The sequence below is a fragment of the Rhodococcus sp. 66b genome, from assembly GCF_002076325.1.
Lineage (GTDB): Bacteria > Actinomycetota > Actinomycetes > Mycobacteriales > Mycobacteriaceae > Rhodococcus_F > Rhodococcus_F erythropolis.
The window spans coordinates 1-57671 of the sequence record NZ_MUZB01000012.1 but is presented as its reverse complement, the minus strand read 5'-3'; the positions used below and the strand labels follow the sequence as shown (position 1 = coordinate 57671).

At 61.9% G+C, this 57671-nt stretch carries 57 protein-coding genes (1 of these 57 running past the window's edge); 26 read left to right on the top strand and 31 right to left on the bottom strand.

Features of this window, described 5'->3' with window-relative positions:
- Together B0E55_RS22015 and B0E55_RS22010 are read left to right on the top strand one after the other, a co-directional pair.
- Positions 1-1367: the 3' portion of a SulP family inorganic anion transporter gene (locus B0E55_RS22015; RefSeq protein WP_019748017.1), read on the top strand. 328 nt of this gene lie to the left of the window's left edge; 1367 of the gene's 1695 nt are visible here — the last part of the coding sequence; its start codon lies beyond the left edge, outside the window; the stop codon is at positions 1365-1367.
- Positions 1368-1414: 47 nt separating this feature from the next.
- Positions 1415-2380 carry an endonuclease/exonuclease/phosphatase family protein gene (locus B0E55_RS22010; RefSeq protein WP_080910466.1) on the top strand — a complete coding sequence of 322 codons (966 nt, stop codon included), beginning with the start codon at positions 1415-1417 and terminating at the stop codon, positions 2378-2380.
- Positions 2381-2416: 36 nt separating this feature from the next.
- Here the strand turns inward: B0E55_RS22010 and B0E55_RS22005 are convergent, their stop codons facing one another.
- The gene (locus tag B0E55_RS22005) at positions 2417-3415 is read right to left on the bottom strand and encodes an Lrp/AsnC family transcriptional regulator (RefSeq protein WP_241896119.1); all 999 of its coding nucleotides are present in this window, start codon (positions 3413-3415) and stop codon (positions 2417-2419) included.
- A gap of 136 nt (positions 3416-3551) precedes the next feature.
- On the opposite strand from B0E55_RS22005, the gene B0E55_RS22000 reads away from it, so the two are divergent.
- The 7 genes from B0E55_RS22000 (at position 3552) to B0E55_RS21970 (ending at position 11987) form a co-directional block, all read left to right on the top strand.
- The gene (locus tag B0E55_RS22000; RefSeq protein ID WP_020969365.1) at positions 3552-4895 is read left to right on the top strand and encodes a DUF3100 domain-containing protein; all 1344 of its coding nucleotides are present in this window, start codon (positions 3552-3554) and stop codon (positions 4893-4895) included.
- A gap of 84 nt (positions 4896-4979) precedes the next feature.
- Positions 4980-6194: an amidohydrolase gene (locus tag B0E55_RS21995; RefSeq protein WP_080910465.1), complete on the top strand. Its 1215-nt coding sequence runs from the start codon at positions 4980-4982 to the stop codon at positions 6192-6194.
- Positions 6191-7549: an L-serine ammonia-lyase gene (locus tag B0E55_RS21990; RefSeq protein ID WP_080910464.1), complete on the top strand. Its 1359-nt coding sequence runs from the start codon at positions 6191-6193 to the stop codon at positions 7547-7549. Before B0E55_RS21995 ends, B0E55_RS21990 begins: the two co-directional genes overlap by 4 nt.
- Positions 7550-7674: 125 nt before the next feature.
- The gene (locus tag B0E55_RS21985) at positions 7675-8580 is read left to right on the top strand and encodes a hypothetical protein (RefSeq protein ID WP_241896118.1); all 906 of its coding nucleotides are present in this window, start codon (positions 7675-7677) and stop codon (positions 8578-8580) included.
- A gap of 126 nt (positions 8581-8706) precedes the next feature.
- The gene (locus tag B0E55_RS21980; protein WP_080910462.1) at positions 8707-9867 is read left to right on the top strand and encodes a serine hydrolase domain-containing protein; all 1161 of its coding nucleotides are present in this window, start codon (positions 8707-8709) and stop codon (positions 9865-9867) included.
- 296 nt (positions 9868-10163) lie between these two features.
- The gene (locus B0E55_RS21975) at positions 10164-10850 is read left to right on the top strand and encodes a TetR/AcrR family transcriptional regulator C-terminal domain-containing protein (RefSeq protein WP_080910525.1); all 687 of its coding nucleotides are present in this window, start codon (positions 10164-10166) and stop codon (positions 10848-10850) included.
- 9 nt (positions 10851-10859) lie between these two features.
- Positions 10860-11987 carry an FAD-dependent oxidoreductase gene (locus tag B0E55_RS21970; RefSeq protein WP_080910461.1) on the top strand — a complete coding sequence of 376 codons (1128 nt, stop codon included), beginning with the start codon at positions 10860-10862 and terminating at the stop codon, positions 11985-11987.
- 23 nt (positions 11988-12010) lie between these two features.
- Here B0E55_RS21970 and B0E55_RS21965 read toward each other — a convergent pair whose 3' ends face one another.
- Entirely contained in the window at positions 12011-12853 is an 843-nt protein-coding gene (locus tag B0E55_RS21965; protein ID WP_020969358.1) for an SDR family NAD(P)-dependent oxidoreductase, read from the bottom strand.
- A 102-nt stretch (positions 12854-12955) separates the two neighbouring features.
- A complete protein-coding gene (locus B0E55_RS21960; RefSeq protein WP_019748005.1) occupies positions 12956-13699 on the bottom strand; it encodes a GntR family transcriptional regulator in 744 nt (247 codons plus the stop codon).
- 96 nt (positions 13700-13795) lie between these two features.
- Here B0E55_RS21960 and B0E55_RS21955 point away from each other — a divergent pair, with 96 nt between their 5' ends.
- The 6 genes from B0E55_RS21955 to B0E55_RS21930 are packed head-to-tail and all read left to right on the top strand — an operon-like array spanning position 13796 to position 19538.
- Positions 13796-14923 (top strand): TIGR03364 family FAD-dependent oxidoreductase, encoded by a 1128-nt coding sequence (locus B0E55_RS21955; protein WP_019748004.1) that lies wholly within the window; start codon positions 13796-13798, stop codon positions 14921-14923.
- A gap of 25 nt (positions 14924-14948) precedes the next feature.
- Complete coding sequence (locus B0E55_RS21950) at positions 14949-15626, top strand: phosphonatase-like hydrolase (protein ID WP_019748003.1); 678 nt, start codon at positions 14949-14951, stop codon at positions 15624-15626.
- Between the two features lie 25 nt (positions 15627-15651).
- Positions 15652-16701, top strand: coding sequence for a 2-aminoethylphosphonate ABC transporter substrate-binding protein (locus tag B0E55_RS21945; RefSeq protein WP_020969356.1), 1050 nt, complete (start codon positions 15652-15654; stop codon positions 16699-16701).
- A 2-nt stretch (positions 16702-16703) separates the two neighbouring features.
- Entirely contained in the window at positions 16704-17879 is a 1176-nt protein-coding gene (locus B0E55_RS21940; protein WP_019748001.1) for an ABC transporter ATP-binding protein, read from the top strand.
- Positions 17876-18778 (top strand): 2-aminoethylphosphonate ABC transporter permease subunit, encoded by a 903-nt coding sequence (locus B0E55_RS21935; RefSeq protein WP_019748000.1) that lies wholly within the window; start codon positions 17876-17878, stop codon positions 18776-18778. The genes B0E55_RS21940 and B0E55_RS21935 overlap by 4 nt, the downstream gene beginning before the upstream one ends.
- On the top strand, positions 18753-19538 hold the full coding sequence (locus tag B0E55_RS21930; protein ID WP_019747999.1) for an ABC transporter permease: 786 nt from the start codon (positions 18753-18755) through the stop codon (positions 19536-19538). Before B0E55_RS21935 ends, B0E55_RS21930 begins: the two co-directional genes overlap by 26 nt.
- Positions 19539-19595: 57 nt before the next feature.
- Here the strand turns inward: B0E55_RS21930 and B0E55_RS21925 are convergent, their stop codons facing one another.
- Positions 19596-21218: an AMP-binding protein gene (locus B0E55_RS21925; RefSeq protein WP_020969355.1), complete on the bottom strand. Its 1623-nt coding sequence runs from the start codon at positions 21216-21218 to the stop codon at positions 19596-19598.
- A 178-nt stretch (positions 21219-21396) separates the two neighbouring features.
- Between B0E55_RS21925 and B0E55_RS21920 the strand changes: the two genes are divergently transcribed.
- Positions 21397-22206 (top strand): LuxR C-terminal-related transcriptional regulator, encoded by an 810-nt coding sequence (locus B0E55_RS21920; protein WP_046378400.1) that lies wholly within the window; start codon positions 21397-21399, stop codon positions 22204-22206.
- A gap of 4 nt (positions 22207-22210) precedes the next feature.
- On the opposite strand, the gene B0E55_RS21915 is transcribed toward B0E55_RS21920, so the two are convergent.
- From B0E55_RS21915 to dxr, 5 genes are all read right to left on the bottom strand, one after another.
- Complete coding sequence (locus B0E55_RS21915; protein WP_020907378.1) at positions 22211-24025, bottom strand: penicillin-binding transpeptidase domain-containing protein; 1815 nt, start codon at positions 24023-24025, stop codon at positions 22211-22213.
- A gap of 69 nt (positions 24026-24094) precedes the next feature.
- Positions 24095-24931: a GNAT family N-acetyltransferase gene (locus tag B0E55_RS21910; RefSeq protein WP_003942692.1), complete on the bottom strand. Its 837-nt coding sequence runs from the start codon at positions 24929-24931 to the stop codon at positions 24095-24097.
- A gap of 111 nt (positions 24932-25042) precedes the next feature.
- The gene (ispG, locus tag B0E55_RS21905; RefSeq protein WP_007734888.1) at positions 25043-26200 is read right to left on the bottom strand and encodes a flavodoxin-dependent (E)-4-hydroxy-3-methylbut-2-enyl-diphosphate synthase; all 1158 of its coding nucleotides are present in this window, start codon (positions 26198-26200) and stop codon (positions 25043-25045) included.
- Positions 26201-26287: 87 nt separating this feature from the next.
- Positions 26288-27508 carry a M50 family metallopeptidase gene (locus B0E55_RS21900; protein ID WP_019747995.1) on the bottom strand — a complete coding sequence of 407 codons (1221 nt, stop codon included), beginning with the start codon at positions 27506-27508 and terminating at the stop codon, positions 26288-26290.
- A gap of 7 nt (positions 27509-27515) precedes the next feature.
- A complete protein-coding gene (gene dxr, locus B0E55_RS21895; protein ID WP_080910460.1) occupies positions 27516-28673 on the bottom strand; it encodes a 1-deoxy-D-xylulose-5-phosphate reductoisomerase in 1158 nt (385 codons plus the stop codon).
- A gap of 120 nt (positions 28674-28793) precedes the next feature.
- On the opposite strand from dxr, the gene B0E55_RS21890 reads away from it, so the two are divergent.
- Entirely contained in the window at positions 28794-29063 is a 270-nt protein-coding gene (locus tag B0E55_RS21890; protein WP_019747993.1) for a DUF2631 domain-containing protein, read from the top strand.
- Between the two features lie 80 nt (positions 29064-29143).
- On the opposite strand, the gene rlmN is transcribed toward B0E55_RS21890, so the two are convergent.
- Positions 29144-30253: a 23S rRNA (adenine(2503)-C(2))-methyltransferase RlmN gene (gene rlmN, locus B0E55_RS21885; RefSeq protein ID WP_019747992.1), complete on the bottom strand. Its 1110-nt coding sequence runs from the start codon at positions 30251-30253 to the stop codon at positions 29144-29146.
- A 102-nt stretch (positions 30254-30355) separates the two neighbouring features.
- Here rlmN and B0E55_RS21880 point away from each other — a divergent pair, with 102 nt between their 5' ends.
- Both B0E55_RS21880 and B0E55_RS21875 read left to right on the top strand, forming a co-directional pair.
- Complete coding sequence (locus B0E55_RS21880) at positions 30356-30766, top strand: LapA family protein (protein WP_180279630.1); 411 nt, start codon at positions 30356-30358, stop codon at positions 30764-30766.
- A gap of 95 nt (positions 30767-30861) precedes the next feature.
- A complete protein-coding gene (locus tag B0E55_RS21875; protein ID WP_030244636.1) occupies positions 30862-31704 on the top strand; it encodes an HpcH/HpaI aldolase/citrate lyase family protein in 843 nt (280 codons plus the stop codon).
- Between the two features lie 79 nt (positions 31705-31783).
- Here the strand turns inward: B0E55_RS21875 and B0E55_RS21870 are convergent, their stop codons facing one another.
- From B0E55_RS21870 to rpsB, 6 genes are all read right to left on the bottom strand, one after another.
- A complete protein-coding gene (locus B0E55_RS21870) occupies positions 31784-32512 on the bottom strand; it encodes a class I SAM-dependent methyltransferase (RefSeq protein WP_019747989.1) in 729 nt (242 codons plus the stop codon).
- 6 nt (positions 32513-32518) lie between these two features.
- Positions 32519-33415, bottom strand: a complete 897-nt coding sequence (locus tag B0E55_RS21865; RefSeq protein ID WP_003942673.1) for a phosphatidate cytidylyltransferase — start codon at positions 33413-33415, stop codon at positions 32519-32521.
- 48 nt (positions 33416-33463) lie between these two features.
- On the bottom strand, positions 33464-34021 hold the full coding sequence (gene frr, locus B0E55_RS21860) for a ribosome recycling factor (protein WP_003942777.1): 558 nt from the start codon (positions 34019-34021) through the stop codon (positions 33464-33466).
- Between the two features lie 43 nt (positions 34022-34064).
- Positions 34065-34793 (bottom strand): UMP kinase, encoded by a 729-nt coding sequence (pyrH, locus tag B0E55_RS21855; RefSeq protein ID WP_019747988.1) that lies wholly within the window; start codon positions 34791-34793, stop codon positions 34065-34067.
- Between the two features lie 200 nt (positions 34794-34993).
- Positions 34994-35821 (bottom strand): translation elongation factor Ts, encoded by an 828-nt coding sequence (gene tsf / locus B0E55_RS21850; protein ID WP_019747987.1) that lies wholly within the window; start codon positions 35819-35821, stop codon positions 34994-34996.
- Between the two features lie 206 nt (positions 35822-36027).
- Positions 36028-36885, bottom strand: a complete 858-nt coding sequence (gene rpsB / locus B0E55_RS21845) for a 30S ribosomal protein S2 (RefSeq protein WP_003942709.1) — start codon at positions 36883-36885, stop codon at positions 36028-36030.
- 313 nt (positions 36886-37198) lie between these two features.
- Between rpsB and B0E55_RS21840 the strand changes: the two genes are divergently transcribed.
- Positions 37199-37693, top strand: a complete 495-nt coding sequence (locus B0E55_RS21840; protein ID WP_241896117.1) for a M23 family metallopeptidase — start codon at positions 37199-37201, stop codon at positions 37691-37693.
- Between the two features lie 38 nt (positions 37694-37731).
- Here B0E55_RS21840 and B0E55_RS21835 read toward each other — a convergent pair whose 3' ends face one another.
- Positions 37732-38841 (bottom strand): MinD/ParA family ATP-binding protein, encoded by a 1110-nt coding sequence (locus tag B0E55_RS21835; protein WP_069145982.1) that lies wholly within the window; start codon positions 38839-38841, stop codon positions 37732-37734.
- A 122-nt stretch (positions 38842-38963) separates the two neighbouring features.
- Positions 38964-39890, bottom strand: coding sequence for a tyrosine recombinase XerC (locus B0E55_RS21830; RefSeq protein ID WP_198538440.1), 927 nt, complete (start codon positions 39888-39890; stop codon positions 38964-38966).
- Positions 39891-39974: 84 nt separating this feature from the next.
- On the opposite strand from B0E55_RS21830, the gene B0E55_RS21825 reads away from it, so the two are divergent.
- A complete protein-coding gene (locus tag B0E55_RS21825; protein WP_080910458.1) occupies positions 39975-41147 on the top strand; it encodes a multidrug effflux MFS transporter in 1173 nt (390 codons plus the stop codon).
- Here the strand turns inward: B0E55_RS21825 and B0E55_RS21820 are convergent.
- The 5 genes from B0E55_RS21820 to B0E55_RS21800 form a co-directional block, all read right to left on the bottom strand.
- The gene (locus tag B0E55_RS21820) at positions 41144-41914 is read right to left on the bottom strand and encodes a siderophore-interacting protein (protein ID WP_080910457.1); all 771 of its coding nucleotides are present in this window, start codon (positions 41912-41914) and stop codon (positions 41144-41146) included. The two genes, B0E55_RS21825 and B0E55_RS21820, sit on opposite strands and share 4 nt — an antisense overlap.
- A gap of 295 nt (positions 41915-42209) precedes the next feature.
- A complete protein-coding gene (locus B0E55_RS21815; protein ID WP_003942721.1) occupies positions 42210-42569 on the bottom strand; it encodes a histone-like nucleoid-structuring protein Lsr2 in 360 nt (119 codons plus the stop codon).
- Between the two features lie 403 nt (positions 42570-42972).
- Entirely contained in the window at positions 42973-44100 is a 1128-nt protein-coding gene (gene dprA, locus B0E55_RS21810) for a DNA-processing protein DprA (protein WP_080910456.1), read from the bottom strand.
- Positions 44097-45605 (bottom strand): YifB family Mg chelatase-like AAA ATPase, encoded by a 1509-nt coding sequence (locus B0E55_RS21805; protein ID WP_019747979.1) that lies wholly within the window; start codon positions 45603-45605, stop codon positions 44097-44099. Before B0E55_RS21805 ends, dprA begins: the two co-directional genes overlap by 4 nt.
- Complete coding sequence (locus B0E55_RS21800; RefSeq protein ID WP_029255132.1) at positions 45605-45961, bottom strand: YraN family protein; 357 nt, start codon at positions 45959-45961, stop codon at positions 45605-45607. The genes B0E55_RS21805 and B0E55_RS21800 overlap by 1 nt, the downstream gene beginning before the upstream one ends.
- A gap of 262 nt (positions 45962-46223) precedes the next feature.
- Between B0E55_RS21800 and B0E55_RS21795 the strand changes: the two genes are divergently transcribed.
- Positions 46224-46958: a hypothetical protein gene (locus tag B0E55_RS21795; protein WP_003942731.1), complete on the top strand. Its 735-nt coding sequence runs from the start codon at positions 46224-46226 to the stop codon at positions 46956-46958.
- Positions 46959-47073: 115 nt separating this feature from the next.
- Here B0E55_RS21795 and B0E55_RS21790 read toward each other — a convergent pair whose 3' ends face one another.
- Positions 47074-47880, bottom strand: a complete 807-nt coding sequence (locus B0E55_RS21790) for a helix-turn-helix transcriptional regulator (RefSeq protein WP_080910455.1) — start codon at positions 47878-47880, stop codon at positions 47074-47076.
- Between the two features lie 144 nt (positions 47881-48024).
- Here B0E55_RS21790 and B0E55_RS21785 point away from each other — a divergent pair, with 144 nt between their 5' ends.
- From B0E55_RS21785 to B0E55_RS21775, 3 genes are all read left to right on the top strand, one after another.
- Positions 48025-49032, top strand: a complete 1008-nt coding sequence (locus B0E55_RS21785; protein WP_241896116.1) for an iron-siderophore ABC transporter substrate-binding protein — start codon at positions 48025-48027, stop codon at positions 49030-49032.
- Between the two features lie 82 nt (positions 49033-49114).
- Positions 49115-49348, top strand: coding sequence for a hypothetical protein (locus tag B0E55_RS21780; protein WP_019747974.1), 234 nt, complete (start codon positions 49115-49117; stop codon positions 49346-49348).
- Positions 49349-49445: 97 nt separating this feature from the next.
- Positions 49446-50627, top strand: coding sequence for an RtcB family protein (locus tag B0E55_RS21775; protein ID WP_080910454.1), 1182 nt, complete (start codon positions 49446-49448; stop codon positions 50625-50627).
- Positions 50628-50692: 65 nt separating this feature from the next.
- Here the strand turns inward: B0E55_RS21775 and B0E55_RS21770 are convergent, their stop codons facing one another.
- The 6 genes from B0E55_RS21770 to B0E55_RS21745 all read right to left on the bottom strand — a co-directional run bounded on the left by B0E55_RS21770 (position 50693) and on the right by B0E55_RS21745 (position 56383).
- Complete coding sequence (locus tag B0E55_RS21770; protein ID WP_003942715.1) at positions 50693-50998, bottom strand: DUF2469 domain-containing protein; 306 nt, start codon at positions 50996-50998, stop codon at positions 50693-50695.
- Between the two features lie 37 nt (positions 50999-51035).
- Complete coding sequence (locus B0E55_RS21765) at positions 51036-51716, bottom strand: ribonuclease HII (RefSeq protein WP_019747972.1); 681 nt, start codon at positions 51714-51716, stop codon at positions 51036-51038.
- 50 nt (positions 51717-51766) lie between these two features.
- Positions 51767-52570, bottom strand: coding sequence for a signal peptidase I (lepB, locus tag B0E55_RS21760; protein WP_024487347.1), 804 nt, complete (start codon positions 52568-52570; stop codon positions 51767-51769).
- A 55-nt stretch (positions 52571-52625) separates the two neighbouring features.
- Entirely contained in the window at positions 52626-52967 is a 342-nt protein-coding gene (gene rplS, locus B0E55_RS21755; protein WP_003942791.1) for a 50S ribosomal protein L19, read from the bottom strand.
- An 89-nt stretch (positions 52968-53056) separates the two neighbouring features.
- On the bottom strand, positions 53057-53944 hold the full coding sequence (locus tag B0E55_RS21750; RefSeq protein ID WP_003942742.1) for a hypothetical protein: 888 nt from the start codon (positions 53942-53944) through the stop codon (positions 53057-53059).
- A 105-nt stretch (positions 53945-54049) separates the two neighbouring features.
- Positions 54050-56383, bottom strand: coding sequence for a Tex family protein (locus tag B0E55_RS21745; protein ID WP_080910453.1), 2334 nt, complete (start codon positions 56381-56383; stop codon positions 54050-54052).
- A gap of 75 nt (positions 56384-56458) precedes the next feature.
- On the opposite strand from B0E55_RS21745, the gene B0E55_RS21740 reads away from it, so the two are divergent.
- Entirely contained in the window at positions 56459-57445 is a 987-nt protein-coding gene (locus B0E55_RS21740) for a serine hydrolase (protein ID WP_029255127.1), read from the top strand.
- Positions 57446-57471: 26 nt separating this feature from the next.
- On the opposite strand, the gene B0E55_RS21735 is transcribed toward B0E55_RS21740, so the two are convergent.
- On the bottom strand, positions 57472-57671 hold a 200-nt coding region (locus tag B0E55_RS21735; RefSeq protein WP_198538439.1), incomplete at its 5' end, for a DegT/DnrJ/EryC1/StrS family aminotransferase.

Below are 57671 nucleotides of genomic sequence, written 5' to 3'. Positions count from 1 at the left end.
TTCTCGCCGTTCTTGTCGGGCTCATCCTGGTGATCGGCGGATTCCTGCGTCTGGGTTTCGTGACCGAACTCCTCTCGAAACCGATCCGCCTCGGCTACCTCAACGCCATCGCGCTCGTCGTCGTAATCGGTCAGATTCCCAAGCTGCTCGGTTTCTCCGTCGACGCGTCCGGCCTCCTCGGTGAAATCGGTGAGATCGGAAAGGCTCTGGCCGGTGGAGATGTCGATCCCCTCGCTGCCGTCATCGGCGTGGGTTCGCTCATTGTCATTGTGGTCTTCCGGCTCTGGGTACCTGTTGTACCCGGAGTGCTGGTCGCCGTCGTCGCGGCAATAGTCTTGTCCGCCGCCGCCGGTCTCACCGATGACATCGGCATGGTCGGCGCACTGCCGGAAGGACTTCCCCTCCCCTCTCTCGGTGGAGTCACCTGGCAGGACGTCGGGCACCTGATCGGACCGGCGGCAGGTATCGCGCTGATTGCCTTCGCCGACACCGGCGTTCTCTCGCGCACCTTCGCCGCCCGCCACGGCGAGGACGTGAACGGCAGTACCGAGATGAAGGCGATCGGTGTCGCGAACGTGGCCGGCGGACTGTTCGGCGGATTTCCGATATCGGCGAGCGGATCACGGACGCCGGTAGCCGAACAGAGTGGGGCGCATACACAATTGGCCGGTGTCGTCGGAGCACTCGCCGTCCTGGTGTTTGTCCTCGTCGCTCCCGGACTGACGGCATATCTGCCCGATGCAACACTGGCCGCCGTCGTCATCGTCGCCGCGTGTGCACTGATCGACGTGGGCGGCATGGTCCGCATGTGGCGCATGAGCACCGTGGAATTCGGCCTCGCCGTCGCGGCGTTTCTGGGCGTTGCCCTGGTCGGGGTGCTTCAAGGCATCCTTGTTGCGATCGGACTCTCCTTCGTAGCGGTCATCGCGCAGGTATGGCAGCCACATCGAACCGAACTCGTCGAGACGGGCGAACCCGCGGGATTCCACGACGTCGAACGCCACCCGGACGGACATCGCATCCCCGGCCTCGTGTTGGTGAGATTTGACGCACCACTGTTTTTCGCGAACGGCGAGATCTTCGACGAGTACGTTCGCTCCGTCGTCGCCAAGGCACCCGACCCGGTCGAATGGGTGGTCATTGCCGCCGAGCCGATCACCGGGCTCGACACGACCGCCGTCGACGAACTCGTCGATCTGGATACATTTTTGGAGGGCAAAGGAATTCGATTGGCATTCGCGGAGATGAAAGGTCCGATCAAGGATCGACTCATCCGATTCGGGGTCGGCGACAGGTTCGATTCGACGCACTTCTACCCGACCATCGAAGCGGCCGTGAACGCATTCCGCACCCGAACCGGCGACTGACAACGCCAGGCAATCGGGAGCCTAAGCTGCATTAGGTACCGTTTGGTATGGGATTCACGACGGACAACGTTCCGGCTCGCCGTATCGCTCAGGTCGCCGGGGTGGGTGGGATTGCCGTCGGTGTCATTGCGCTGATCTCGTTGTACTCCACCAAGCCGATCAACCCGTTGATCGCCGTGGCCTCCTTTGTCCCGATGCTGCTTGCAGTCACACTCGCAGCGTCCCTGATATGCCTGGTTTTTCGCCGCTGGATCCTGCTGGCGATTTCGGTGGTACTGATAGCGGTGGGCGCGTCGGTGATCAGTCCACTGTATGTAGCAAACAGTTCCGAAATCGACGGGCCGTCTCTGCGTGTAATGCAAGCGAACCTTCTCTTCGGGCAGGCAGACCCCGTCAGTTTGACTGCGACGGTGCGCGAGAAGGCAGTCGATGTCCTGACGGTTCAGGAACTGACCACATCACTCGAAGGCTCTCTGAGAGATCAAGGGCTCGAGCAACTGCTGCCGCATCACTACTTGGTACCGGACGAGGCCGGCGGCGGTGGCGCAGGTATTTACAGTCGTTATCCGCTGACGGAAACTCGGGAATTGAACGGCTTCGGACCTACCAATCTTGTTGCCGAAGTGGGATTCTCAACCCCGTTCACCCTTCTGGCGGTTCACCCCGGACCGGCGTACGTGACCCCGCCCGACGTGTGGACTGCCGAGCTGAGCACTTTGCGAAACGCGCTCGACGCCGCTGCCGCGGAGGGAACCGTCGTCGTCAGTGGCGATTTCAACACGACCTTCACGCACAAGCAATTCCGTGACCTTCTCGACGTCGGCTACTCCGATACCGCAGGCCAATTGGGAGTCGGCATCGTTCGCACCTACCCGGCGGACAAAAAATTTCCCGCGATCGTCGGCATCGACCATGTACTTCTGCGGGGTGCACAGGCGAAGTCTCTCGAGCGCATCGAGATCGAAGGTTCCGATCACTACGGCTTGATCGTCGACGTGGCGATCGCCCAGTAGTCGGAGAGCACCCGATCCGCGCGAACGCGTTACGGATCACCCGTGCTTCGGCATGCTTCGACCCGACACATCGATTGTTCGATGTAGATGATGCGGCGTACGCAGGACGATCGACCGGTCCACCACGGATACGCCCGGAAACTGCTCGGCGAGATAACCTTCCAAACGCTGCACGTCGTCGATCGAGCGCAGCCACACCGCCAATGCGATGTCGTAGCTGCCGATCGTCGAAGCAACAAGCCTCGCCTCACGCAGGAGGGAAAGGCGCTGAGCAATGGCTTCCTTTCGCCCCTCGAGACGTAAGAAATACCACGCGTAGACCGGCCAGCCGGAGTAGGGCCGAGCAATCTCCGTGCGGACGACCAGGCGCCCCGTCGACAGCTCGTGAGAAAGGAGCGCCCCGGCGCGAGCCGGCGCGACGCCGAGGGCTGCAGCGAGGGCCGAGACGGTAATTCGTGGTTCGCGAGAAAGGATGTCGAACAGCTTCGACTGTTCCTCTTCGCTGGCGCGTACCCCACGACTCTTCGCCGCCGGGGCCGACTCGAGCGCGGCAATTTCTTCCGCATCGAGAGCACGTAGACGCCAGTTTCGTGCGTCGGAATTCGCCGAGGACACGATCTGAGTTCGCATCGCAGTGACCATCGGCAGCGATCGTGTTCGTTCCAAGACATACCTGGACAATTGATCGAGGTCAGTGCAGGTGAGCGTGACGAGTAGATCCCGATTGCCGGTTGTGAGATCGACTGTGAGAACTTCGGGATCGTGCGCGATCTGTTCGGCCACGCTCAAGGTCTGTGCCGGTGCGCATTCGATCTCGAGCAGTGCGGTCGCCGACACGATGGGACCCCCACGGTACGCAGCGATCCACGCTATCCCTTGCGAGTGCAGACGCTCCCAACGCCTGGTCAGGGTGACCGGGTCGGAACCGATCGCGCGTGAAAGCTCGGACCACGAGGCTCGCGGCCTGATCTGCAGTGCGTTCAACAGCCGAAGATCTTCGTCCTTGAGCACCTGATCCTGCACCGAGGACCTCACTTTCAAAAGAATGCTGCACCGAAACAGGATCGAAACGCATCGATCCTAACTTCATCACATCAATAGTCCACCAAATCCTGAACCTCGAGAACGCTTGCTTCTTGCGTTCGTTCGCCCCCTCGAGAAAGACACCGACATGACCGAAGCATTCCCTGTCTCGCATGACGATTCTCCGGTCAGCGATCAAACCCCGACGCAAAAGATCGTTTTCGCCTTGAGGTCGCCACGGCTGTGGATCGTGGCGATTCTGCTCCTCGCGCTTGCGGCAGGCGCCCAACTGATCGGCCCCGCAGTGATTCCTGTCGGCGCTGCCGCCATCACGATCTTGCCCATGGTGTGGGGACTGATTGCCGGCGGTGCCGTCTCGAGTCAGAAGTGGAAACCTCTCGGCCTCGATCTTCAGGCCGCAGCCTCGGCAATCATGGGGCTGGCTGTTCTCTTGCTTTGCGCGAGACTGTCTTTCACCATCGGCCCGAACATCCAACTGTTGTTCGAGGCGGGCCCCGCCCTGCTACTGCAGGAACTGGGACACTTGTTCGGCACTATCGCTCTCGCACTCCCGCTGGCGGTACTCCTTCGGATGGGACCGGCCACCGTCGGAGCCACCTTCTCCATCGACCGCGAGGGGTCCTTCGCGATGGTCAGTGAACGCTACGGTCCCGATTCCGACCAGTACCGTGGTGTCCTGTCGATGTACGTCTTCGGCACTCTGTTCGGTGCCGTGCTGATCAGCCTGATTGCGTCGCTGGCGACATCCTTCAACATCTTCGACCCCCTTGCATTGGCGATGGGTGCTGGGGTCGGATCCGGCTCGATGATGGCTGCCGCTGCCGCCAGCGTCGTTTCGGCGCACCCCGAGATGGCCGACCAGGTACTCGCCGTAGCGGCAACATCCAACATCATCACCGGCCTCCTCGGCGTGTATGTCGGCATGTATGTCGCACTCCCCCTTGCCGATCGAATCTACGGCGCACTCACCAAGCGCTCGAAGACGACCAGCGAACGGAAAGCCGACACTGCCCCACGAGCGGTTGCGCCGAGCGTCACCGTGCCGCTGACCACCATCGTTCCGATTCTGTTCGTCGGTGGGGTCATCGTCTCCTCGATCGCAGCGGGTGGCGTATCTCGATCGATCATCGTCGGTTACCTGATCCTCACCGGATTGTTGCTCCTGGGCGTCGGCGTGGCCCGCCTGACGCGCGGCAAGATCGCGGCGATGATCGCAATCATCACCATCGGCGCCTTGGCGACAACACCGTGGTCCCCCATCGGTGATTTCGTCTCGAGCACCGTCGGGACTGTCGACTTTCTCTCGATCTGCACCCTCACCTTGACTGTCGCAGGTCTCAGCCTCGGCAAGGACCTTCCCTTGCTCAAGACGATCGGCTGGAAGATCGTGCCCGTCGGAATCGTCGCGATCCTCGCCTCTTACCTACTTTCCGTGGTCGTCGCGGAGTTCGCGCTGGGCCTCTGGCACTAGAACTGCACCCGAAGACGCTGAGAACTGAAGACACCGCGATCCGAAGACACAGAGAACCAAAGATGTTGAAAGGAAGCAATACCCATGTCCATCGCTGACACCCTCACCCACACAGACTCGGTTTCGAGCACGATCGAGAAGTGGGCATCACGCCTCATCGATGTCAGCCACACGATCCATGCTCACCCAGAGCTGGCATTCGAAGAGCATCGGGCGTCCGCCCTCTTGGCGGACGCCGCACAGGAAGCCGGCTTCACGGTTACTCGCGCCGCCTACGGCCTCGAGACGGCATTCGAAGCTGTGCGAGGCTCCGGCCCCTTCCGCGTCGTAGTCTGCGCCGAGTACGACGCCCTTCCCGACATCGGTCATGCGTGTGGACACAATGTCATCGCCGCTGCCGGACTGGGAGCAGCTATCGCGCTCGGAGAGGTCGCGGAGGAACACGGCCTGACCGTCGTCCTTCTCGGTACGCCGGCCGAAGAACATGGCGGCGGGAAAGTCTTGCTGCTCGAACGTGGCGCATGGGAGGGCGCGGCGATGTCGATCATGGTCCACGGCGCTGCAGGTGAAGACGTCAGTTGCACCGTCACCGGAACGCAGGCAGTCGATCGGTTCGACGTGACCTACACCGGACGAGCCGCACACGCGGCCGCTGCGCCACACAAGGGCATCAACGCAGGTGACGCCGCCACGATCGCCTTGGTCGCCATCGGACTTCTCCGTCAACAACTTCCGTCCGACGTCAGGCTCAACGCCTATGTCGAGCACGGCGGCGAAGCAACAAACATCATTCCGGCCTCGACGTTGGTGCGAGCGGAAGTTCGGGCCGCAGAACTCGACGTGCTGTTGGACGCCAAGCGTCGCATGCTCTCCTGCTTCGAGGGCGCAGCTGTGGCCAGCGACTGCTCCTGGTCGACCGAACGCGCCGAACCGCGCTACGAGGAGCTTGTTCAACATCGCGTGCTGGCGACGATCTGGGACGAGGAGATCGCGAGCCTGGGCCGCACCGCGGCCGCCCGAACTCCCCTGACCGGCGGCTCGACGGACATGGGCAACGTGTCGAAGGTGGTCCCCTCGATCCACCCGATGATCGCGTTGCGCGGCGTCACCGGAGTTCCTCACACTATCGAGTTTGCCGCTGATGCCCGCTCCGCAGCGGGCGACGAAGCTGTTCTGCACGGAGCAATCGCAATGGCGCGCACAGTGATCCGAGCCGCCACCGCGGACTCGCGCTCCAATCTCCTGACGATTGCGGCCCAGCGCGAGTCAGGAGCGACCACCGTCACGAGCGCCGAATGAGCACCACCGGCGTCTATGTTTCCGCTCTCGAATTCTTCTCCATCGGCATCGGACCCTCCAGTTCACACACGGTCGGTCCGATGCGCGCCGCTCGCACTTTCGGCGGCGAGCTCTCCGCCGCCGGCTTGACCGCGTCGGTCGACCGAATTCGCTGCAACCTGCACGGCTCTCTCGCCGCCACCGGAATAGGTCACTGCACTCCCGACGCGGTGATTGCGGGACTTCGTGGGTTGGATCCTGAAACGTGCGAGCCGACCGACGTTCACGGGCGATGGGCCGAACTGTCGGACGGCGGATCGGTGATGCTAGTCGGCGGTTCACTCGGACATGTTGTGTTCACTCGCGAGGACATGGTGTTCGAGCCACTCGTTCGCCGTCACGGGCACCCCAACTCGATGACACTGACAGCCTTCAAGGGTAACGAAATCGTCTGTACGAGTACATATCTGTCGATCGGTGGCGGATTCGTACTGCGCGCCGGAACGGAGACGCAAGCAAGCACGCATTCGATCAACTCACACTATCGAACCGCGAAAGAACTACTGGCGGAATGCGACTCCGGAACTATCGCCGAGCTGGCACTGTCGGACGAAATCGCGATACACGGCCAGGATCGGGCATTCGCCGGCATCGACGCGATCTGGTCCGCGATGCGCGCATGCATCGAACGCGGCACCCAGACCGAAGGTGTATTGCCCGGGCGTCTCGGAGTTCGCCGAAGAGCACGGTCTGCGAACATTCAACTGGAACAACGTAACTGCGCACCATCCTCACGCGAGTGGTTGACCGTCTACGCCATGGCGGTCAACGAAGAAAATGCAGCAGGTGGCCGCGTGGTAACGGCTCCGACGAACGGTGCCGCAGGCATCGTGCCGGCGGTGCTCTACCACCACATACGTGCGACGGGCGCCGGCGCTCACGACGTTCGAACCTTTCTCCTCACCGCTGCCGCAATCGGATCGATCATCAAGGCGAATGCCTCGATCTCGGGCGCGGAGGCGGGGTGCCAAGGCGAAGTCGGAGCTGCCTGCGCGATGGCGGCAGCCGGCTTGTGCGCTGTCATGGGCGGATCACCACGACAAATCGAGAATGCAGCTGAGATTGCCATGGAACACCATCTGGGGCTGACCTGCGATCCGGTTGGTGGCCTGGTCCAAATCCCCTGCATCGAACGAAATGCCGTAGCCGCCTCGACTGCAGTCACCGCAGCTCAGCTCGCATACCTGGGTGACGGGACGCATGTGGTGAGCCTCGATACCGTCATCGAAACCATGCGCCAAACCGGAAACGACATGTCCGTGCGTTACAAGGAAACCAGTGAAGGCGGACTCGCCGTCAATGTCGTCGAGTGCTGAGGGGATGTCGACGGCAGCGGCGACGGCGGGCGGACGCCATCGCCGGAAATATCATCCTCTCGAACGATGAAGTCCGGTGTACCGATTTCTACACTCGTTGACATGACTTTGTGGACGGTGACCAGATGATCGCTCATCACGCTGGAGGAATCCCACTGCACAACTCTCCACTGCACAACACCGCGGGGCCGTCGCGCTCGACGCAGTCCTCCGGTCGCAAGATCGCCACGTTGATCGCGTTGGTCGCCGGTTTCTCCGCTGCCTTCGTTCTCGCCCCGGGCATGCTGACGAGTAGGCCGGGCGATGGGTACGCAGGCGAGGGGGAACTCGTCGAGACGGTCCGCGCCGCGTTCGTCGAATACTGGAGTTCCGGTGCCCAAGCCTTCTCTCCGAGCTTGGAGTCCGCTGTCGACTACTGGCTGCGTTACCACGTGGCCAAGGCTGTGATCGCGGTAATCCTGCTGACGGTTCTGTTCGCACTCGGCCGCATGCTCAAGGCGTCGTTCGTGAACGCCGGCCCTCTGACGACTGGAAAGAAACTCGCATTCGTCTCGGCGGGAGGCCTGGTCGCGCTCCTCGCACTGTTCTCTTCGGTACTCGTGATGGCAAATGTCCAAGGTGTTGTCGCACCCTTCTCTTCGCTGATCTCGATGTTGCCCGTGGCCCAGACGGATGGGGCACTCTCCGAAACTGTCGGGCAGGTCCGACAACAGCTCGCTCAGTCGACGGGCACCGGAAATCAGCAAAGTCCCGCCCTCGAACTGATGATCAGCGACTTCGCGCGGTATCACTTGGCCATGGCGGTGATCGCGCTGATCGCGGCAGCAATATCACTGGCCGTGGCTGTGGTCGTGTGGGCACGCTTCGCGAGAACGGCACGATCCGACAGGCGGACGAGATTCATGTCGGGGTCGATAGGTCGTCTCACTGCACTGTTCACGCTGGGATTGATCGTTGTCGGCGTAGCAAATATGGGCACCGCGGCAGACCCCGCACTGGCCCTGGCGGCGTTCTTCGACGGCGGGCTCTGACCCAAGTCAAGGGTTCAGACCAGGGTTCCGTAGTCCCCCGGTACCGGTTGAGGAGGTACCTGGGGACTGCGTCTGCCGTACCCGGGGTCGATGTGTGAGTGCCCTCGGACAGGCAGAGTTCGACTCATGAAAACCGGAGCAAGACGCATCATGCTTGTCGGCCTGTGCAGCGCCATGGTTGCCGGCGCTGTAATCAGCTGCAGCACGGACAAATCCGCAGACAATCCCACATCCACCACTGACAAGGTCATGGACTCTGCCATCACCGGCCAGCTCGATTCGATCATCGACGCTGCGGTGAATTCGACGGGGATTCCCGGTGCGATGGTGGGCATTTGGGGACCCGACGGCAACTATGTGAAGGTTGCAGGAGTCGCCGACACTGCAACCAAGGCACCGATGGAGACCGACTTCTACCACCGGATCGGTAGCGTCACCAAGACATTTACCGTCACCGCCCTGCTGCAATTGGTCGACGAGGGAAAGATCGGTCTCGACGATCCGATCTCCCAGTACGTCGACGGGGTCATGGAAGGTGATGCGATCAGCTTGCGTCATCTGGCAGGGATGCGCAGCGGCCTCGTGGACTACACGACGTCTGAACAGTTTGTGATGGAATATCTTTCGGATCCTCGCCGAACTTTCACACCGGAGGAACTCGTCGGATACGTCAAGGACCTCCCACTCCAACTTCGACCAGGGACCACCGTCGACTACTCGAACACCAACACTATTCTGCTGGGAATGGTGATCGAAAAGGTCTCCGGCTCAAAACTGTCGGACGTCATCGACACCAAGATCACGACACCACTCGGCATGGAGCACACCAGCTTTCCCACGACCAACGCGTTCCCGACACCACACGCACAGGGGTACACCAACCAAACGCTCGACGAATCCGTGACCGCGGCGACGGACTGGAATCCGTCGTGGGGCGGCGCCGCGGGTGCAATGATCTCGTCGTTGGACGACATGCGCATCTGGGTTCCGGCGCTGGCCAAGGGCGATCTCCTCACCGACGACACTCAGAAGCAGCGCCTGCAAACCGTGAACTTGAGCGAAGGGGACGACAGCTCCGGCTACGGACTCGGATTGTTCAACAGCGGTGGCTGGATCGGTCACAACGGAAGCCTGCCCGGCTACAAGACAGTCTCGGTCTACTTGCCCGAGAAGGACACCACACTGGTCGTCTTCATCAACACCGACATCGACGGCGAGACTGATCTGACCAGCGCATTGATGGCACCGATCACCAAGTTGATCAGCCCCGACAACGTCTACGGCTGATCACCTCAGGTCCGATCCACAATTCGGACAAAAGTGACATACCGGGTTCGATCTGTCGATAAGCTCGACCGTCGGCAGATCGAAACCCGAAAGAGGCGCTCATGGGATCGTTGAACGACTGGCTACTCAACAGCGACAGCCCGCTCGTGGGCATAGTCGGCGGCATCCTGCTGACGATCGCAATGCTCTCCGGCGGTACGGGCATGTAGCCCATTCACATCAGCATGTGATTCGTGACATCTTCACGTGACTCAACGAACATGTTCGTTACGAACATGTTCGTGTACCGTGAAAATATGCCCAATCAGCCAGCAAGTCCATCGAGCCGACGCAATCGTCCGGCCAAACCCGCTCTGACACGCGAGGGCATCGTCAGTACCGCGGTGAAAATCTTGCGGTCGGAGGGGTTGCAGAAGTTGACCATGCGTCGACTCGCCCTCGAACTCGACACCGGGCCGGCGTCGCTGTACGTGTACGTTCAAAATACCGCCGAATTGCACGCCGCCGTTCTGGACGAACTGCTCGGAGTCGTGGACCTCGCCGAAAATTCCTCCGGCACTTGGCAAGCGCGCCTCGAACGGGTGCTGACGTCCTACACGGCCATACTGTTCGATCATCCCGGCCTTGCCCAGTCGGTTCTCGTTTCCCGGCCCAGCGGAGTTCACTACGTACGCCTGCTCGAGCGCCTGCTGGCATTGCTCGACGAAGGCGAAGTCCCTTCGGGTCAAGCCGCGTGGGGCGTGGACTTGCTGCTGCAGTACGCGACGTCCACTGCTGCCGAACACTCGGCGCCGAACAATTCCGCCGACTCGGATGCCCAATGGAGCGCGTTGACCGACGCAATCCGGAACGCAAACCCGCAGACGCACCCACTCGTCGCAGGCCATGCAACAGCTCTACTTGCCGGTGAACCCACCGCGCGCCTCTCCTGGGGATTCCGCACGCTCATCAGGGGCATCGAGAACACCCCACTCACTTCTTAGGAACCCACCATGAACCACTACCCCATCGCAATCATCGGCGCCGGCCTCGGCGGCCTCACCCTCGCCCGAGTCCTCCATCTCCGCGGAATCGATTCGGCGGTATTCGATTTCGAATCCGGACCAACAGCTCGGACCCAAGGCGGGATGCTCGACATCCACGAAGACTCGGGCCAGATCGCGCTTCGTGCCGCAGGCCTCTACGACGAGTTCCGCGCACTCGTTCATCAAGGCGGCGAAGAGACACGCGTCCTCGATCGAAATGCCGTCGTGCACCTGAGCGAGCAGGACACCGGAGACGGCGACCGCCCGGAAATCGACCGCGGCCAGCTGCGTGACCTACTGCTCAGCTCTATTCCGAAAGAAACAATCCACTGGGGAGCAAAGGTCCGCAGTGCCCATCTGTTGCCGGACCGTCGACACGAGGTCCACCTCACGGATGGCACCCACTTCACCACCGATCTCCTGGTCGGCGCCGACGGCGCGTGGTCGAAAATTCGCCCACTGGTTTCAAACGCCACTCCTGCCTATACCGGAGTATCTTTCGTGGAGTTCGACCTTCACGACGCCGACAACCAGCACGCGAAGGCCGCTGAAACAGTAGGCGGCGGAATGATGTTCGCGCTCAGCGCCGACAAGGGCTTCCTTGCCCACCGTGAGACCGACAACAGTCTGCACATCTACGCCGCCCTGCGAGTTCCCGAGAACTGGTCAGCGAGTGTCGACTTCTCCGACGATCATATTGCGAAGAAGATTCTGCTGGAACACTTCTCGGACTGGGACGAGTCGCTGCGGTCACTGATCGTCGAAGCGGACAGCTCGCTGACCCCTCGCCCCATCCATGCTCTTCCCATCGGGCACAGTTGGAGCCGTACTCCCGGGGTCACTCTGCTCGGGGACGCAGCGCATGTCATGTCGCCGTTTGCCGGAGAGGGCGCGAACCTGGCAATGCTCGACGGCGCCGAACTCGGCGAGGCGATCGCATCACATAGCGGCACGGAGGAAGGACTTGCTGCCTACGAAGAACGACTCTTCCCACGCAGCGCCGCATCGGCACAACAGTCGGCTGACGGTCTGGACATGTGCTTCGGCGAGAACGCACCCCAGGGGCTCCTGGACATGTTCAACTCACAACCGTGACCTGACGAATTCGGATCAGGTCGTCATGCCTCGAGGGCAAGCGACGAAGACAAACCACGGTGGGCTTCGACTTCATCGAGCAGTTGGTGGGCTTTCTGCTCGACCACGGACAGTGCATCGGCGCCGGCGACCCACCGACGCGGGGGTAGCGGCGAATCGACAAGTGCCACAAGTGCCGCGGCAAGTTTCACCGGATCCCCACCCTGGGCACCGTTCATGCTCTTCCACGCTTCGACGGTCTTGCCAGTCCGGGCGTCGTAATCGTCTATCGACAATTCAGGCCAGATCGACGACGCACCCTCGACAAGCAGTTCGGTCCGGAAGAATCCCGGCTCCACGATCGTCGTCCCGATTCCGTACGGTTCGACGTCGAATCGCAATGATTCCATCCAGCCCTCCAGCGCAAATTTCGACGCGGCGTAGGCTGCGCAAAACTCCTGACCAACCAGGCCCGCAAGCGAACTGACAGTCACGACATGTCCACTCCGTTGCCTACGCATCACCGGCAACACCGCCCGTGTCACATTGATCGGCCCGAAAAAGTTGGTCTCCATCTGAGCGCGAAGTTGCGCCGGACTGACAACCTCGAAGAACCCGGCGTAGAAGTTTCCGGCGTTGTTCACCAGCACATCGATTCCACCGAATCGCGCAACTGCCGTGTCCACCGCAGCATATGCGGCTTGTTCGTCGGTGATGTCCAAGGCAATCACCAACAGGTCGTCATGCTCACCGATCGCTGCAGAAACACGGTCCGCATCACGCCCCGTTGCCACCACCGCGTGCCCGCCGGCAAGAGCCGCCTGAGCAATGTCGACTCCCATGCCCCGGCCTGCGCCGGTTACGAACCAGACTTTCTTGTCACCCATGTTCACTGTCCTCCCGTTTGATGGAGTCCAGTACAGAACAGATTCCACGGGCCTGGGAGTGCCTATCGTTCCCGGTAACAGCAGACCCCCTCGGCGCCCCTCCTACTCGCGAAGAGTCGTCAAGAAGGCAATACGGTCACCACGGTAGAGCGAGCGAACCCGCTCGATCGGCACACCATCCGGGTCGACAGACGTGCGGTGCAGTAGAAGCATCGGCATCGAGGTGGTGGACTCGACGAGGGTTGCCTCCCGCGGTGAGGCAAGTACCGTCTCGATCCGTTCGGTTGCGGAGGCGAAGACCACGCCGATCGAGCGAATGGCCGCGTAGAGCGATGTCGTCGCGTCGAAAGCGTCGAGCATTTCACCGAACCTGCTGTCCGGCAGGAAGGTTGATTCGAGTCCGATCTTCTCACCGTCGGCGAAGAGGACACGCTCGAGATGAACGACGCTGTCGCCCAACTCGATACCCAACTCCGTGGCGAGACCGTCGTCGGCCGACATTCGTTCGAACGTCACAACCTTACGACTGGGCACTCGCCCAGCACTCAGTGCGCCTTCGGTATAAGAACGAATCGAGAGCGGCTGAACCAACTTCGGACTCGCGACGACAGTGCCCCGCCCCCGCCGCTCGATCCGTCCTTCGACAAGCAGATCACGAAGCGCTTGACGGACCGTCTCGCGAGCGACAGTGAAACGTGCCGCCAATTCCCGCTCGGACGGGACTGCGTCGCCCTCCTCGAGCCCACTGAGAATGGTCTCGATCTCGGTGCGCACCCGGTAGTACTTCAGCTCCGGTTCGATCACGACGCTCGAGGTCCCCGGCCCGGTGGACGTCTGCTGATTCATGGCGCAAGCGTACAAGAATTCGGTCTATACCAATTGTTAACCTGGAGTTCGTCTCGATTCCCCCTATTGGTCTAGACCAAACGTCACTATCTCTACATGCGAATTTTGATTGTGGGCGGAGGAATCCTCGGAACGGCGCACGCCGACGAGGCAATCCGCCGGGGACACGACGTCATCCATCTCGAACGCGAGCCCGAAGCCCGCGGTGCAACGGTACGGAACTTCGGATTGGTCTGGGTATCCGGGCGCGCTCCGCACGAACTCGAAGCCGCGCTGCGTTCGCGCGAGCTGTGGGCGGACCTTGCCGCCCGTGTCCCCGGCGTCGGATACCGCCCGGCCGGCTCCATCACCCTCATGCGCACCGAGGAGGAGGTCGCAGTCGCGCAGGAAGCATTCGCTCGGCCGGACGCCGACAACCGAGGGTTCGCACTTCTCGATCCCGACGCCGTTCGCGTCGTCAACCCCGCGCTCCGGGGCAAGTTTCTCGGCGGACTGCACTGCACCCTGGACGCCGCTGTCGAGTCACGGCAAGCGCTCCCCGCCATCCGTTCTTACCTCGAATCCACCGGCCGTTACACCTTCCACGCCGGAACGGAAGCCCGCGAGATCACGACGAACACCCCCGGCGTACACATCCGCGACGATCGCGGTCGCAACTTCGACGCCGATCTCGTGATCGTCTGCCCCGGAGCAACACTCGGCGGATTGGCCCGCGATCTCGCCGGCGATCTCCCGTTGCGACGTGTGCGCCTGCAGATGATGCAGACCGCCCCACTCGGCGAAAAGCTCACCACCGCAATCGCTGACGGTGACAGCTTCCGCTACTACCCCGGTTTCGCCGGATCTGCCCTCGATCACCTTCGCACGGTGCAGCCACAGGAACCGACTGCCGAGGAGCACCGCATGCAACTCCTGTGCGTGCAGCGCTTGCACGGCGGTCTGACCATCGGTGACACCCACGAATACGAGGAGCCCTTCGACTTCGACGTCGACGAGGCGCCCTATCGCCATCTGTCCGGAGTGGTGGAAACACTTCTGGGGCGCGATCTTCCGCCCATCGTCAAGCGATGGGCGGGCGTCTACAGCCAGTGCCTCGACCCCTCACAACTTGTTCACCGCGCACAAGCCGCCGACAACGTCTGGGTGGTTGCCGGTCCCGGTGGCCGCGGCATGACGCTCGGCCCGGCACTGGCGGAACAAACCGCCGACCAGCTCGGTCTCTGAATCCTTCCGACAAGAAAGACTTCTCATGTCTCCCATCACCCTTGCCGTTCTCGACATGGCCGGCACCACCGTCGCCGACGACGGACTGGTTCTTCGCGCGTTCGCCGCCGCTGCCGAAGCCGGCGGACTGCCTGCCGAAGGCCCGGAAGCCGACGCCGCTCGCCAGTACGTCCTCGACACCATGGGCCAGTCGAAGATCGTCGTGTTCCGGGCGATCTTCGGTGACGAGAACCGCGCCCAGGCCGCGAACGCCGCATTCGAAACCACTTACGATTCCCTCATCGACCAGGGGCTGGCCGAGCCGATCCCTGGCGCGGAGAAGGCGATCACCACACTGCGCGAGGCCGGCATCAAAGTTGCCTTGACCACCGGGTTCAGCCGATCGACGCAGGACAAACTCCTCGTCGCGCTCGGCTGGGAAACCCTCGCCGATCTCACCCTCTCCCCCGCCGAGGCCGGTCGCGGTCGACCGTACCCGGACCTGATTCTGACTGCCCTGCTCAAACTTTCGATCGACGACGTCCACCAGATCGCCGTACTCGGCGACACGTCCAACGACGTGCTCAGCGGCATTCGTTCCGGCGCATCCATCGTCGCCGGAACTCTGACCGGCGCACACGACGAGCAACAGCTTCGCGACGCCGGAGCCACCCACATCGTCCCGTCGGTGACGGAGTTCGCCGAACTCCTCACCCACTCCTGATCTCACCTCCGAAAAAGGAATCGTCATGCGTCTACGCCCGAGCATCGCTGCGGCCGCTCTCGCCGTGTCCGTCCTTTCGTTCACCACCGCCTGCGGTGGCACCGGCACTGCTGCCGGATCAGACACCGAAACCGTCACCGTCTACAGCGCCGACGGTCTGTCCGGTTGGTACAAGGGAAGATTCGACGCCTTCACCGCGCAGACCGGTATCGCCGTCAACCTCGTGGAAGCCGGATCCGGCGAGGTCGTCTCGCGGGTCGAGAAAGAACAGTCCAACCCACAGGCGGACGTGATCATCACGCTGCCGCCGTTCATCCAGAAGGCCGACGCCCAAGGTCTGCTCGAGCCCAGCGGAATCGACACCTCCGCCGTTCCCGCGGACGAGAAGGACGACGCCGGCAAATACGTACCCGTCGTCGAGAATTACCTCTCGTTCATCGCCAATCCGACTGCGTCACCCGCCCCACAATCTTGGGACGACCTGCTCACTGATCAGTTCAAGGGCAAGTTGCAGTACTCCACGCCCGGCCAGGCCGGCGACGGTACCGCGGTGTTGTTGCTGCTCCAGCATCTGATGGGCAAGGAAGGCGCACTCGACTACCTCGGAAAGCTCCAGGCCAACAACGTCGGTCCCTCGTCCTCCACCGGAAAGCTCCAGCCCAAGGTCAGCAACGGAGAACTCCTGGTCGCCAACGGTGACGTCCAGATGAACCTCGCCTCCATCGCCGACGACGGCTCGAAGTTCGACATCTTCTTCCCCGCGGGAGCCGACGGCACTCGCACCACCATTGCACTGCCCTACGTGATGGGCCTCGCCAAGAGCGCACCGAGCAGCGAACAAGCCAAGAAGTTGATGGAGTTCCTGCTCTCCGAAGAATCCCAGAAGACCGTCGCCACCGATGCACTCGGCGTATCGGTCCGCGAGGACGTCCGAAGCAGTGCCGGTGAATCGACCGACAAGAACACGCCGTCGGGAGTTCTACAGGGCGTCAACGTGTGGACCCCGAACTGGAACGACGTCCTCAGCTCGCTCGACGCCGACATCGCCGCTTACCAGAAAGCCACCGGGAGCTGATCATGGCAAGAACCAGACTGGGGCGGACGCTCCCCGAGACCGTCGGTGTTCACGGAGCGATCGAACATTCCGCTCCGGCCATCACCTTCGATCGCGTCAACGTCGCCTACGGCCGCGGGAAGACCGCAACCCATGCACTCGTCGATTTCAATCTGCGAGTGGCACCGGGTGAAACTGTGGCACTGCTGGGGCCCAGTGGATCCGGCAAGTCGACCGCTCTGAAGGCCCTCGCGGGATTTGTCCGCCCCACGTCCGGTTCCGTCAAGCTCGGCACCCGAGACGTCACCAATCTGCCTCCCGCACAACGCGGTATCGGCGTCGTCGTTCAGTCGTACGCACTCTTCCCGCACATGCGAGTTTCCGAGAACGTAGCCTTCGGACTCCGAGCCCATCGCGTGCCGCGGTCGGAGATCGGCCCTCGCGTAGCCGAAGCCCTCGACATGGTCGGGATGTCGGCGTACGGAAAGCGCCTTCCCCGTGAGCTTTCCGGCGGTCAACAGCAGCGAATCGCAATCGCCCGAGCCTTGGCAATTCGCCCTGGAGTACTCCTCCTCGACGAACCACTGGCCGCCCTGGATGCGCAACTTCGCGAGAGCATGCTCGGCGAACTGGCGAGACTGCGCGCCGCACTACCTGACACAGCCATGCTCTATGTGACGCACGATCAGAGTGAAGCCCTGGCGCTCGCAGACCGAATCGCAGTGATGCGCAACGCCAGACTCGCGGACATCGACACCGCCGAGGCCTTGTGGAAACGCCCGCCGTCCAGCTTCACCGCGGCCTTCCTCGGGGGTGCCAACCTGCTGCCCTGCACCGTCACACGCGTCATCGGCACCTCCGCACTGGTCTCGATCGGTGGCACGCCGTTCACCGCTCACGCCCCGCAGCCCGAGATCGGGCACATCGAATGGGAGTCCGACATGGACGCCTACCTGTGTGTTCGTCCACACGCGGTAGGCGTAACCGGCGTCGGCGCACGAGGATCATTCCCGGCGCGCATCGTCTCGAGCGTCTGGCGCGGTTCCACGACGCGACTGACGCTGGCTGTCCGTGGCCTCGACGACGTCCGCGTCGACGTGGATGTTCCAGGGCACGACGAACGACCGGTCGACACCGAAGTGGGCGTCGTCTTGCCCACGGACGGCAGTGTCCTGGTGCCGGCGGATCGCCACCCATGACGACAACCTTGGAACGCCCTGAAACCGCTGTGCCCCAGCACAAAGACCCCATCCCCTGGCGCCGGATCGGGTGGACGCTACCGCCACTGCTTCTTGTCCTCGTGTTTGCTGTCTATCCCACTGCGCGTGTCCTCACGGAATCGCTGAGCACCGGAAGCGGCACCGGGTTGTCCACGTGGTCCTCCGTGCTCGGTTCGGAACTGTTCCGAACCGCACTGTGGCGGACCATCCAGATCGCCGTGGCGTCGACTCTGGGGTGCCTGATCCTGGGAACCTTCCTCGCCTTGGTGCTTGCCTTCGTTCCATTCGCCGGATCCAAGGTGGTGGGGCGATTGATCGACACCGTGCTCGCCCTGCCGTCATTCCTGATCACGCTGGCGTTCACGTTTCTGTACGGCACGGCCGGCGCCGTCAACGCCTTGATCATCAGCATCACCGGCGACGCGAGCGGCCCGCTAAATTTCCTGAACACTCCGTTCGGAGTCATCGCGGCCGAAATCACCTTCTTCACACCCTTTGTCGTGCGTCCGCTATTGGCCGCGTTCACCCAGATTCCGCGTGAACAGCTCGACGTTGCAGCCAGTCTCGGCGCGTCACCCGTCCGAGTTCTGCGGCAGGTGGTGATGCCGGAAGCGTGGCCAGCCCTCCTGGCCGGTGGATCGCTCGTACTTCTGATGACACTGAATGAATTCGGCATCGTGCTCTTCACCGGAGCAAAAGACGTCGTAACTCTTCCGGTCCTCATCTACACCCGCGGCATCGTCACCTTCGACTTGCCCGGCGCGGCAGTGATCGCGACGGTCCAGGTCGCACTCTCACTCGGCCTGTACTGCCTCTACCGATTCACCTTCAACAGATTGATGGGAGGAAGCCGTGCTGCTGTGGACACGAAGCTCTAGGGCTCTCGTACTCGGATTCTTCACCCTCGTCGTCGCGGTGGTTTTTGTCGCGCCCATCGCCACCGTCGTCGCAGCTGCCTTGGCCGGATCGTGGACCGGTCCACTTCCGTCGAATCTCGGCGGCAAGAACTTCTCCACGGCGCTGTCCGACGAGAACTTCGCCAGCCTGATCGTCAGTTTGCAGACTGCGTTCATCTCGGGAGCACTGGCATTGATCGTCGGAACGTGGGCCGCGCTGGCCTCTCGTGAGGCACCGATGTGGCTGCGGCGCATCACCGATGCCGTATTCCATTTACCGATTGCGGTTCCGTCGGTCGCGATCGGCTTGGGTCTGTTGATCACTTTCAACGAGCGCCCACTGCTGCTCGGCGGCACCAAATGGATCGTGATTCTCGCTCACACGGTTTTGGTGCTTGCCTTTGCCTTCAGTTCCGTATCGGCCGCGCTCGAACGGCTCGATCCCGCCTACCGTCAAGCTGCCGAATCACTCGGCGCCGGCCCAGTGCGGGTGCTGACGCGGGTGACGCTGCCGCTGCTGCTCCCGGCGTTGGGTGCGGCCGCCGGGCTTTCCATCGCACTGTCGATGGGTGAGCTGGGCGCAACGGTCATGGTCTACCCGGCGACATGGAAGACCTTGCCGGTCAGCATCTTCGGACTCACCGACCGCGGCCAGGTATTTCTTGCCGCAGCAAATACGACACTGCTGCTTGCAGTTACCCTGATCGCCCTCATGGTGGTCGGCAGAATCCGTCGGCGCTGACCTTGCTGTGCGCCTTTATTAACCGCCCGCGGTTAATAAAGGCGCACAGCAAGGGGTTTATCCCTTCCGCAAGATGTACCGCTGAACCTTGCCGCTCGGGGTCTTGGGAAGGTTCGGAACAAAGTGCACTGTGCGTGGGTACGCGTGCGCTGCAAACTTCTTCTTCACCAGGGTTTGCAGTTCCTTCTCGAGTTCGTCGTCGCCGTCGACACCTTCGCGAAGTACGACGAACGCTTCGAGGACCTCACCGCGCAACTCGTCGGGCATGCCCACCACTGCCGCCTCGATGACGTGCTCGTGCATGACCAGCACGCTCTCGACGTCGAAGGGACCGATGCGGTAGCCCGCCATGATGATGACGTCGTCGTCGCGCGAGGAGAAGAAGAAGAATCCGTCCTCGTCCGTCATTCCGGCGTCACCGGTGATGTACCAGCGACCGTCTTCGCTGAATCGCTGCTTCGTCTTCTCCGGCGCATCGACGTATCCGGTGAACCACATCAACGGGCTGTTGTGAGTATCGATCGCCACGCGTCCCTGAGTGCGAGCCGGTGCGATGTCATCCGAATTGTCCTCCAGCACAGCGGCAGACCAGCCTGGCAACGGACGACCCATGGATCCGGGACGGACGTCCTCGCGGAGTCCGTCGGCCCAGGCGTTGACGATGAACATGCCGTGCTCGGTCTGGCCGTAGTGATCACGAACCTCGACGCCCAACGAGTTCTTCGACCACGCAACAACATCCGGCGTCAAGGGCTCACCGGCCGAGGACGCGCGGCGAAGCGAGATGCCTTCCGGAACGGGTGCCTTGTCGGCACGCAGACTGCGGTACACGGTCGGAGCAGCGGCAAAATTGGTGACACCGAACTTCTCGATGATCTGCCACGTCAGCGGCGCGGAGAATCCGGCATGCAGCAGAATGCTTCGCGTTCCCGCGGCAAGCGGACCGAGCAACGCGTAGTACAGCCCGTACGCCCAGCCCGGGTCTGCGGCGTTCCAGAACACGTCGTCCTGACGGACGTCGAGGCCGAACTCCTGGTAGGCGTGGAACGACGCGAGCGCGCGCACCGGAACCGGCACGCCCTTGGGTGTTCCCGTGGTGCCACTGGTGAACAACTGCACCATCGGTGCGTTGCCGCCGACTGCCTGAGCAGCGCCCTTCGGGTCTTCGGCATCCTGAGCTGCGACAAGTGCATCGAAGTCCAACTCGTCACCGGCCGCGCCGCCCGCGACGATGACCTGCCACGCTGCGTCGGCGGGGATGTCCTCACCCGGCGCGAGCTTGTCGAGCTGATTGGCGTCGGAAATGACCACCTTCGCGCCACTGGCCGTCAAGCGGAAAGCGATGGCCGGCGAAGCGAACGCCGTGAACAAGGGCACGTGGACCGCGCCGCGGCGCCAGATTCCGAGGAGTGCGACCACGAGGTCCGCAGACTTGCCCATCAAGGTCGCGACGTTGTCACCCGGCTCGACTCCGAGGTCGGCCAGAGCTGCCGCGAAACGCGCGGACTGCTCACGTAGATGACCGTAAGTGAGATCCACCGAGCTAAGGTCTGCCTCGACGACGGTGAATGCAACGCCATCCGCGGGATGCCGATCGCAGAGCAATTCTGCGGCGCTGGCATGCGGGGTGTCGTACTGGTCCAGCAGCTCGCGCACCCGTGCGGTGGGATCGGTGCTCATCAACTTGCTCCTTATCGATCGTCGTATGGTTGGCCCGACCGGTTACGTTGGCGGCTCGTCATACGTACTGTTCACCCCCTATGATCTAGCTCACAAGAGAACTTCACTACCCCCAGAAAGGGGTACCTGCGTGAATCGACATGCTTCGTCACTTCTGCGTCCCCGCGACGGGGACGCTATGCGAGGTGAACTCCGAACAATTGCAGCTCAGGGCGTTGTTCCCGTGCTGTTCGGAGGCGAGGTCCAGGACGGAACCCTGCACCTGAGCGAATTCGTCGGCACCCGCACCAACAATCTCAAGGGCTTGGCCATCCCGCCGCGCTCGGGCATGGGCGGACGCGTCGTCGCCCAGGGTTCACCGATCACCGTCAACGATTACGGCAATTCGCAGTCCATCACTCATCATTTCGACCGGCCTGTTCTCAGCGAGGGCCTGCATTCGATCATCGCCGTTCCGGTCATGGTGTCCGGCAAATCGCGCGCTGTCCTCTACGCCGCGATCCGTGATTCCGCTCCCCTCGGCGATCGCACAGCAGACGTCATGGTCAGCGCATCCCGGCGTCTCGGGATGGAGTTCGCCATCCGCGACGAGGTCGATCGTCGCCTGCAACTACTTCAGGCCGCCGCCGCGACCACCGCCGACGGTATGTCTTCGGAAGAGATCCGCGGAGTCCACGCCGAACTACGCAGTGTCGCCCAGACCGTGACCGACACCGACTTGCAGACCAAGCTCCGCGGACTTTCCCAGCGTTTAGCCAACCTGCTGCGGCCTACCGCCGACGCCGAATCCGACGTCGCGCTCACCCCGCGTGAAGTGGATGTTCTCTCGCAAGTCGCACTCGGCTGCACCAACATCGAAGCCGGCCAAAGGCTTTCCCTTCGACCTGAAACAGTCAAGAGCTATCTGCGAAGCGCGATGGGAAAGCTGGACGCGAGCTCACGCCACGAAGCCGTGGTTACCGCTCGCAGGTTGGGACTGCTCCCCTGAGGGGTCAGTAGCCTTCCGGCAGGGCGGTGAGCATGTCGCGGGTGACTGCGACGGCGTTGTCCGAACTTCCGCCCCGCACAACCAGAGTGGCGAAGGCCAGGTTGCCGCGATAGCCGACGAACCACGCATGCGATCCCCCGTCGACCTCGGCTTCACCGGTCTTGCCGTACACCTCACCCTGATCTTCGACGCGTTCTGCAGTACCGCTCGTGACCACGAGCCGCATCATGCCGCGCAGGCCGTCGACCATGGCCGGCGTGATCGCCGGGCGCTCACCGTCGATGGTGGTTTCGCGCCCCGAAATCAGTTGCGGGACCGGAGTCGAACCGTTCGCGACCGTCGCAGCTGCCATCGCCATTCCGAACGGACTGACCACGACCTTGCCCTGACCGAACCCGTCTTCCGTCCGCTGGACCAGGTCCGACGCCGGCGGCACCGAACCGGAATCGATCGGCAATCCCACCACGTTGTAGTCCTGGCCGATGCCGAACTGCGCTGCGGCAGTGGTCAACGTGTCTGCCTGCATCTCGCTGGCCAACTTGGCGAAGGACGTGTTGCACGAACGCGCGAAGGCCGTTGCCATCGGCACCGTGCCGAGTGCGAACTCGTTGTAGTTGGGGACGCTGCGCTCGCCGATCTCGATTCGGCCCGGGCATGGCACCATCGTGTCGGGGGTCGCCTGACCGGTCGAAATTGCCGCACCTGCCGTGATGATCTTGAAGGTCGAACCAGGCGGGTACTGACCCATCGTCGCGACCGGCCCGTCGCGGTCAGCTGCCTTGTTCTGCGCGACGGCCAGGATCGCGCCACTCGACGGTTCGATCACCACCATCATCGCCTGATCCTTGTTCACGTTCACCGCGCGCTGAGCAGCGATCTGGATGTTGCGGTCCAGACTGATACTGAACGACGGAACCGGTTGTGGCGCAGTCTCGGTCAACACGTCGGTGTCGACGCCGTTCTGGTTGACCGTGACGACACTCCAGCCGGCTTTGCCGTCGACCTCGTCGATGATCGTCTTCTTGATCTGCCCGAGAAGGTCAGGCGCGAACTCCGGGTCGGTCGACACGAGATCCGATTCGTCCGATACCGATACTCCCGATATCGCACCCAACTGCGCCGAAACTTGGTCGTAGTCGTCACTGCGCAGCCGCGTCACCAGATAGTCACCCTTGACGGCCGTCGAGGATTCGGCGATCGACTGACCGGTCAGCGACGCATCGAACCGCCCGAGAACACTTGCGAGACTGTTCGCGGAACCGATGATGTCGTTGCTCTTGGAGCGATCGAACTTCACTCGGTAGACGATTCCCGGCACCAGGACGTCGGTCCCCGAATGCTCGTTGACCCGCGCTCGCGGCGCCGCGGTTGCCCGCAACGACATCGTCTGCTTGTCACCGAGGCGCGGATGAACGTCCGTCGAACTCCAACGGACGGACCAGTCGCCGTCCTTGCGTCCCATCTGCAGCTCGCCGTCGTACGTCCAGACGCGGTCTTTCGGCAGGTGCCACTCGTAGGTGTAGCCGACCGTCGCAGTGTCACCGTTCATCTTCACCGACGTGGTCTCGGCAGTCATCGACTCCGCCTGAAGCGCATCCCAGGTGTCACTCAATACAGGACCCGCGGAATCAGGCCGGTCCGTCATTTTTGCTGCCTCGTCGATGTCCCTGTCACCGAACGCACTCAGGAACTGCTGCGCGACGGGCTCGGGGCCGGCGGGTTTCGGAGTACACGAACTGATCCCCACCGCCAAAAAAATCACGGTGCAGGAGGCCAACAGTTGGGCCGAGCGACTACGAGAGAAATGCCGAGTGTTCATCGAGCCCCATAGTAGGGCGACAAATGCTCCACCCAGCGTAGGCGCGACCATTGCACGCAGCTTGGACGCTCAGTCGAGCAGCACCGTCGAGAAGGTCGCGACCTGCCGGAACCCCACCCGCGAATAGGTCGACCGCGCAATCGTATTGAAGCTGTTGACGTACAGGCTCGCAATGCGACCGGTCGCCATGATCGACTCCGCTACAGCCGCTGTACCGGTCACGCCGAAGCCCTGCCCACGAAATTCCGGGTTGACCCACACGCCCTGAATCTGGCCACAGCGAGCAGACATCGAACCGACCTCCGCCTTGAAAACGACCTGGCCGTCCTCGATATGCGCCCACGCTCGACCAGCGGCGATCAGGCTTGCCACACGATGTCGATATCCGCGCCCACCGTCGTTTGCACGCGGATCGACGCCAACCTCTTCGATGAACATCGCAATCGCGGCAGGCAGATAGATCTCGAGTTCGTCCGAGCGAACCTGCCGGACCAGTGGATCCGACGGGCATGCCAGCGGCTCGGATACCGCGAGCAACGGCTGTTCGGGGCGAACCTCCCGCGCAGTTCCCCAATCGAGCTCGAGCATCTCCCACAGCGGCAACGCCAATTCGGCGCGGCCGACCACCGACGAGCACATGCGCGGAATCCGACAGGCGCGGTCAGCGAATGCCCGAATGTCATCCGGATCGCCTCGAAGTGGAACCAGATTTGCCCCGGCAAAGCACAGCGAGGACAACGGCCCGCCTCGACTCCACAGCTCGCCGTGAATCATTCGTGGGTCGACACCGCATTCTTCGACGCGCGCGGCAATCATGCAGGCGGCCACCGGATCGGCGTCGAGTACCCGTCGGACGTCTTCGAGATCTCGACTTCCGACCTGCTTGGCTCCGAGGAGTTTGAGCATCCGTCAACCCCCTCGACTCGACTGCGCGTCCACGAATATCACTACCCGATCATGATGCACTCAGATTGCCACGAACCTGACACCGACGGGGAAGATTCATCCGGCAATCACTCAACTCACGGTGACGACCGGCGCACCCTCCGAAGCGTCACCCTCCATGCTTTCGGCAATTTTCATCGCTTCTTCGATCAAAGTCTCGACGATCTGCGCCTCGGGCACCGTCTTGATGACCTTGCCCTTGACGAAGATCTGGCCCTTGCCGTTGCCGGACGCCACACCGAGGTCAGCCTCACGTGCTTCACCCGGTCCGTTCACGACGCAACCCATGACTGCCACGCGCAGCGGGATCTCCATGCCTTCGAGGCCGGCAGAGACCTCGTCGGCAAGGGTGTAGACATCGACCTGTGCACGGCCACACGAGGGGCATGACACGATCTCGAGCTTGCGGGGACGCAGGTTCAGAGACTGCAGAATCTGGTTACCGACCTTGATTTCCTCGGCCGGCGGAGCCGAGAGCGAAACCCGGATGGTGTCGCCGATACCCTCCGCGAGCAGCGCACCGAAGGCGACCGCGGACTTGATCGTGCCCTGAAACGCCGGCCCTGCCTCCGTGACGCCGAGGTGCAACGGGTAATCGCACTTCGCGGCGAGTTGGCGGTAAGCCTCGACCATGATCACCGGATCGTTGTGCTTGACGGAGATCTTGATGTCACCGAAGCCGTGCTCTTCGAACAACCCGGCCTCCCACAGCGCGGACTCGACCAACGCTTCGGGCGTCGCCTTGCCGTACTTCTCCATCAACCGAGGATCGAGCGATCCCGCGTTGACACCGATACGAATCGGAATGCCTGCATCACCGGCAGCCTTGGCTACCTCTTTGACACGGCCGTCGAATTCCTTGATGTTGCCCGGATTGACGCGCACCGCAGCGCATCCCGCATCGATTGCCGCGAAGATGTAGCGCGGCTGGAAGTGGATGTCGGCGATAACCGGGATCTGGCTCTTCTTCGCAATGATCGACAACGCGTCCGCGTCTTCCTGACGCGGGCAGGCGACACGGACGATGTCGCAACCGGACGCGGTCAGCTCCGCGATCTGCTGGAGCGTTGCATTGACATCGTGCGTCTTCGTGGTGCACATGGACTGCACCGAGATGGGGAAATCGCTGCCCACACCTACCGTGCCGACCTGCAGCTGCCGTGTCTTGCGTCGAGGAGCAAGAATCGCTGCGGGTGCCGAGGGCATTCCCAGTCCGATAGGGATGGTCACGTCTGTGCCTTCTTTCATAGCTTCACTGCAAGTTTAGCCGGGCGATCGCCGCACTACCGCGCGGCAACCGTCGCCATGCTCACACGGTCAGAAGATCTTGATCGGATTGACGATGTCAGCCGTGAGTGTCAGCAACATGAACGCGCCACCGATCACGATGAATACGTAAGTAATCGGAAGGAGTCTCGTGTAGTCGACGGGACCGCCCGGAATCAAGCCGCGGCGAGCGCGGAACCAATCGCGGATCTTCTCGTAGAAGACCACCGCGATGTGACCGCCGTCGAGCGGCAACAGCGGCAGGATGTTGAAAACACCGAGGAAGAAGTTGATCGATGCGAGCAGTCCGACGAACGTCGCCCACTGTGCACGGTCCGCCGCTTCACCGCCGATAACGCTGGCACCAACCACGCTGATAGGTGTGTCCTGGGCGCGTTCGCCGCCTGTCACCGATTCCCACAACGCACCGACCTTTGCCGGCAGATCAGCCATGGCCTTGACCGATTCGACCAGAGTGAAGCCGGTGAAACTCAGGGTGCCCGGAACTGCGCTGAAAGCGTTGAACTGGAGCAGGGGTGGAGACACGGTACCCAGGCTCATTCCGACCGCACCCACTGTCGCCGAACGCAAATCACCTGTTGCCGGATCCGTCACCCACCGCTGTGCCTGTTCTACGACGACTGGAATCGTTAGATCCTGCCCATCGCGTTCGACGCTGAGCACTGCAGTACCGGTGACCGGCTGCAATTTGGCCACCACATCGGCCGACGTCGACACCGGTTGCCCATCAACGGCTGTGATGACATCCGACGGCTCCAACCCAGCCCGTTGCGCCGGACCGTCACCGGAGCACGTCGCCAGAGTTCCGTCTTCGGTCTGCGTCGGTGCGACGCACGACAGACTTCCCACCTTTGCCAACGTATCGCCGCTGCGATCCGGCAGGCCCCAGCCGAGAGCCAGCCCGTAGAGCAGCGCAAAGCCGAGAATGAAGTTCATCGCGATACCGCCGGACATGACGACGACACGCTTCCACGCCGCCTTCTTGTACATCGCGTGCGGCTCTTCTTCGGGTGTCATCTCGTCGAGAGCCGTCATACCGGCGATGTCGCAGAATCCACCGAGCGGCAGCGCCTTGAGGCCGTACTCGGTCTCACCTCGACGGAACGAGAAGATCTTCGGTCCGAAGCCGATGTAGTAGCGGCGAACCTTCATTCCCAAAGCCTTGGCCGTCCACATGTGGCCGGCTTCGTGCAGGGCGATGGACACGCCGATGCCGAGGGCAAACAGCACTACGCCCAGTGCAAAAACCATGAAAGCTCTAGCCCTCCTGCTTCACGAGCTGACGCGCTCGTGTGCGTGCCCAGCCGTCTGCGGCCAGAACGTCGTCCACGGTAACCGGTTCCGCGGACCATTGACCTGCATCGTCGAGAACAGCGGCCACCGTGCGGACGATCGCCGGGAAGGAAATGACACCGTCGAGGAATGCCTGAGCCGCCACTTCGTTGGCCGCGTTGTAGATCGCGGTGAAGCAACCGCCGGATTTGCCCGCGCTTCGCGCCAGATCGACGGCGGGGAACACCGACGAATCGAGCGGCTCGAATTCCCAGGTGGAGGCGGTGGTGAAGTCGCATGCCGACGCAGCACCTTCGATGCGGTCCGGCCAGCCTAGAGCGAGAGCGATGGGGAGCTTCATGTCCGGCGGGCTTGCCTGCGCCAGCGTCGACCCGTCGAAGAAGGTGACCATGGAATGCACGATCGACTGCGGGTGCACGGTGACGTCGATGCGGTCGTAGTCGATCCCGAACAGCAGGTTCGTCTCGATCAGCTCGAGGCCCTTGTTGACCAGAGTTGCCGAATTGAGGGTGTTCATGGGCCCCATCGACCAGGTGGGGTGCGCTTTTGCCTGAGCTGGATTCACACTTTCGAGATCCTCGGCGCTCCAGCCACGGAACGGTCCACCCGAAGCGGTGAGAACCAACCGAGCCACTTCGTCGCCTGTTCCACCACGTAGACACTGGGCAAGCGCCGAATGCTCCGAGTCGACCGGCACGATCTGACCGGGTGCGGCGGCTTTGGTCACCAGCGCTCCGCCGGCGACAAGCGATTCCTTGTTCGCCAGCGCCAGGCGCGCTCCCGAGTTCAACGCCGCCAGAGTCGGTTCGAGTCCCAACGAACCGACGAGTGCATTGAGGACAACATCGGCACCGCTGTCCCGAACCAGTTCCGTCACGGCGCTCGGTCCCGAACGGGCGGTTACCGATTCCAGCGCCGATGCCGCTGCAGGATCGGCGACGGCGACCTCGGTGACGCCGGTTGCACGAATCTGTTCGCCCAACAACTCGACGTTGTTGCCGCCCGCTGCGAGACCGACTACTTCGAAACGATCGGGGTTGGCTGCGATGACCTCCAGCGCTTGGGTACCGATCGAACCGGTACTGCCGAGGAGGAGGACGCGGGTACGTGTGGTTTCCTGCACTCGCCCATTGTTCCTGATAACACCTGAGAACAACCTTATCGACGCCCAACTACGTACGACAGGCAGTCGTATGTCACCATATTGGGCAGTAGTGCAACCGAATGAGCAGGAGGATCGACCGTGGCCGATACCCAGTTGGACGTCAAGTCCAGCGCCCCCGTCGTGGTCTCGCACGTCGATGAGGCCGAGGTTCCCTCTGCCGCATGGGGGTGGAGTGGTGAAGGACTCAAGTTTTTCCGTTTCCTCGGATGGTTCTTCGCAATATTCCTGCTTCTGATGATGATCGGAAACCATCACGGCAAGGTCGAGGATCTGTGGCTCATCGGCACCGCCGGATTGATGATCTTCGTTCTGGTCCGCGACATCGTCATCCGTCGCCGCCCGCGCTAGAGACCTGACAAAGAGAAGGCCTCCACGAACGAAAGTTCGTGGAGGCCTTCTCTTTATGTGTTTTTCAGGCCTGGAGGGTTTCAGTTCTCGGCTGCCAGCTGGCCACAGGCTGCGGCGATTTCCTGACCGCGCGTATCGCGCACGGTGCACGAGACGCCCTGGGCGATGACCCGACGCACGAACTCACGCTCGACGTCCTTGGGGCTCGCGTCCCACTCGCTACCCGGAGTCGGGTTGAGCGGAATCAGGTTGACGTGCACCAACCCGCCGAGTGCTTTCTTCAGCTTCTTGCCCAGCATGTCCGCGCGCCACGGCTGATCGTTGACGTTCTTGATCATCGCGTACTCGATGGACACACGCCGACCGGTCTTGTCTGCGTAGTACCGGGCAGCCTGAAGTACCTCCGACACTGACCAGCGATTGTTGACCGGCACAAGTGTGTCGCGCAGTTCGTCGTCCGGTGTGTGTAGCGATACCGCCAGCGTGACGCTCAGGCCTTCGTCAGCGAGCTTGCGGATAGCGGGAGCGAGGCCGACGGTCGAGACCGTCACGGACCGCTGAGACAGGCCGAGCCCGTCGGGTGCGGGCGAAGTGATGCGTCGTACCGCTGCCACCACGCGCTTGTAGTTCGCCAAAGGCTCGCCCATACCCATGAACACGACGTTCGAGAGGCGTCCGGGTCCGCCGGCAACATCACCGTCGCGCATTGCGGCCGCTGCCTCGCGAACCTGATCGACGATCTCGGCGGTCGAAAGGTTGCGGTCGAGGCCGCCCTGACCCGTCGCACAGAACGGGCAGGCCATTCCGCAGCCTGCCTGACTCGAGATACAGAGCGTCGCCCGATCGGGATAGCGCATCAGGACGCTTTCGAGCAGCGTTCCGTCATGCGCCTTCCACAGGGTCTTGCGAGTGTCGCCCGAATCGCACGCGAGGTGCTTGATCGGGGTCAACAAGGTCGGGAACAGCGACTCCCCCACCTTCTCGCGCACCGATGCGGGGAGATCGGTCATCTTCTCCGGATCGGCTTCGAGCCGCGCGTAGTACTGACGCGCGAGCTGATCGGCCCGGAAAGCCGGAAGGCCGAGCTCTTTCACCGCTTCTTTGCGCTCGGCGGAATCGAGATCGGCGAGGTGCCGTGGAGGCATTCCGCGCTTGGGTGCAGTGAAAACGAGGGGAAGAGAGGCAGCCATAGTTACACCATTGTCCCATTGTTTTGGGGTGCTACCCCACTGCCACCCGATTGTGGCCGGATTACCCGTGCAACTTTGCGCAGGTTGCGTGATGATCATGTCATGTCAACCACACCAGAGGATCCGTCGAACTCCCCCGTGTACGGCCCTGCCGACGGTTTCGGTCCCGACCCGGAACTTCCGAAGGTGGGCGAGGACAAGGCAGTCGAAAAACACGATCCCGAACCGAACCCGACGCCTGAACCGGTGCCGACCGGAACCGCGGTAACCGACCGAACCAGGGCTGCGACGACGTGGGTTGGCCTGGTCATCGGCGCAATCGTGCTGATCATGCTGCTGGTGTTCATCTTGCAGAACCTCGAGAGCGTCTCCGTCAAGATCCTGGCCTGGCAAATCGACTTTCCGCTCGGAATCACGATCCTGCTCTCCGCGATCGCGGGCGCATTGATCATGGCGTTGGCAGGCGGGGTTCGCATCATTCAGATCCGGCGCGCAGCGAAGCGGCAGATGTGACTGAAATCTAGTTACGCAATTGGGTCTACCCGCGAGTAAGCAGGCATCATTGTTGTCGTGGAAATCACCCGAAAGGCCCCGATGTGACTACTCACATGGAGAGACCTGTGACCTCGCGTATTGCCCCGCAACAGGCAAGATCCTGGCTCCTCGTCCCCGCGTCCAAACCGGACACCTTCGACGCCGCACTCGCGAGTGCGGCCGACGCCGTCATTCTCGACCTCGAGGATGCCGTCACCGCACCCAACAAACCGGCGGCCCGCCGCGATGTCGCCGCATTCCTGAGCGAACACAATCACGCCTGGGTTCGGATCAACGACGCCACGACACCGTTCTGGGAAGAGGATCTGGCCGCACTCGCGGGCCTCCCCGGACTCGAGGGTGTCATGCTCGCAAAGACCGAAAGCGGTCAGCAGGCCGACGCCACGGCCGAGCGACTTCCCGAAGGCACCAAGATTCTTGCTCTCGTCGAATCCGCGGTAGGACTCGAGGCTGCGCCCGAGATCGCACGCACTGACGGCATCTTCCGTCTCGCATTCGGCAGCGGCGACTTCCGGCGCGACACTGGGATGGACGACTCCCCCACGTCGATGTCGTACCCGCGTTCGCGGCTCACCATCGCCAGCCGCGCGGCACGCATCGCTCCGCCGATCGACGGTCCCACGCTCGGCCCCGATCTGGATCTGCTCGCCCGAGACTGTGCGATCACCTTGTCACTCGGTATGGCCGGCAAACTCTGCATGACCACCGCGCAGACTGCCCCCGTCAACGCGGGACTGAGTCCCTCCGTGGCCGACGCGATCTGGGCTCAGAATGTCATCGACGATCTCGGCGAAGACGGCTCACGCGTGCGCGATGGCAGCGACCTGCCCAAGCTCGCCAAGGCGAAGAAGATTCACAAGCTCGCCACCCTGTTCCACATCCCCACCGATCACTGATTTTTTTACTACTGAATCGGTGCAGAAAACGTCAGGCGCTCAAGTCGGAGCGCCTGACGTTCGTCTTTTGAGTCCGCTTTCACGCAAGTTCGAGTGATCGTGGTTTGGACCGAACATGGATCCGGTATCGCACCGTGAAGCCCAATCCCGTTACTTGCGAGAACGCACGCTCGGCAGTCTTCTCGGTGAACTCGATTCCGAGTACCCGCCGCAAGTCGTCTCGATTCTCGAACTCCCACCGGGCGTCGACACGCGTGAGCGAGAACCCTTGAGCCTCGAAGAATCCTTCGACCGCCGCGGGATCGTATTTGGGCAGATCCGCCCTCATCCACTCTCCGTACGGGCCGGCGCTCACATCGAGATCCACGATCAGCAGGGCTCCTCCGGGCCTCAGGATGCGCATGGCTTCACGAATTCCCGGGCCGCAGCCTTTGCCGAAAAAGTACGCCGTACGGGCATGAACGAGATCGACTGAAGCATCCACCAGACCCGTGGACTCTGCTGAACCCTGGACTACGTCGATCGACGCCGAATCGCGGGTTCGTTCCCGCGCGGCCTTCACGAGCGGTGCGTGCGGCTCCACTCCGACAACACGACGGGCAGTACGAGCGAACTCCGGTAGATGGAACCCCGCCCCACAGCCGACGTCGACGACGTCGCGTCCAGACCAGTCGACCTGGGCTCGCATCGCGGCCCAGATGGAACCGTCGACGTCCTGCGCGCGGTTCTCGATTTCGTACACGTCCGGCCAATGCCAGATGTTCGGGCTGGGGATCGGCTTGGAACGGCCGGAGAAGAAATCACGCACGTGAAATCAGACGAGTGCGTACAGAATCAGCCAGGTGACAAATGCCGACGGCAGGAGTGAATCCAGGCGATCCATGATTCCGCCGTGGCCGGGAAGCAGAGTTCCCATGTCCTTGATGCCGAGTTCACGCTTGATCTGCGATTCGATCAGGTCTCCGACCGTCGCGACGACCACCAGGACGACACCGAGCAGGACGCCGATCATCGAGTTCGCGTCGAGGATCAACGTCACCGAAAGCAAGCTGCCGATGACGCAGAAAATGAGGGAGCCGACAAATCCTTCCCAGGACTTCTTCGGGCTCACAGCCGGCACCATCGGGTGCTTCCCGAACAGCACTCCGGCCGCGTAACCGCCGATGTCGGAGCACACGACACCGATCATCAGGACGAAAACGCGACCCGGGCCGTCGTCTTCGAGCACCATCAACGCACCGAATGACGCCAACAGCGGGATCCACGCCAGAACGAACACCGTGATGGAGGTGTCTCTCAGAAAGTTCTTCGGGGTCGCCTTGAGCCCGTGGTCGAACAACCGCCACACCATGCACACCAGGACGGTTGCGGTGAATCCGCTGAGCACCCCGACCGGTCCCCACGGCCAGCCGAGCCAGATCGTGGCTTGCCCTCCGACGAGAAGGGGAATTCGCGGCACCTCGATGTCGGCTTCACGAAGCCGCGTTGTGACCTCCCACGTCGCGATGAACATCGCGATCGCGACGACAGCGATCCATCCCGGGGGCAGGAAGATCAAAGTGCCGATGACCAAGGCTCCGAGACCAGCTCCGACGCCGATGGCGGCAGGTAGGTTCCTGCCCGCCTTCGACTTCGGCGGTTGCGCGCCCTCAGCGCCGCCCGTAGGCCCGTCCGTGACGGGACCACCGGCGGTTCCCTCTTGTGCGTGCACCCAAACTCCCTGATCTACTCCCGACGACAAACACTGCAAATGAGGAGGCTATACCTCCATCAACTCTGCTTCCTTGTGCTTGACGAGTTCCTCGACCGTGTGCACGTACTTCGCCGTGGTCTTGTCGAGTTCTTTCTCTGCGCGACCGACCTCGTCCTCGCCGGCTTCACCGTCCTTCTGGATCCGGCCGAGTTCGTCCATCGCCTTGCGGCGGATGTTGCGCAGCGTGACCTTCGAATCCTCGCCCTTGGACTTGGCCTGCTTCACCAGTTCACGACGACGCTCTTCAGTGAGCTGCGGAACCGAGATGCGGATGATGCTGCCGTCGTTGGACGGGTTCACACCGAGATCCGAGTTGCGGATCGCCGTCTCGATCGCGTTGAGCTGCGAAGCCTCGTACGGCTTGACGATGACCATGCGGGCCTCGGGGACGTTGATGCTCGCGAGCTGCGTGATCGGCGTGATCGAACCGTAGTAGTCGATCACGATGCGCGAGAACATACCGGGGTTCGCGCGTCCGGTGCGAACCGAGCCGAGATCGTCCTTGGCTACCGTGACAGCCTTTTCCATCTTCTCTTCTGCCTCGAAGAGCGCTTCATCGATCACGGCTGTTCCTCCATGTTGTTCTGCATCATTTTTTGGGTGTCACTCACGACTTGATCAGGGTGCCGATCTTCTCACCGGATACCGCGCGAGCGATGTTTCCTTCGGTGAGGAGGTTGAACACCATCATCGGCATCGAGTTGTCCATGCACAGGCTGAACGCCGTCGCGTCCGCGACCTTGAGCTCACGTTCGATGACCTCGCGGTGCGTGATCTGTTCGTACATCGTCGCGTCCGGGTCGATACGCGGGTCGGCCGAGTAGACGCCGTCGACGGCCTTGGCCATCAGCACTACCTCGGCACCGATCTCCAGCGCGCGCTGCGCAGCAGTGGTGTCGGTGGAGAAGTAGGGCATACCCATCCCGGCACCGAAGATGACTACTCGCCCCTTCTCGAGGTGCCTACGTGCGCGAAGCGGAAGGTACGGCTCGGCGACCTGTCCCATGGTGATTGCCGTCTGCACTCGAGAATCGACGCCGGCCTTCTCCAGGAAATCCTGCAGAGCGAGGCAGTTCATGACGGTGCCGAGCATGCCCATGTAGTCGGAGCGCGCGCGATCGAGGCCACGCTGCTGCAGTTCCGCTCCGCGGAAGAAGTTTCCGCCGCCGATGACCACTGCAACCTGTACGCCCGATCGAACGACCTCTGCGATCTGCTCAGCCACCTTGGTGACCACGTCGGGATCGAGACCGACTTTGCCGCCTCCGAACATTTCGCCGCCGAGTTTGAGCAGGACCCGCTTGAATCCTGGACGTTCGTTGGCTGGTTCGGACATTGTTCTCCTCAGTTCGATACAAGACCTTGTAGGTCCTTCATTCTTCTTCTGCCGCCGAATCGGACACCGCGACATAGGAAAGCCCCCGGGACTCGTCCCGAAGCACTCTTATCCTGCCTCATCGGAGGCCCCAGGTACACGTAGACCCCGCCGGTAGAGCAAATGCTCTTCAGGCGGGGTCCATGTGTACGGGCTCCGAATTAAGCGGAGGCGCCGACCTCGAAACGCACGAAGCGCTTGATCGTCACGCCTGCCTCGTCGAGGATCGCCTTGACGGTCTTCTTGGAGTCCGTGACCGAAGACTGCTCGGTCAGAACGACGTCCTTGAAGAAACCGTTGACGCGGCCTTCGATGATCTTCGGCAGAGCCTGCTCGGGCTTGCCTTCTGCGCGGGCGGTCTCCTCGGCGATGTGACGCTCGGAAGCGACGATTTCAGCGGGAACCTCGTCACGCGTGACGTACTTTGCCTTGAGTGCTGCGACCTGCATTGCAGCGCCGCGAGCGGCCTCAGCAGCAGCATCGCCTTCGCCGGTGTACTCGATGAGAACGCCGACAGCGGGCGGCAAGTCGGAGCTGCGCTTGTGCAGGTACACGGCAACGGGGCCGTCGAAGGAAGCGACGCGGCTCAGTTCGAGCTTCTCGCCGATCTTCGCGGACTGCTCCGCAATGACGGTGTCGATGGTCTTGCCGTCGAGCTCGAGCGCCTTGAGAGCGTCGAGGTCCGCAGGCTTGCCAGCAGCAGCGACGGTCACGATCTCGTCGGCCAGCTTGATGAACTCGTCGTTCTTGGCGACGAAGTCGGTCTCGCAGTTGATCTCGATCATGACGCCGTCCTTGGCGACGACGAGACCCTCAGCGGTGGTGCGCTCTGCGCGCTTTCCGACATCCTTCGCGCCCTTGATGCGCAGCTGCTCGACGGCCTTGTCGAAATCGCCGTCTGCATCTGCGAGTGCGTTCTTACATGCCATCATTCCGGAGCCGGTGAGCTCACGGAGCCGCTTGACGTCAGCGGCGGTGTAGTTCGCCATGATTAGCGAGCCTCCTCATGTGTCTGTTTCGGACCTAGGACTAACGGTGAAGCACGGCCTAGCGGTGAAGCACGGCCTAGCGGTGAAGCACGGCCTAGCGGTGAAGCACGGCCTAGCGGTGAAGCACGGCCTGACGGTGGTGCTCGGGCCTAACGGTGAAACGGCCCTGACCAAAAGAACTCTTGGTCAGGGCCGGTTTCAACGAATCAGGCCTCGGTGGCCGGTGCCTCTGCGGCGGGGGCTGCCTCAGCCTCTGCAGCCGGAGCTGCCTCAGCCTCTGCAGCCGGAGCTGCCTGCGAGAGCAGTTCCTGCTCCCACTCGGCGAGGGGCTCGCCTGCGCCGGCTTCGGGCTTCGCGTCCTTGTCGGCGCTCAGTCCTGCACGTGCCTGCACACCTTCGGCAACCGCGGAAGCGACAACCTTGGTCAGCAGTGCTGCGGAACGGATGGCGTCGTCGTTGCCCGGGATCGGGTAGTCGACGAGGTCGGGGTCGCAGTTGGTGTCCAGGATCGCGATGACCGGGATGTTCAGCTTGCGAGCCTCGGCAACTGCCAGGTGCTCCTTGTTGGTGTCGACGATCCACACCGCGGAAGGAACCTTGGCCATGTCGCGGATACCACCGAGGGTGCGATCCAGCTTGGTCATCTCACGCGTGAGCATGAGGATTTCCTTCTTGGTGCGACCTTCGAATCCACCGGTCTGCTCCATTGCCTCGAGCTCCTTGAGGCGAAGCAGACGCTTGTGAACGGTGGTGAAGTTGGTGAGCATGCCGCCGAGCCAACGCTGGTTGACGTAGGGCATTCCGACGCGAGTCGCTTCGGAAGCGATGGACTCCTGCGCCTGCTTCTTGGTGCCGACGAAGAGGACGGTGCCGCCGTGGGCAACGGTCTCCTTGACGAACTCGTACGCCTTGTCGATGTACGTCAGCGTCTGCTGGAGGTCGATGATGTAGATGCCGTTGCGGTCGGTCAAGATGAATCGCTTCATCTTCGGGTTCCAGCGACGGGTCTGATGTCCGAAGTGGGTTCCACTATCGAGCATCTGCTTCATGGTTACGACAGCCATGGCTGTGTACCTCAAACTTTCAATCCGGTTGATGCAGGCGATCGGGTGATCCCTGCCCTGGCACCCGCACGGCCGTCGGACCTGTTTCGTGAGAACCAGGACCAGCCGAGGCCGGAAAACGTGCGCGGGCGCGCGAAGTCGGACTGTGCGAGCACAGACCGCTCGACAAGTGTACGTCCTCGTCCGCCGATGCCATAACCACCCCGGAAGCAACAGACCGAACCGGCGGTTGTGGATCGGCGATCATCTTGTGGATTACCCGTCTGATCTGCATTGAAGCGCGTGCGACTCCACGCAAGATCAAGGAATGACGATGTTTCGCGGAGCTCGACGAGGAGTGGTCGTTGCCGTGATCTCCTGCTGTGTCGCCGTAGGCACGGCGTCGGCAGACACGCGTTTCGACTGGCCGCTCGCTCCCCGGCCGCACGTGGAACGCGCTTTCGACAAACCGGCCAAGAATTGGCTGCCGGGTCATCGCGGGGTCGATCTCGGCGGCAGTGCCGGCCGATCCGTCCTCGCGGCCGGCGACGGCATTGTGGTGTTCGCGGGAGTGGTCGCCGGAAAGCCGACGGTGTCGATAGATCATTCCGGCGGCCTACGCACGACCTACGAACCAGTCGTGGCAGTCGTTCGCGCAGGTGAACGCGTCGCTGCCAGGTCGGTGATCGGAACCCTCGAAACCGGGCACGAAGGGTGTGCTGTCGAAGCATGTCTGCACTGGGGCTTGCGCCGTGGACGCGAGTATCTCGATCCACTCGGACTCGTTCGGACGCAACCGCTCAGGCTCAAGCCATTGAAAGGAGGCTGATCGGTCGCAGAAATCGGTCGCAGAAATCGGTCGCAGAATCAGTGCCACTCGGAAACGGCGTGCCGACCCACTGCGTCCGCGAAGTCGTCGGCCACCATCGCTGCCAGTTCCATGAACGCTCGTCTGGTGGCCGGTCGCATCAACTCGAGGTCCATCACCGACCCCTCCGCGAGATGCTCGTCGAAAGGAATGACCTCGACGGCGCGGCATCGACGCATGAAATAGTCCACCAAAGCGTCCATGTCGATCACGCTCGACCCTGGTCGGGCGGCGCTGATGACGACGACGGTCCGTTCGACCAGATGGCCGTATCCGTGCAACTGAAGCCAATCGAGCGTTGCCGCTGCGCTGCGCGCTCCGTCGATTGCCGGCGAACTGACGAGAACCAACGAATTGGCAAGATCGAGAACGCCGTTCATCGCCGAGTGCATGATCCCGGTACCGCAATCGGTGAGGATGATGTTGTAGTAGACCTGCAAGATGTCGATGACCTGGCGATAGTCCGCCTCGCTGAATGCCTCCGAAATCGCCGGATCCTGCTCACTCGCCAGGACCTCGAGACGACTCGACGACTGGGATGTGTGCACTCGAACGTCCGAATAGCTCTTTATGTCCGGTCTAGCAGCAATCAGATCGCGTACCGTCGAATTGGTCTGCAGCGGAACACGTTGCGCCAAAGTTCCGAAATCTGGATTGGCGTCAACCGCTACGACGCAATCACCACGAAGCGAAGCAAATGTCGCACCGAGTCCGACCGTGACCGTCGTCTTGCCCACGCCCCCTTTGAGCGAGAGCAAAGCGACTCGGTAGTCGTTACGGATCGGCTGCTCGATTCGGGCGGCCAGTGCACGGTTGCGCTGTTCGTTGGTCGAATCCCCCAGATTGACCATACCTCCGGTCGCACGATGCAATCCCCTACGCCATCCGCCACGCGGCGTCCGTTTAGGGCGTTTCAGTAAAGCTTCGGCAACCAGATCCTGGTTTGTCACCTGCTGTTGGCTCGGCGGTGGCGGTGGCGTGGTCCAGACCTCTTGCAGTCGTGCCACAGGCTCCGGCGTCGGCGCAGGCTCGGGAGCCGGTTGCGGCGCTTCGGACAGCCAGGCCGGTTGGCCGCTGTTCGGCAGGTGCTTCACATCTTGGCGGTTCACGAATCCCCCGGATTTCGCATGTCATCGAGTGTCTCGACACGACGATCGAACTTGCCGATTGTTCACTCTTCTGAGCTGCGACGCTACCAAATACCGGCCGAGAACTCGCGTCGCTTCACAATCTAGGCGCGTGGATGGGCCTGATCGTGGACGGATCGAAGGCGTTCGACCGACACGTGCGTGTACAGCTGAGTGGTCGCCAAACTCGCATGCCCGAGGAGTTCTTGGACCACACGAAGGTCTGCACCACCCTCCAGCAAATGTGTCGCAGCCGAGTGCCGAAGCCCGTGCGGACCCATGTCGGGAGCCCCTGGAATTGCAGCCATGGTTTCGTGGACCACCGAACGCGCCTGACGCTGATCGAGCCGGCCGCCTCGAACTCCGAGGAGCAATGCTCGCCCGGACCTGTCCGAACTCAGCGCGGGTCGTCCGTGCTCCAGCCACCCGTTCAGTGCCGATTCTGCAGGCAGGCCGTATGGCACTGATCGCTCCTTGTTCCCCTTGCCGAGGACACGAAGCAAACGTCGATCAGCATCGACGGACTCGACGTCCAGTCCACACAACTCGCCGACGCGAATTCCGGTGGAGTACAACAATTCCACGATGAGTCGGTCTCGCAGGGCGAGCGGCTCCTGTTGCTGCGCACCGCTTTCCGCTGCATCCATTGCGTCGAGGGCCTGGCTCTGACGCAGCACCGTCGGCAGCGTGCGACGAGCAGGTGGAGCCGCCAGACGTGTGCCCGGGTCGACGGAAATACGTCCGGTCTGCGCGAGCCACGCAGTGAAACTACGCGCCGAAGAAGCCCGTCGAGCTACCGTCGTACGGGCTGTTCCTACGGCATTCTGGGCGGCCAACCACGAGCGCATGACACTTAGGTCGAGGCGGTCGAGATCTGCATTCTCCGAACCCGCGGAGAAATGGGTCAGCAATGCCCACGCGTCACCGACGTAGGCGCGGATCGTGTGTTCCGACCGGCCTCGGCTCAGTCGGAGGTGCTCGGCATACGCATCGAGGTGAACGCTCAAGCTCGCCGGCAATGCGTCAGTCATGAACACACGCTCGCTCGCCGCGATTGAAACTGCAAGCTGCCTCGCCGATAGGGTTGATCGGTGAATCGAGCAATTCCTCTGAAGATGTTGTGTGTACTGGCACTGATTTCCGCAATCGCTCCACTGTCCATCGACATGTACCTGCCCGGCCTACCTTTGATGGCGGATGCACTCGACACTACTGCGGCCAGCGTTCAGCTCACGCTGACCACCTTCATGGCAGGCCTCGGAATCGGCCAGCTGATCATCGGTCCGATCTCCGACGGACTTGGCAGGCGACGAATACTGCTGGCCGCGACAATCGTCACGGCACTGAGCGGCGCGGCATGCGCTGTGGCGCCGAACATCGAGTTTCTCATCGGTGCACGACTCGTCCAGGGCTTGAGTGGAGGCGCTGCCATCGTTCTCGCCCGCGCTTGTATTGCCGACCGAGCGCGTGGCGACGACGCAGCGAAGCTCTTCAGCATCATGATGATCATCGGCGGTATCGCTCCCGTGGTCGCGCCACTGATCGGCGGCGCACTTCTCGGCCCCGTCGGATGGCGCGGGATCTTCTGGGTCCTGGCTGTCGCAGGCGCTGTGATGGTGGCTGGTGTGGTTTTGCTCGTTCCCGAGACACTTCCACCCGAGCGACGCCATGGCGGTGGTTTGAAGGCCCTGATCTCGAATCTGCAGTACGTGGTCCGAAACCGGCACTACCTCGGATATGCGCTCGCATTCGTCTTCGGATTCGGCGCCTTGTTCGCGTACATCTCCGCGTCACCGTTCGTCGTTCAGAATGTTCTCGGGCTGAGTCCGTCACAATTCTCGATCGTGTTCGCAGTGAACGCCACCGGAATGGTCACGGCAGCGATGATCACCACTCGCCTGCTCGGTCGCGTCGGAGCTCGCACGCTGCTGCGTTTCGGGGTGTGCCTGCTCCTCATTGGTGGCGCCGTATTGTTCTGTACCAGCGTGGTTTTCAGTTCCACGAATACGTGGCTGATCTTGGTCCCGCTGTTCGTGGCGATTTCGAGCATCGGGTTCATCATGGGCAATGCAACCGCTCTCGCCCAAGGAGAGGTCACCAACGCGGCCGGAACTGGTTCAGCCCTGATGGGAGCGGGCCAGTTCGGCTTGGCAGCGCTGGTTTCGCCGTTGGTGGGAATTGCGGGAGAAGACACTGCCGTGCCGATGGCAATCGCAATTCCCACCTTCGGAGTTCTCGCGGCCGTTGCGCTCGTGTTGCTGACTCGCGGCAAGGCCACCGCGAGTTAGTTTTCGGCCGCGGCGAGTTCGGACTTCCAGACCCGGAAGCCTTCTTCGGTGCGACCACGACGCCAATAGCCGGAAATAGAAGCAGCCGCCGCCGGGACATTTCGTTCCTTGCGAATGTACGGCCGGAGGTTGTGCATGACGGCTTGTGCTTCACCGTGAATGAACACGTGCGGTTCGCCCGGCAACCATTCGAGTGCCTTGACCGCGGCGACAACCGGAGCGTTGTCGCCAGCTAATTCTTCGCCGACCACATCGGACGATGCTCCGCGATGCAGCCAGGTCACGGCAATACCTTCTGGGGCATCGAGCGCGATTTCGTCTTCCGGCCCCCCGACTTCGACGACGGCGTAGCCGACCGCATCCGGCGCCAATCTCGCTATCGAAGCAGTAATAGCAGGTATTGCGGTCTCGTCTCCGACGAAGAGATACCAGTCAGCGGATGGTGACGGCGAAAACGCGCCACCCGGTCCACGCAGGGTAATCTCAGCGCCCGGCTGAACGGACGCGGCCCACGGACCTGCAACTCCCATGTCGCCGTGGACGACAAAATCGATTGCAATCTCTTTGGCATCAAGATCGTACGAACGAATCGTGTAGGTGCGCAGTATCGGCTGATCAGGAGTACCGAATTCGATCTTTACATAGGAATCGCTGTATTCGCTGGGAGTGAAGGACTCGAAGCCCGGTCCCCCGAGAAACACTCGCACCATATGGGGAGTCAATTGTTCGGTCCGCAGAACCGTCAATGCAGTTGTCGGCTTGGCCACAGAAAGATCCTTCCAAAAGTTAGTGTTACCTAACTAAGGTACACGACAATTGCAGCGCATGGACAAAATGCCTCCCCCGGTACATCCGCCCCGCGCGCGACAGACCACGGTGCTCAACGAAATAAACCGACCACTCTGCCGGGTAAATTCGTCGGTGGCAGCCAAATTTCCGAATCAGGACTCGTGCATGATCAGGCAGCACATCGCTATCGGAGAAATTCAGCAAAGCAATAGTAAAATACGCCTCTGGCCCCCGGCGAGGTTCGCCAGGGGCCAGAGGAGGTATTAATTCAACCTAGTGTGCAGCGTCGAAAGCGTCGATGATTTCCGCTTTGATACGCCCGCGCGGAGCAACTTCGTAACCGTTCTTACCCGCCCAATCACGAATGGCCTGGAGCGTCTCCTTGGAGCGGCCAGAACCCGAGGTGGCCTGCGGAGATGCAGCCTGCGCCTTCTTGCCACGCTTCCCGCTCACCTTCGCCGCCGCCTCGACGAATGGCTTCACCGCAGCGTCGAACTTCTCTGCATTGGTGGCGCGCAGATCGATCACGTAATCCGTTCCCTGGTAAGAGAACTCAATTCGATCACCGAATCCATCGTCAATCGGCTTACCGTCAAGGTCGTCGATGAGTTGCCGAATCAGCTTCTCAGCCATTGCACTCCTCTTTCAATGATCGATTCAATTCTCCTTCACAATACACAGATAGAGCGTTGATGAACAAAAGAAGTCCGGAAACCTGTGCCATTTCCGAACAGACTCAATGGTCCGAATTAGCAGCGGGTTAACGACGCACCAATCAATACCCGCACTCAGGGGATCCAGACTAATCAGACTTCAAAGCACATTGACCTGAGACTTTCCTGAGGCCCGTTAAATTCACGGCCAGGTCTGCAAAGCTGGGTCGAGAATAACGCTGCACACAGGCCGATCGAGTTCACGAAAAGCAGTCCTGACGTGCAATTACCAGCATCGCGAGGGTATTCGAGTTTCGTTCTCGCCGGAACGGTTAGTGGGCATCGCCACCCGCCCACCGGACGAGCACAATCAAGTTCACGCGCTACCGCGTCCGAAACCATCCACTCGAATCAGAACTCGCAAACCCCTCGAGTTCGAGCAGAGGAAGAGTTGCACGAACCTGCGTTATGAGCAATCCCGATTCCTCGGACAGCTCACGCGTACTACGTGAACCTGTTCCCGGCAATGCTTCGTATACCAATCGAGAATTGCCCCGCAATGCGTCGATGTCACGTGTAGCGGCTGCATCCTCCGCGGAATCCCCGACACCAAATGGACCTGACGCTTCGACTACATCCACGGCATTGGAAACGAGTTGCGCTTCACCTTCGCGGATCATCCGGTGACATCCGGTCGACGATGCCGAAGTAACCGGCCCGGGCACCGCCATTACCGGCCGGCCCAATTTCCGGGCCCAATTGGCGGTATTGCGAGCACCACTGCGCCAACCCGCCTCGACCACCACTACTCCGTCCGACAACACAGCTACCAGTCGATTCCTTGCCAGAAACCGGAACTTTGCAGGTGTTGTGCCCGGTGGATATTCACTTATCACTGCACCCGAACTCGCTATCTGTTTGAGTAGTCGCGCATGCCCTGACGGATACGCTCGATCGACCCCACAGGCCAAGACAGCCAGTGTGTTTCCACCTACGCCCAATGCAGCGCGGTGCGCGGCCCCGTCGATACCGAAGGCTGCCCCGGAAATCACGGTCCATCCGTCGACAGCGAGGTCACCGGCAATCTCTGCCGTCACGTGTTCGCCGTACGCAGTAGATGCTCGCGTGCCGACAATCCCAACCGATCTCTCGGTCAGATCAACCAAATCTCCGGACCCCAACACCCACAACACAAATGGCGCCGTCTCACCCCCGGAGGCATCGAGTCCGTCGAAGGAAAGCATTCGCCACGCCGGCCAATCGGCGCAGTTCGGTGTTACGAGCCTGCCACCCATCGCCTCCATCAGGTCGAGGTCTCGTTGGGCTGTGTCGATGTGAGCGCGGGCTCGTGTCTTCTCCTCGATCGCGGGTGGCAGATCGCCGTTGCGGACCGCCCTCGCAGTTTCTTCGACCCCGAGCTCGTAGATCAACATGGACATATACGCGCTTGGGCCCTGCACGACGCGGGACAGATATGCCCAAGCGAGTAGTCGCGGATCGTGCGCAGTCATTGGAATCCCCTGTCTCGGAAGTCGAGTGCGGTGACAACTTGGTCTGGTCCGGGCATCGCCTCACCTGCCAGATCGGCGACACTCCAGGCAACCCGCAACGCTCGGTCCGCCCCACGAGCAGTGATGACACCTTTGCGCAGCGCCCGTTCCACCGGCGCCAGCGCCGCACGCGAGAGTCTGAACTTCTGTCTCAACGCCGGCCCTGGTACTTCCGCGTTGGTCCGCCACCCGTACTCACTCCACCGCTGGGCTGCAGTGTCTCGAGCCGCCGCCACGCGCGCACGAACATCGCCGGTACTTTCCCCTACTTCGTCGATCAGCGCTCCGGTTGCAACGGCCTGCATCCGGACCCTGATGTCGACTCGGTCCAAGAGCGGGCCGGACAATTTCCCCAGGTAACGGCGACGCGCCGCGGGTGCGCAGACGCAGTCCGCGTCTCGCGGCGGCGCGCATGGGCAGGGATTGGCGGCCAGGATCAGCTGGAACCGCGCCGGGTACCGCGCAACTCCGTCCCGCCGGGCGATTCGTACCTCCCCGTCTTCGAGTGGCGTGCGTAGCGCTTCGAGCACCTTCACCCCGATCTCGGCACATTCGTCGAGAAACAGCACGCCGCGATGGGCGCGGCTGACCGCACCAGGACGAGCCATCCCACTACCACCACCCACCAGCGAACTGACCGACGAACTATGATGCGGCGCAATGAAAGGCGGCATATCGATCAACGGCCGATCCTCCGGCAACACCCCCGCCACCGAATGAATCGCCGTCACCTCCAACGACTCCCCCTCCGTCAACGGCGGAAGAATCCCCGGAAGCCTCTGCGCCAACATCGTTTTCCCGATCCCCGGCGGACCCGTCAACATCAAATGATGCGCACCCGCCGCAGCAACCTCGATCGCCCACCGAGCATCCGTCTGCCCGACAACCTCACTCAAATCACGCACCGTCACCACATCCGCACGCTCGAAAACATCAGGAACAGCCAGCGCCAACTCACCACGCAACCACCCGATCACCGCGGACAGATCGTCAGCGCCCAGCACTTCGATCCCCTTCACCAGGCCCGCCTCAGCCAACGCCCGAGCTGGAACCACCACAGTCCCCCACCCCGCCCGCTTCGCCGCAAGCACCGCAGGCAACACACCACGCACCGACCGCAAACGACCGTCGAGCGCCAACTCCCCCAAAAACACAGTCTCCCGCAACAACTTCCGCGGCAACTTCTTCGCCGCATCGAGAACCGACAACGACAAAGCCAAATCGTAAACGCTGCCCACCTTCGGCAACGTCGCCGGCGACAACGCCAAAATCACCTTGCTGTCCGGCCACTCCTCACCAGAATTGGTCACCGCGGCCCGAATCCGATCACGCGACTCGTGCAACGCCGTATCAGGCAGCCCCACCAAATGCACCGCAGGCAACCCGCGCCCGATATCCGCCTCGATCTCCACGATCTGCCCGTCCACGCCACTGACCGCAACAGAATGCGCCCGCCCCAACGCCATCAGAACGCATCCACAAAATGCTCGACCGAAGGCACGCCGTCGCGGCCGATCAACACCGCCACCACATCGAAACGCACCCTCGACCACGACCGACCCGAATCAGTGAGCCACTGCATCGCCAACACCCGAATCCGACGCTGCTTCGCGAACGTCACCGACTCCGCCGGACTCCCGTACCCGACACCCGACCGAGTCTTCACCTCCACGAACACAATCCGATCACCGGACGTCGCAACAACGTCCAACTCGCCGTACCGACAACGCCAATTGCGCTCGACAATCTCCAAACCAGAATCGATCAGGAACTCGACAGCCACATCCTCGCCCCGAGCACCCAACGCCATATTCCTCGCCATCGCAGCCCCCACCACTCACACCCCGCGCCCGCCCCATACGAAACGCGTCCCAACCACCACCCTCGATCCACCACCACAAAACCAAGCCACCCGAAAACAACCTGTTGACAACTCAGAACCTGTGGAATTCGGCAGCGCGACACACCAACGGCGACCCGAACCGTGACAATTTTCTGAAATCCCCACAATTTGGACGAAAGTCCAGTAGAACTAGTTACAGTTTTGCTCAAACCGTCACGCACCCCGCTGAATGGAGTTCTACATGGCCCGCCGCTCACTTCGCCACGCAGTAGCAACCACTACATCCCTCGTTCTCATCGCCGCCGGCGTCACTGTTGGACTTGGAGCCTCGGTGGCGCAAGCAGCACCGGCATGCGCGCTCAACCAGTCGGTCACCGACAGTTGGGCCGGTTCCCTCGGGACGCCGTACACCGTCAGCAAGGAGGTTGTCGGCGATGGCAAGGTCGCCGCGGGTCAGACGGTCACCTACATCACCAAGGTTTCCGGTTCCGGAGCCCTCGTCAATCAGATCCGCGATTTCCACCCGGCAGGATTCCAGCTGGTCAAGGCTCGCCTGAACGTCAAATGGCTTATCGGCGACCAGAAGTGGGACGACGTCACCAAGACCGTCGTTGTCGGCAACAACTCCGTGGTGGCAAAGGGCGGCGGATGGACCACTGCGGGCGGCGGCGTCATCGCTTTGGAAACCACCTACAAAGTTCCCGATAACGCAGTTGTAGGCACGCAGCTCGACAGCGGCGCCGGCACCAACATTGTGCTGGCGGCGGGCGACTGGAACATCAATCCGATGGGCGTCTGCGTCACCATCCGGCAGCCGAACCCCGTCGAGGCGGGCGCCGGAAGCCTCGAGGACATGGGCTTCGGCTCACTCAACTCCGGATCAGGCCAGGTATTCGGCTCCCTGACCGACCCGCAGGGGTCGATGACCAATGTCATCAGCGGTGTCTTGGGCAATGTGCTCGGCAACATGAGCTGATTCAGTTCAGATTAGTAAATGGGCCGAGCTACCAGCAGATGCTGGTAGCTCGGCCCATTTCTACTTTGCCGAACAAAGCTTTGCCGTCAACCGAGTTCAAGAAATCATCAGCAAATCACCGCATCAGCTTTCCGCCGTACCGGGCCGGCGTCGTACCGAAGGTTTCCCGAAATGCGGCGATGAACCCACTGCTGGTGCGGTAACCAACCTGCGGGGCAACGTCATTGACACCCTCACCCCGCGCGAGCATCTCGAGCGATGCGTACATGCGTGCTCGAGTTCTCCACTGCCCGAAGGTAATCCCGGTATCGGCGACAAAGGCTCGCATCAAGGTCTTGGAACTGACCCCGAGTTCGCCCGCCCACTCCCCCAGCGTCCGTGAGTCTGCCGGATCGGCAAGGATGCGGGCAGAAACCAAACTCGCCGCAGCATTGCGAGGAACCGCGAGGACGTCGTGCCGTTCGGGCGCGGCAGCAAGAATGTCGTAGAGCAACTCCTGACTCATCAACCGCCGAGCATCGTCGATGGTCCGATCTGCGAGATGGCGCAGCAATTGAGCGGACAGAGCATCGACTTCGAGAACAAGTGGCTGAGTCCACCGCGGCCCGGCAGGGCGTAGATCCGGACGCGCATAGGCCGCAATCATGCACCCCTCCGTCAGAAGTGTCATGTCGTGGAGAACGGTGCCCGGCAACCAGACCAAGTGCTCGCTGTGCAGGTGCCACACATTGCCTCCGGCAGCGATCTGCATCGTCCCTTCACTCATCCAGGCGATCTGATACTCGGGGTGTCGATGAGCTCCGTACGCAGTCACTCCGTCGACGACGTTGGTGTAGACCTGAAAATCTTTGAATGTCCGTCCGCGACTATCGGGCAGCGCTAGCAAGGACTTTGGACGAGTCGAGTACTCGATAGTGGACATTTTGCGTCTTTCTGGGCGTATCCGAGTCCATCCTGAAGGATGGACCGACGATCCCGCAAAGGTTAGCCTCACTTTATTGCTGACGCGACCAGTTCAGCACTTCACGCGGAACTCAGATCACTTCGCCCACCACTTCGAAGGAGCATGCACGTGCCCTCACGTAGCACCCGAATCCTCGCCGCCTTATTCACGACGGCCGCGATCATCGGGTTCTCGACCGCCTGTGGAACCTCGCAAGGCGTCGACACCGCATCAGCGACCCAGAGCAACGACGCATTCCCCGTGACGATCGAGCACGCACAGGGGTCGACGACAATCGATGCCGAACCGCGGCGGGTAGTGACACTCGGATACACCGATCACGAACCACTGCTCGCCTTGGGAGTCGAACCCGTAGGCATGGCCGAATGGTGGGGGTCCGGCATGGATGAAAGCTGGCCGTGGACGAAGAATTACTGGAAGGGGAAAACTCCGACCTACATCAACAGCGGCGGAGACTTCAACTTCGAGCAAATCGCCTCCCTCGCACCAGATCTGATCCTAGCGCTGTACGCCGACATCGACACGGAGACCTACAAGAAGCTGACCTCGATTGCGCCGACTGTCGCGCAGAGCAAGGACTACGACGCATACACAACGCCGTGGACCGACATGACACTCACCGCCGGGCGCGCCCTCGGCAAAGAACCACAAGCTCAGCAACTGATCGCGGATACCGAAAACGCGTTTGCCACCGCTCGCGCTGCACACCCGGAGTTTTCCGGGCAAACCGCAACGATCGTCAACCTCGACACTCCCGAGGGATACGTGTTCTCGTCGCACGACCCACGCGGCATCTTCCTCTCGTCACTCGGATTCACCCTCCCCCCGACGGTCGACGCATTCGTCGGCGACCAGTTCGGCAACTGGCTGCCGAACGAGCGATACGACATCCTCGAACCCGTTGATCGTTTGATCGTGATGGCCGATCCGGAGGGAGAGAAGGCCCTCCCCGGCAACACTCTCTACCAGCGGCTACCCGCTGTGAAAAACGGAAATGCGATAGTCGTGCGATACACCGCAGATCCACCCGTCGGCGCGGCGATGTCCGGCAATACCGTCCTGAGCATTCCGTACGCCATCGACCAACTGACCGCCACATTGTCGAAGTAACCAACAATTCCAGGTATCGAAAATATGTTCGAATGATGCTAGCCTCAAACCCAGGAAGCACTCACGGACATCGAGGATCACCATGGACGAGGTACCGGAGACAGCGCTAGATCTTGCACGACTCGATCTGGCTCGGCTGGTCGACGAGTTGACGGTTCTCGACCAGCGACGCGTCGACATCGGCGAGAGCTTGGTTCAACTCGAGTACCTCTACGCCAGGATGGGCGCACGGCAACAAGCAGATGCTGCCCGAAAAGCCTTCCAGGAGAAGTACGTCGGACGAATCTACGAACTCGCAGACGGTCTGCGCACCTGAAAAGAGGTTGCACACAACCACTGACGGAGCGCATGGTCATTCCTGCACGACACACCGGACCGATCGGTTCGGCTGTGAACTATGTGGGAGAAATCTGATGGAGAAGATCACCAAGAGGCTGTGGAACTGGGCATCGATACTCGACGAGAACACTCGCGAGCAAGCGCTGCGCACGTCCCAGATGCCTTTTGTCCGTCCACATCTGGCACTTATGCCGGATGCGCACCTCGGTGCGGGAGCGACGGTGGGTTCGGTCATTCCGACGGAAGGCGCAATCATGCCCGCCGCCGTCGGAGTCGATATCGGCTGCGGAATGATTGCGGTCAAAACCCAGTTCAGCGCACGCGACCTTCAAGGCCGCGACCTGAGCGTTCTTCGCCACAGCATCGAACGCTCCGTTCCGCTCTCGGCAGGTGTCTACAACAAGACGCTGAGCGACACGGCGCAAATCCGCATCGCAGAACTCGAGGCAATGGCGGGCGATCGCCTGGCCTTCTACGACAAGTTCAAGAACAACTGGAGGTTTCAGCTCGGAACGCTGGGTTCTGGCAACCACTTCATCGAGGTGACGCTCGACGAGAGCGACGGCGTCTGGCTGTTCCTGCACTCGGGCAGCCGCGGTATCGGAAACAAGCTCGCACAGCATCACATCAAGATCGCCAAGGACTTGTGCGAGCGGTGGTACATCAACCTTCCCGATCCGGATCTTGCCTACCTGGTCGAGAAGACGCCCGAATTCGACTCGTACATCGCCGATCTCAACTGGGCTCAGCACTTCGCTCTGCTCAACCGCGAAGAGATGATGGACCGCGTCGTGAAGGACTTCGCGCACTTCATGGGTGACGGCAAGCCCGCGATCATCGACGAAGTCGAGCGGATCAACTGCCACCACAACTTCACCCAGAAGGAGTTCCATATGGGCCGGGGTGTGTGGCTGAGCCGTAAGGGTGCGATCAAGGCAGACGAGGGCACGCCCGGGCTCATCCCCGGTTCGATGGGGACGGCGAGTTACGTCGTTGTCGGGAAGGGAAACGTGCCGTCGTTCAAGTCCAGCCCCCACGGCGCGGGTCGGGTGTACGGACGTAACCAGGCACGCAAGACCTTCACCATCGAAGATCTCGACAAGGCGATGGTCGGCATCGAATACAAGCGTTCCGCGGCGTTCCTCGACGAGATCCCGGGTGCGTACAAGGACATCGACGTCGTGATGGACGACGCGAAGGACTTGGTCGAGATTCGACACACGCTGCGTCAGATCGTGAATGTCAAGGGCAACTGACCCCGCGCAACTCCGCGAAATGCGAAGTGCCCCGCCGATATCGGCGGGGCACTTCGTTGTCAAGATCAGTCAGGAAGGCGCAGATCCGGCTTGTCCAGCTCTTCGATGTTGACGTCCTTGAACGTCACGACGCGTACGTACTTCACAAATCGCGCCGGGCGGTACATGTCCCACACCCAGGCGTCGGACATCCGCAGCTCGAAGTAGATCTCCCCGTCTGAATTGTGGGGCAGCAACTCGACCGTGTTGGCCAGGTAGAAACGTCGTTCGGTCTCCACGACGTAGGAGAACTGTCCGACGATGTCCCGGTATTCACGGTAGAGCGACAGCTCCATCTCGGTTTCGTACTTCTCGAGATCCTCGGCACTCATCGGTTTAGCCAGTCCTCCCAGTTCGTCTGAACGTCCATCATCCCGTACGGCCCGCGCGTTGTTCCAACCGGACTCCCGCAGCCACCACGTTTGCGTAGGTCATGCGATGCTCGGGGCACGGCCCCAGCTCGTCGAGAGCGTCCATGTGCAACGGCGTGCTGTATCCCTTGTGAATCGCGAAGCCGTATCCGGGATGAGTGTCGTCCATCTCGGTCATCACACGATCTCGGGTCACCTTCGCGAGAACGCTCGCCGCGGCGATACATGCAGCGGCGCCGTCACCGCCGATAACTGGTAGCGACGGAGCCGTCAGACCCGGAACCCGGAACCCGTCGGTGAGGACGTAGCCCGGTTCGAGATCGAGGCCCGCGACTGCGCGACGCATCCCCTCGATGTTGGCGACGTGGATACCGATCTGATCGACTTCCGCAGCGGGTACCGAAACGACACTCCACGCCAACGCCAAGCGCTTGATCGCCGGGAAAAGCTCCTCGCGCGCACGTTCGGTCAGCTTCTTCGAATCGTCGAGCCGTGCCAGTGCCGCTTGCGGTTTCGGCGCCAGGACACACGCGGCAATGACGAGTGGACCAGCGCACGCTCCGCGCCCGGCTTCGTCGACGCCGGCGACCGGACCGAGTCCGGTTCGCGCCAACGCAGACTCCATCGTCCGCAGACCTGCCGATCTGCGAATGACAACGCGAGGGGGCCAACTACTCACTGTCTCTGCCTACTCGAAACTACGCGAATCCATGTGTGCGGTACGACAACTCAATTGCCCTGAATATCAGGCGCATCGATGCCGCCCATTCGCGACGGGGGAAGAACGATGAATCGAGCTTGACCGATGATGTTGTCGATCGGGACGGTTCCCTGGAACTCGTCGTCGACGTGGTAGCGCGAGTCGGCGGAATTGCTGCGGTTGTCACCCATGACCCACACGTGGCCCTCGGGAACGGTGATCGGTCCGAAGCAGCGGCCCGACTTCAATTCGGTGTCACACGTTTGCGTTCCCGGAGTGAACGGGAAATCCATCTTGATGTACGGCTCGTCGAGCGGCCTGCCGTCGACCAGGACTCGGCCCTGATCGTCGCAGCATTCGACGGTCTGGCCGCCGGTAGCGATCACTCGCTTGACCAAGTCGTTCTCGTCCGGCGGAACGAGGCCGACCCACGAACCGACCTCTTGAATGCCTCGAACTACAACGTTGTCGGACCGATTGGACACATATTTCGTGTTCCACGAATCGGGTCCCTTGAAGACGACGACGTCGCCGGGTTCCGGATCGCCGAAGCGGTATCCGATCTTCTCCACCACGATGCGGTCACCGGTACATCCCGCACAGCCGTGCAGTGTCGGTTCCATCGACTCGGATGGGATGAGAAAAACTCTGAAGACAAATGCCTGAAGGACGATGCTGAGTACCAGCGCTACGCCGATCAGAACAGGGAGTTCTCGCAGGAACGATCGCTGTTTCTTCTGCGGCCGATGTGAGGTCGGTTCCGCGGAACCGCTTGATCCCTCGTGATTCTCGGGTCCGGACGACAATGCCTGCTCCTTCGAAGAATCTGCCACAGAAACCAGATTAGCCCGACACCGCGCGTACGCGGTGCCGGGCTCATCGGAAAGATCAGCGCTTTTCCTTGATCTTCGCCTTCTTGCCACGAAGCTCACGGAGGTAGTACAGCTTGGCGCGACGGACGTCACCGCGGGTCAGAACCTCGATGGAGGCCAGCGTGGGGCTGTGAACCGGGAAGGTGCGCTCGACGCCGACGCCGAAGGAGACCTTACGGACGGTGAAGGTCTCGCGAACGCCGCCGCCCTGGCGACGAATAACGACGCCCTTGAAGACCTGCACGCGCTCCTTGGAGCCTTCGATAACCTTGACGTTCACGTTGAGCGTGTCGCCGGGACGGAACTCGGGGATGTCGTCGCGGAGCGACTTTTTGTCCAGGAAGTCCAGGGTGTTCATATGTCATCCTTGTATTTCGCAGGAGCAGAGGAACCGAGCGGCACGCGTTTCGGTCTCCCGAAACGGCGCTCGTCTGGTTCGTGCCCAGATCAAGTGCTGCTGCCTGGTCCAGGCAACCCGTCCATTGTGCCAGACGCGGACACCAGCGGGGAAATCGGTGGCGGCGGAGCCGCGTGAATGGTGTGGTCCAATTCCTGCTCAGCCGCCGTCATCGCATGCTCGACGCTCGGTGATCCGGCAATCAGATCCTGGACGTAGATCTTGGCCCTGATGACCGGTCGCCGCCACTTCCGCTCACGCTCGAGCGCGCGGTTCATCCGTTTCGGCTTACGCGTGTACCGCCAACGCGCCCACGGCGCACCCGGCCGGCTCAGGCGAACCGCACCGATTACCAGCAACGGGAAAACGAACAGGCCGACGAGCCCCGTCCAGATCTTCCCCTTGAGAATCACGATGGCTGCCAAGGCGAAGTTGATCAACGCGACAAAAACGAACACCAACTTGATCCACGGATCCCGTTCTTCACGGAACCCGGCGACGTCGAGAAGTTCGAGCGGGCGGAAACCCAACAGCACCAGACCGGTCACGGCGATCGCGACGAAAACCGCATCCACCGAGGTCCGACCTTGCTCGGACCAGTACACATCCTTCAGATAGAAGATCAGTGCGAACTCGTCGAGCACCAATGCCGCACCCATACCGAAGATCGCCGCCAGGACGGCACCGGTGGTCTGCGAACCATCGACGTAGACCGCGATCAGCGCACCACCGGAGATCATCATGGCGATCACACCGAACACGACGTGATGCACGTGCTGACCTCCGGGCGCGATGTTGCCCGGCCACCATTTCACCTGCGCACGGATCATCCGGACGCTGAGACGGATGAAGAGGAAGGCAGAGAGGAATCCGAGCAGGAAGAACAGCAATGGCAATCGGCCATGGGCGATGATCTCGCGCTCGAGCCACTCCCGCATCACTGTCCTCCCTTCACCGAATTTCAGATCCGATCATTCTTCCGATTGATACCGCCAACCGACTCGAATGAGACGATACGGACTCCGAAAACCCGGCGGACGGATTTACTTGCCGAAGCCCGCCTTGCGCAGAGCCTCAGCCATCGACCCGGCAGCGGGCGCGCGGTTGTCCGGACGCGACTCGCGTCCACCCTGACGTCCGCCATTACCTCGTTGCTGCCCCTGACGCTGACCCTGGCCCTGGCCCTGACGCTGTGGTTGCCCACCTCGCGGGCCTTCGGACTTGCGGGGTGCGCCCACCTCGTCGTCGAGACGAAGCGTCAGCCCGATGCGTTGGCGTGCCTCGTCCACTTCGAGGACCTTCACCTTGACGACGTCACCTGACTTGACGACCTCGCGTGGGTCCTTGACGAAGTTGTGTGACATCGCCGAGACGTGAACCAGACCGTCCTGATGAACTCCGATGTCGACGAAGGCACCGAAGGCTGCGACGTTGGTGACCACACCTTCGAGAGTCATACCGGGCTTGAGATGCGCGACTTTCTCGATGCCTGCGGCAAAGGTCGCGGTCTTGAATTCGGGTCGTGGATCTCGTCCCGGCTTCTCCAACTCGGAGATGATGTCGGTGACGGTCGGTAGACCGAATCGCTCGTCGACGTAGTCGGACGCCTTGACCGATCGAAGTGCCTGCGAGTTTCCGATCACGGTGCGCACGTCCCCGCCGGCACTGGCAACGATCTTGCGAACCACCGGATATGCCTCCGGGTGGACGCTCGACGCGTCGAGAGGGTCGTCGCCGTCGGTGATCCGCAAGAAGCCTGCGCACTGCTCGAAAGCCTTGGGTCCCAGTCGGGAGACGTCCTTGAGTCCCTTGCGGGACTTGAACGGACCGTTCTGGTCCCGATGGGCGACGATGCTCTCCGCTAGGGAACCTGCGATTCCGGACACCCGAGCGAGAAGTGGCACGGACGCGGTGTTGACGTCGACGCCGACCGAGTTGACGGCATCCTCGACGACGGCGTCGAGCGAACGTGAGAGCAGCGATTCGGTGATGTCGTGCTGGTACTGACCGACACCGATGGACTTGGGATCGATCTTGACCAACTCCGCCAACGGATCCTGCAGGCGACGCGCAATGGACACCGCACCGCGAATCGAGACGTCGAGGTCGGGAAGTTCCTGCGACGCGTAGGCCGAAGCCGAGTACACCGATGCGCCTGCCTCGGAGACGACGATCTTGGTCAGGTTGGGCGCGCCGGTCTTCTTGATCAGTTCGGTAGCGAGCGTGTCGGTCTCGCGTGAGGCCGTGCCGTTGCCGATGGCGATCAGTTCGACGCCGTGCTTGGCGACCAGCCCGGCAAGCGTCGCAAGCGCCGCGTCCCACTTGTTCTGCGGCTGGTACGGGTAAATCGTCTCGTATGCAACAACTTTGCCGGTTCCGTCGACGACGGCAACCTTAGTTCCGGTGCGAAATCCGGGGTCGAGTCCCATGGTGGGTCGGGCGCCGGCGGGAGCCGCGAGGAGTAGATCCTTGAGGTTGGTGGCGAAGACGTCGACGGCGTCCTTTTCGGCCGACTGCCGCAGACGCATTCGAGTGTCGATACCGAGCGTGACGGCGAACTTCGTCTTCCACGCCCACTTGACGGTGTCGAGAAGCCACCCGTCGGCGGCCCGACCGCGGTCGGCGATCTCGAACCGCGACGCGATGCGGCCTTCGTAGACTGTGCGCTCCCCCGGCGCGAGTTCTTCGGTGTCGGCCGCCATGTTGAGCGACAGCACTTCTTCCTTCTCTCCGCGCAGGACGGCGAGGATGCGGTGCGAGGGCAGTTTGGAGAACGGTTCCGAGAACTCGAAGTAGTCAGCAAACTTCGAGCCATCGGTTTCCTTGCCCTTGCGGACCGATGAGACGACCTGGCCGCGACTCCACATCAGCTCGCGCAATTCACCGACCAGATCGGCGTCCTCGGCGAAGCGCTCCACGAGGATCGACCGGGCACCGTCGAGTTGCTCGTCCGAATACTGCGCGGGATCGGTGGTGGGATCTCCGATGAGAGCGTCCGCGACGGGCTCGTGGCCGGCCTCGCGGGCGATCTGCGCCTTGGTGCGCCGCTTCGGTTTGAAGGGGAGGTAGATGTCCTCCAGCCGCGCTTTTGTCTCGGCCAGCATGATCTGACCGCGCAGTTGATCGTCGAGTTTGCCCTGAGAGTCGATCTCCGTGAGCACGGCGTCACGACGGTCGTCGAGCTCGCGGAGATACCGCAGCCGCTCGTCCAGGAGTCGCAACTGGGCGTCGTCGAGCGTGCCGGTGACTTCCTTGCGGTACCGGGCGATGAAGGGCACCGTGGCTCCGCCGTCGAGAAGGTCGACTGCTGCTGCAACCTGGCCTTCGCGGACGTCGAGTTCCTCGGCAATGCGCTGGTTCACGGTCTTGAGAATCACGAGATCCGACCCTACCGCTATCCTGAGACAAGAAGATCGGCAACAGTGCCGTGTCAGGGCTACCGGGGGAAACAGATGAGTACGCGGTACGTCCGGATTGCCGCAATGGCGGCCGCAGTTACTTTTGCGGCTTCGTGCAGCGGTGGACAGAACCCGGATGATTCGATGCAGACCCCCGCCTTCCCCGACACCAATGTTCCGGTCGCGGAGACTCTCGACGGCCGACTGGCTCAAGCTCAGGTGGCGGCGCTCGGGCGTGGTGCGGACGTCTCCATCGCCGTCCTCGATCGATCCTCGGACAAGTACCTCGATGTCGCCGGCGACCAGCAAATCGAAACTGCCTCGGTGGCAAAACTTTTCATCGCCGAGGATCTCCTCCATCAGGACGCTCGCGGCGAGCGGCCCATCACGGACGACGATCGCACCCTCATGGCGGCGATGCTCGAATCCTCCGACGACACCGCAGCCAACCTTCTGTGGGACGAGGTCGGCGGTCAGGAGGTGATCACCCGGGTTGCCGAGCGTTACGCACTGACCGCGACGACGCCGCCGTGGGACGGAATGTGGTGGAACACCGAGACCACGACGCACGACCTGGTCACTTTCTACAACGGCGTCCTCGACGACTCCGACCAGCTCGGACCTGAGCGGGTCGAGCAATTCGTCGAGTACCTGCGGCAATCCACTCCCGAAGGAACCGACGGCTACGACCAGAGGTTCGGATTGCCCGAGGCCTTGTTCGGCGAGTCGGTCATCGGAGTCAAGCAAGGCTGGATGTGCTGTGTCGAGGACAAGTGGATCCATCTGTCCACCGGCATCGTCGGTGACGACAACCGATACATCATCGCGATCGGTTCGCGAGAAGACGTCCAGTACACGGACGAGGACAGCTTCTATCCCGACACCTCGTTCACCGACGCCGTCGACGACGAAAGCGCACTGCACGCACGTGACACGGTCACCGGCGTCACACAGATTCTCTTCCCGAGCGGAAGCATCGACGACTGGGCGGCGGCATCCACGACCGCGGATTCGGTGATGCCCGAAGCTTCCGGGCCCTGATTCGATCCACGCGGTCGTGTTCGTCCTCAAGCCTGCTTGTACTCGAGGACGGAACCGATGACCCGTTCCTGTTGTTCGGACGTGAGCATGGGCCACAGCGGCAGTCGAAGGATCGACGCGGAGAACTCGGCGCTACGCACACACGGCTCCGGTGTTCGTCCGTAGCGCACACCGGCCGCACTCGTATCGAGCGGAATGTAGTGGAACGGCGCCACGATTCCGTCGG

Bases quoted from the DNA above. Each gene is read 5' to 3' on its own strand.
- B0E55_RS22010 (WP_080910466.1), top strand. From the start codon at position 1,415: ATGGGATTCACGACGGACAACGTTCCGGCTCGCCGTATCGCTCAGGTC.
- B0E55_RS22000 (WP_020969365.1), top strand. From the start codon at position 3,552: ATGACCGAAGCATTCCCTGTCTCGCATGACGATTCTCCGGTCAGCGAT.
- B0E55_RS21995 (WP_080910465.1), top strand. From the start codon at position 4,980: ATGTCCATCGCTGACACCCTCACCCACACAGACTCGGTTTCGAGCACG.
- B0E55_RS21990 (WP_080910464.1), top strand. From the start codon at position 6,191: ATGAGCACCACCGGCGTCTATGTTTCCGCTCTCGAATTCTTCTCCATC.
- B0E55_RS21985 (WP_241896118.1), top strand. From the start codon at position 7,675: ATGATCGCTCATCACGCTGGAGGAATCCCACTGCACAACTCTCCACTG.
- B0E55_RS21980 (WP_080910462.1), top strand. From the start codon at position 8,707: ATGAAAACCGGAGCAAGACGCATCATGCTTGTCGGCCTGTGCAGCGCC.
- B0E55_RS21975 (WP_080910525.1), top strand. From the start codon at position 10,164: ATGCCCAATCAGCCAGCAAGTCCATCGAGCCGACGCAATCGTCCGGCC.
- B0E55_RS21970 (WP_080910461.1), top strand. From the start codon at position 10,860: ATGAACCACTACCCCATCGCAATCATCGGCGCCGGCCTCGGCGGCCTC.
- B0E55_RS21965 (WP_020969358.1), bottom strand. From the start codon at position 12,853: ATGGGTGACAAGAAAGTCTGGTTCGTAACCGGCGCAGGCCGGGGCATG.
- B0E55_RS21960 (WP_019748005.1), bottom strand. From the start codon at position 13,699: ATGAATCAGCAGACGTCCACCGGGCCGGGGACCTCGAGCGTCGTGATC.
- B0E55_RS21955 (WP_019748004.1), top strand. From the start codon at position 13,796: ATGCGAATTTTGATTGTGGGCGGAGGAATCCTCGGAACGGCGCACGCC.
- B0E55_RS21950 (WP_019748003.1), top strand. From the start codon at position 14,949: ATGTCTCCCATCACCCTTGCCGTTCTCGACATGGCCGGCACCACCGTC.
- B0E55_RS21945 (WP_020969356.1), top strand. From the start codon at position 15,652: ATGCGTCTACGCCCGAGCATCGCTGCGGCCGCTCTCGCCGTGTCCGTC.
- B0E55_RS21940 (WP_019748001.1), top strand. From the start codon at position 16,704: ATGGCAAGAACCAGACTGGGGCGGACGCTCCCCGAGACCGTCGGTGTT.
- B0E55_RS21935 (WP_019748000.1), top strand. From the start codon at position 17,876: ATGACGACAACCTTGGAACGCCCTGAAACCGCTGTGCCCCAGCACAAA.
- B0E55_RS21925 (WP_020969355.1), bottom strand. From the start codon at position 21,218: ATGAGCACCGATCCCACCGCACGGGTGCGCGAGCTGCTGGACCAGTAC.
- B0E55_RS21920 (WP_046378400.1), top strand. From the start codon at position 21,397: ATGCGAGGTGAACTCCGAACAATTGCAGCTCAGGGCGTTGTTCCCGTG.
- B0E55_RS21915 (WP_020907378.1), bottom strand. From the start codon at position 24,025: ATGAACACTCGGCATTTCTCTCGTAGTCGCTCGGCCCAACTGTTGGCC.
- B0E55_RS21910 (WP_003942692.1), bottom strand. From the start codon at position 24,931: ATGCTCAAACTCCTCGGAGCCAAGCAGGTCGGAAGTCGAGATCTCGAA.
- B0E55_RS21900 (WP_019747995.1), bottom strand. From the start codon at position 27,508: ATGGTTTTTGCACTGGGCGTAGTGCTGTTTGCCCTCGGCATCGGCGTG.
- rlmN (WP_019747992.1), bottom strand. From the start codon at position 30,253: ATGGCTGCCTCTCTTCCCCTCGTTTTCACTGCACCCAAGCGCGGAATG.
- B0E55_RS21880 (WP_180279630.1), top strand. From the start codon at position 30,356: ATGTCAACCACACCAGAGGATCCGTCGAACTCCCCCGTGTACGGCCCT.
- B0E55_RS21875 (WP_030244636.1), top strand. From the start codon at position 30,862: ATGGAGAGACCTGTGACCTCGCGTATTGCCCCGCAACAGGCAAGATCC.
- pyrH (WP_019747988.1), bottom strand. From the start codon at position 34,793: ATGTCCGAACCAGCCAACGAACGTCCAGGATTCAAGCGGGTCCTGCTC.
- tsf (WP_019747987.1), bottom strand. From the start codon at position 35,821: ATGGCGAACTACACCGCCGCTGACGTCAAGCGGCTCCGTGAGCTCACC.
- rpsB (WP_003942709.1), bottom strand. From the start codon at position 36,885: ATGGCTGTCGTAACCATGAAGCAGATGCTCGATAGTGGAACCCACTTC.
- B0E55_RS21840 (WP_241896117.1), top strand. From the start codon at position 37,199: ATGTTTCGCGGAGCTCGACGAGGAGTGGTCGTTGCCGTGATCTCCTGC.
- B0E55_RS21830 (WP_198538440.1), bottom strand. From the start codon at position 39,890: ATGACTGACGCATTGCCGGCGAGCTTGAGCGTTCACCTCGATGCGTAT.
- B0E55_RS21825 (WP_080910458.1), top strand. From the start codon at position 39,975: ATGTTGTGTGTACTGGCACTGATTTCCGCAATCGCTCCACTGTCCATC.
- B0E55_RS21815 (WP_003942721.1), bottom strand. From the start codon at position 42,569: ATGGCTGAGAAGCTGATTCGGCAACTCATCGACGACCTTGACGGTAAG.
- dprA (WP_080910456.1), bottom strand. From the start codon at position 44,100: ATGACTGCGCACGATCCGCGACTACTCGCTTGGGCATATCTGTCCCGC.
- B0E55_RS21805 (WP_019747979.1), bottom strand. From the start codon at position 45,605: ATGGCGTTGGGGCGGGCGCATTCTGTTGCGGTCAGTGGCGTGGACGGG.
- B0E55_RS21800 (WP_029255132.1), bottom strand. From the start codon at position 45,961: ATGGCGAGGAATATGGCGTTGGGTGCTCGGGGCGAGGATGTGGCTGTC.
- B0E55_RS21795 (WP_003942731.1), top strand. From the start codon at position 46,224: ATGGCCCGCCGCTCACTTCGCCACGCAGTAGCAACCACTACATCCCTC.
- B0E55_RS21790 (WP_080910455.1), bottom strand. From the start codon at position 47,880: ATGTCCACTATCGAGTACTCGACTCGTCCAAAGTCCTTGCTAGCGCTG.
- B0E55_RS21785 (WP_241896116.1), top strand. From the start codon at position 48,025: ATGCACGTGCCCTCACGTAGCACCCGAATCCTCGCCGCCTTATTCACG.
- B0E55_RS21780 (WP_019747974.1), top strand. From the start codon at position 49,115: ATGGACGAGGTACCGGAGACAGCGCTAGATCTTGCACGACTCGATCTG.
- B0E55_RS21775 (WP_080910454.1), top strand. From the start codon at position 49,446: ATGGAGAAGATCACCAAGAGGCTGTGGAACTGGGCATCGATACTCGAC.
- B0E55_RS21770 (WP_003942715.1), bottom strand. From the start codon at position 50,998: ATGAGTGCCGAGGATCTCGAGAAGTACGAAACCGAGATGGAGCTGTCG.
- rplS (WP_003942791.1), bottom strand. From the start codon at position 52,967: ATGAACACCCTGGACTTCCTGGACAAAAAGTCGCTCCGCGACGACATC.
- B0E55_RS21750 (WP_003942742.1), bottom strand. From the start codon at position 53,944: ATGCGGGAGTGGCTCGAGCGCGAGATCATCGCCCATGGCCGATTGCCA.
- B0E55_RS21740 (WP_029255127.1), top strand. From the start codon at position 56,459: ATGAGTACGCGGTACGTCCGGATTGCCGCAATGGCGGCCGCAGTTACT.